Source organism: Streptomyces sp. NPDC006208, from assembly GCF_040613775.1.
Classification (GTDB): domain Bacteria; phylum Actinomycetota; class Actinomycetes; order Streptomycetales; family Streptomycetaceae; genus Streptomyces.
On sequence record NZ_JBEXSW010000028.1, the window covers coordinates 1 to 56,683 of the forward strand.

Here is a 56,683-nt window from a genome sequence, read left to right on the forward strand (position 1 = left end):
CCAGATCGGCTCGAACAGGGTGTTCGCGAACCGCAGCGCCAGGATGTTCTGGACGGTCTCCTTGCCGAGGTAGTGGTCGATACGGAAGACCTCGTCGGGCGCGAAGACCTCGTGCACCACCTGGTTGAGCTCCACGGCGGATGCCAGGTCGTGCCCGAACGGCTTCTCGATGACCGCCCGGCGCCAGGAGCCCTCCGGCGCCCGTGACAGTCCGTGTTTCTTGAGCTGCTGGACAACCGTGGGGAAGAACTTCGGCGGCACCGAAAGATAGAACGCGAAGTTCCCGCCGGTGCCCTGTGCCTTGTCGAGGTCCTCGACGGTGGACTTGAGCCTGTCGAAGGCCACGTCGTCCGCGAAGTCGCCGGGGATGAAGCGCATCCCCTTCGCCAGCTGCTGCCAGACCTCCTCGCGGAACGGCGTACGCGCGTGCTCCCGGACGGCGTCGTGGACCACTTGGGCGAAGTCCTCGTCCGCCCAGTCGCGGCGCGCGAACCCTACGAGGGAGAAGCCCGGGGGCAGCAGCCCCCGGCCGGCCAGGTCGTAGACGGCCGGCATCAGCTTCTTGCGCGACAGATCCCCGGTGACACCGAAGATCACCAGCCCCGAGGGGCCTGCGATCCGGGGCAGCCGTCGGTCCTGCGGGTCCCGCAGCGGATTCACCCAGCCGCTGATCTCTGACATGGGGTCGGACCTCCTTGAGCGAAGGCGCTCGAGTACGTGCTGACGAGCATCGCATCTCTCGCGGATCTTGTACGGGTTCCTCAGCGCGCCGCCGGGTCGATCCATTCCCCCGCGGTGCGCCGCAACACCCCGCGGCCGGTGGCAGGCCCTGCCTGTGTGTCCCTCGTGTACGCCGTCGAGGTCACGCCCACCCTCGGCGGGCGCCCATTCCGGCAATGACCCAGGAGTCCTCCCCGTGGCCCTGGTCGGAGAGGACCTTGCCCGCCAGCAGTTCGGCGCCGGGCGCGACGCCCTTCTCCGCCCCGTCCGAGGCGCCGCTGCCGCCCACTGTGGAGGCGGTGTGGGTGCCGTGGCCATGAGCGTCGGCGACGGTTTCGCCGGGCACGAAGCTGACCGTCTCCGCGACCCGGTCGTCCATGTCCGGGTGGTTCAGATCGACGCCGGTGTCGAGCACCGCGACCTTGACGTCCTTGCCGTCGAGCCCGGCTGCCCACGCGGTCGGCGCGCCGATCTGCGCGGTGCTCTGCGCCAGGACATGTGACGCCTCGACTTCACCGTCCACGCGGCGGCAGCACCCATCGCCCGCTCCGGGCCGCGGGCCCGACCGGCGCTCTTGTGCGCCGCACGAATTCCCCGGACATTACGGGGCATGGCGATCGTTGTGCTGGTGGGGACCTTGGACACCAAGGGCGCGGAGTACGGGTGGCTGAAGGAGCGGCTGCTGGACAACGGTGTGGACGTGGTGGTCGTCGACGCCGGAGTGATCGGTGAGCCACGTGTGCGCGCCGACATCCCGCGGGCCGAGGTGGCCCGGTCGGCCGGGCTCGAGCTGGAGCGGCTGAGAGCCGAAGGGGACCGCGGGGCAGCGGTGACGGCGATGGCGGGCGCCGCCGCCGAGACGGTACGGCGCCTGCATGCCGAGGACCGGCTGCACGCCGTGCTGGCCATAGGGGGCAGCGGAGGTACGTCCATCGCTACCCGGGCGATGCGCTCACTGCCGCTCGGGGTGCCGAAGGTGATGGTGTCCTCGATGGCTGCGGGCGATGTGTCGCCGTACGTCGGGTCGTCGGACATCACCATGATGTACAGCGTCGTCGACATCGCCGGCATCAACAGCGTCCTGGCCGCGGTCCTTGCGAACGCCGCCGATGCAGCCGCGGGCATGGCGAAGGGATTCGCCGCCGCCCGTCGCGGGCTGCGGCCGGCGGAACTGGGCGCGGGCGCGCGGCCGCTGGTGGCGGCGAGCATGGCCGGAGTGACCACGCCCGGCGTCGACGCGGCACGCGAGCGGTTGACCGGCCTCGGCTACGAGGTACTGGTGTTCCACGCCAGCGGTGCGGGCGGACGCACGCTGGAGACCCTGGCCGGGCAGGGACTGTTCGCCGGAGTCCTGGACCTGACCCTGAGCGAGCTCGCGGACGACCTGGGCGGGCGGGATCCTGACCGCGGGGCCCGGCCGGCTGACCGCGGCGGGGCGGCGGGGTGTGCCGCAAGTGGTGAGTCTGGGAGCGCTGGACATGGTGAAGTTCGGCCCGCCCGACACGCTCCCGGCAAGCCTGCGCAACCGGCGGGTGCAGGTGCACAACCCGTCCATCACCGTTGTCCGTACAACAGTCGAGGAGTGTGCCGAACTCGGCCGGCGGATCGCCGCGAAACTGCGGGCGGCGGCGGGACCGGTGGAGGTGTGCGTGCCGTTGCGGGGGCTGTCGACACTGGGCGCGCCGGACGGGCCGTTTCACGACCGGCAGGCCGACGAGGCGCTGGTCGCCTCGGTGCGGGCCGGGCTACGGAGCAGCGCCGTGGAGGTGGTGGAGCTGGACACGCACATCAACGACCCGGCGTTCGGACGCGCCGCGGCTGACCGCCTGCACGGGCTGATAACGGCTTCAGGGGCACCGCGCGGAAGCGGTCCGATCGTCGACACGGCGGTGCGCCGCGCAGTCGGCCTGTCGTCCACCGCGCCTTCGGGAGACGGATGACTCACCATCTGTTGCGGTGGTCCGCCACGACCGTAGCGACCGGATCGTCGTCCTCGACCGGGGCCGGATCCGTGAACAGGGCACGTACGACGAACTGGTGGGCAGCGAGGGCAGTTTGCTCGGCGAGCTGTACGCGCTGTCGCAGGACCGCTGACCGGACGCTGAACCGGTGCTGCGCCCGCCGGCGCGGCACCGGTCATCGGTCGCCTACCGGTCCAGGGGGCGGACCGTGCACCGGGCGGGGCCCTCCGCGCGCAGCGTGATGCCCGCGCCGACCGGCACCTCGACGTCGACGGCGCTCAGTTCGTACTCCTGGAGAATCATCGCGAGGGCGAGAACGGACTCCAGCATCGAGAAGTGCTGGCCGATGCAGGCCCGCGGTCCTCCGCCGAACGGGAACCAGGCGTAGCGGGGCCGGGCCTTCTCCCTGTCGGGCGTGAAGCGCTCGGGGTCGAAGCGCTCCGGGTCGTCCCAGTACCGCGGATGACGGTGGGTCACCCAGGGCGCCACGACCACGTCCGCGCCGGCCGGGATGGTGTACTCCCCGATGTCGGTGGCGGCGACGGCGCGGCGGCCGATGACCGGCCCGGCCGGATAGAGCCGCATGGCCTCCTTGAGGACCTTGGTCAGATACGGCAGTGCGTCGAGGTCGGCGGCTTCGGGCGTGCGTCCGGCAAGCACGCGTACGGCCTCGGCCCTGGCCTGCTGCTGGTGCTCGGGATGGCGGGCGAGCAGATGCAGGGCGAAGGCGAGCGAGGTGGCGGTGGTCTCATGGCCGGCAAGGAGGAAGATCAAGACCTGCTCGCGGATCTCGGACGCGTCGAAGCTTCCGTCCTGTTCACTCCCGGCCTGGGCGAGAAGCGTCAGCAGGTCGTCGCCGGTGGCGGAGTCCCCGGCGGCCCGCCGTTTCGCAACGATGTCGTCGCACACCGCATACAGCTCCTCGGTCGCGGCAGCCGCCTTGCGGTTGGCGGGAGTCGGCCAGCTGCGAGGAAGGTTTGCGGGCGAGTAGCCGCGCTGCAGAGCGTATTCGCCGATGACGGGGAAGCAGCGTTCCACCACGTCGACGGCCGAGTCGACATCCGTACCGAACAGGATGCGGGCCACCGCCCGCAGAGTGAGCCCGGTCATCTCGGAGACGACGTCCACGGTGGAGTCCGGCGCCGCGCGCCATGCTGCGGTCGTCGTCGCGGTCTCGGAGGTGATCGCCTCCGCGTAGCCGTCGACCCGGCGACGGGTGAACAGCGGCTGCACCAGACGCCGTTGCCGCAGGTAGTCCTCGTCCTGGCTGGTGAGCAGACCGTTCCCGAACGACTCGCGTACCTCCTCGTAGAAGGCGTTGTCCTTACGGAAGTTGGCGGCCTCGGTGGCGAGGATCTGCTGCGCGCCCTCGGCGGAGAAGACCGCGTAGAGCTCGGCCCGCAGCCCGGGCGGTCCGGCCGTGATGCGTACGACATCGCCGTGCTCGCGCTGCGCGTTCAGGAACGTACCGAGCGAGTCGCGCTTGAGGTCGAACATCGAACCGAGCAGCGGCAGTCCTGCCGGGCCCGGAATCGGTGTGCGGGTGGTGGTCATGGCTCTCCCCGTTGTCGTCGGCGGTTGCGTCGCCCGCTGCGCGCCCACCGGCCCTCGCTGCGATCGCTGTACCCGCCCGCGATTCTGCCCGATGCAACTCGCTTTGGGGACAGGGCCTTTGGCGTCCTCGGCCGCAGAGCGTGCATGAGGCACTGCCACGCCCGCCCGGGATCAGGGATGCAGCGTCGCCTCGCCGGTGACACGGATGCCGGTCCGCTCTCCCGCACGCACCGCAACAGGCCCGGCGACGCGGATGTCCACGGGGCTGTCCAGCCCGTCGACGTCCACGGTGACCATGGCGTCGTGCCCGTAGAAGGACACGTTGACCACGGTGCCCTGCGCTGCTGGGGCGTCCGTCGTCGTGAGCTCCAACTGCTCCGGACGCAGCAGCACGGTGCCTTCACGCGTCGACCCCGGGGCGGCCGCCAGCGGTACGGGCCCCAGGGCGGTGGCCGCCGTGCCGTTGTCGCCCGTGCCGGGCAGCAGCACCGCGTCGCCCACGAAGCCCGCCACCCAGGGGTCGGCGGGGCGCTGGTAGACCTCCTCGGGGCTGCCGACCTGGGCGATCGCACCGCCGCGTACGACGGCGACGAGGTCCGCCGTGGACAGTGCCTCCTGCTGGTCGTGGGTGACCAGCAGCGCCGTTGCGCCGGTGGCGCGCAGCGCTGCCCGTACATCGGCCCGCACCCCCGAACGCAGCGCGCTGTCCAGGGCGTTGAAGGGCTCGTCGAGCAGCACGAGCCCGGGCCGGGGCGCCAGCGCCCGGGCGAGCGCGATGCGCTGCTGCTGCCCGCCGGACAGCTCGTGCGGCATACGGTCCCCGTACCCGGCGAGTCCGACCAGTTCCAGCATCTCCTCGGTCCGGCCCTGCCGTTCACCGCGTTCGACACCGCTCAGGCCGAACGCCACGTTGCGCGCCACCGACAGATGGGGGAACAGAGCACCTTCCTGGGGAACGATGCCGACCTTGCGGCGCTCGGGCGGCAGATCCACGCCCGGGCCGGAGAGGGTGCGTCCGCCGAGCGTGACGGTGCCCGAGTCGGCGCGCAGGAATCCGGCGATGATCCGCAGCAGAGTGGTCTTGCCGCAGCCGGAGGGTCCGAGGACGGCGGCCAGCGCACCGCCGGGCACGGTGAGGTCGAGACCGTCGAGGACTCGCGCACCGGGGCCGTACGCCTTGGACACTGACTCGATCCGCAGGTCGGTCATGAGCGGTGCCTCTCGTGTCGGATCAGGTGCTGCGGTCGGCTCATTTGGTGCGTCCGAGCAGGTAGGAGGGGATGGCTGCGAGCAGGATGAGCAGTGCCGCGTAGGGCGCCGCGGCGGCGTACGAGGCGGTGCCGGTCTCCGTCCACAGCCGGGTGGCGAGCGTGTCCAGGCCGGTGGGCCGCAGCAGGAGCGTGGCGGGTAGCTCCTTCATGCAGACCACGAACGTCAGCGCCGCGCCCGCAGCGACGCCGGGCGCGGCCAGTGGCACGGTGACCTCGCGCAGGACACGCAGCGGTGAGCGTCCGAGCGAACGGGCGACGTCCTCGAGCACGGGGGGCGCCTGGAGAACGGCCGCCCGGGTCGCGGCCACCGCGACCGGCAGGAACAGGACCGCGTACGCGCAGATCAGCAGCGGGGTTTCCTGGTAGATCGGGTTGACGTAGCGCACGGCCAGGAAGACCAGCGCGAGCGCCACCGTGATACCGGGCAGGGCGTGGCCCGCGTATGCGGCCTGTTCCAGCAGTTGGGCGCCACGCCCCCGGTGCCGTGCCGCGATGACGCCGACGGGCAGGGCGAGCAGGCTGGTGAGCGCGGCACCGGCCGCGGCCACACCGAGGGTGGTGAGGGCGGTGTCGGTGAGTCCGGCGGCGTCCCAGGTGCCTGAGTTGCCCACGGCGAGCCAGTAGCCGAGTGTGGCGAGCGGGCAGAGGACCGCGGCCGCGGTGACCGCCCCGCACCACGCGAGTGCGGGCAGGCGGAGCCTGCCCAGAGGGGCGGGGGGTGCGGGCCGTGCCGTGCCGGATCCGGTCCTCGCGTGTCCGGCCCGGCCACGGGTGCGGGTCTCGGCGGCGACGAGCGCGATCGTCATCAGCACCAGGACCGCGCTGAGCGCGGCCGCCGGGGTGCGGTCGAAGCTGGCGCGGTACGAGGTGTAGATGCCGCGGGTGAAGGTGTCGTACCGCATCAGCGAGACGGCACCGAAGTCGGACAGGACGTACAGCGCGACGAGCAGTCCCCCGCCCGCCGCGGCGGGGCGCAGCTGCGGGAGTGTGACGCGTACGAAGGTGCGCACGGGGCCGAGCCCGAGCGCCCGTGACACCTCCTCCTGTGCCGGGTCGGTGCCGCGCAGCGCGGCGGCCACGGGCAGCAGGACGTACGGGAAGCTGACCAGGGTCAGCGCCAGGGCGGAGCCGGTGAAGCCGGCGAGCCGGGGATCGACGGACAGCCAGGTGAACGCGGCGACATAACTGGGCACCGCCAGCGGCAGGGTGACGAGCACGGACCACATGCGGGCGGCGGGCAGCGCGGTGCGGACGGTGAGCCAGGCGAGGGACACGCCGAGGACGAGACAGGCGGTCACCACCGTCGCGGTGAGGGCGAGGCTGCGGCCGAGCAGCAGTGCGGTGCGGTCGTCCGCGACGGCGCTCCAGGCGTACCCGGGGCCTCGCTCCAGTGCGCGTACGCACAGGTAGACGAGCGGCAGCACGGCGAGGCAGGCCGCGATGCAGGCCGGGACGAGCAGGACCCATGAGGGCCGGGCACGCCGGGCAGGGCGCGAAGCTCCCGTACCCGGGCCGGAGTCGGTGCGAGGGCCGTCGGTGGTTCCCGGGCCGGTGCCGCGTCCCCCCAGGACACCGCGCCGGCGCCCGGCGGGCGCAGAGGCGCCTGCCGGGCGTGCGGCGGGATGTTTCCGGACGCCGGGTTCCGGTGAGGTCACGTCAGACCATTCCGACGTCCTGGAGCATGGCCAGGGTCTGCTTCAGGGAGTCCAGCTTGCCGAGGTCGATCTTGGGTGCCTGGAGGGACTCCAGCGGCGGCAGGCCTTCGACCGTGGACTTCACCCCGGCGGCCAGCGGGTACTCCTTGGTCTCGTCGTTGAAGTACTTCTGCGCCTCGGCGGACAGCAGGAAGTCGACCGCCTTCTGGGCGTAGGCGCTCTCGCTCTTGCTGCTGCCCTTGAGCTTGCCCACCCCGGCCACGTTGACGAGGGCGCCCGGGTCGCCGCCCGGCAGGAAGTGGATCTTCGCCTTGACCTTGTCCTCGCCCTCCTCGGCGACCTTCTCGAACCAGTAGTAGTGGTTGAGCAGACCGACCGAGGTCTCGCCCTCGTCGACGGACTTCAGGACGTCGAGGTTGCTCTCGTACGCCTTGGCGTTGGCCTTGAGGCCCTTGAGCCAGGTGCGGGTGGCGTCGTCACCCTCGAGGACGCGCATACCGGTGACGAACGCCTGGAAAGAGGCGTTGGTGGGGGCGTATGCGATTTTGCCCTTCCACTCCGGCTTGACCAGGTCGTGCACGGTGTCGGGAGCCTTGGCGACCTTGTCGGGGTTGTAGGCGAGCACGCGGACGCGGCCGCTGACGCCGACCCAGTCCCCGCCGCTGCCGCGGTGGGCCGGGGCGACCTTGTCGAGCACCGCCTGGGGCAGCGCGACGAGACGGCTCTCCTTCGACAGCGCGCCGAGGGCGCCGGCGTCCTGGGACAGGAACAGTCCGGCCTCGGTCTTGTCGCCCTCTTCGAGGATCTGCGCGGCGAGTTCGGCGCTGTCGCCGTAGCGCACGTCGACGTTGGTCCCGAGCTTGTCCTCGAGCTTTTCGATGAGCGGTCCGACGAGTCCCTCGTTGCGGCCCGAGTAGATGACGAGTCCGGCCGGCTCGGTGTCGCAGGCCGCGACGGCGGGGAGGAGCAGGGCGGCCGCGACGAGCGCGGTGAGACTGCGGGCCAGGGGCCGTCGCATGGTGAAGCCTTCCTTACCGTGCGCCCACCGTCGTCGCATCGCACGTCGCGTCGTCGTCGGCGAGCGGCGAAATCGATGCCGCGTAGAACCTGTGAACAAGGTATGAATAAGGTAAAGCTTACCTAAGCGTCAAGAGGGTCAGGTATAACGGCTCGGCCACGGCGCCCGGTTGCCCCATGAGGGCGAAGGTCGGGATTTCCGAACCCAAACCGTGACTTTCCAATAAGGTGAGGCTTACCTACGATGCGGGTCGTGATTCGCCTTTCCGACCCGCACCCGGGCATCCGCACCGTCCCGTTCGCCGCCGACCTGGCGGCCTTCGGCGACCGCACCGCCGTCGTCACCGCCGACACGCGCATCACATACGCCGAACTGGCCGCCCGGGTCGAGACCACCGCCGAGGCACTCGGGTCCGAGCGCCGGCTGGTACTCGTGGTCGGTGGCAACGACATCGGCGCGCTCGTCGTCTACCTCGCCGCACTGTCCGCAGGCCACCCCGTACTGCTCGTCCCGGGCGGCAGCCCGGCTTCTGTGCTGTCCCTCGTCGACGCCTACGACCCCGATGTCGTGGCCGGTCCGGCCGAGGGCGGGGCCTGGGAACTGGACGAGCGCCGCGCGATCAGCGCGCACACGCTCCACCCCGATCTGGCCCTGCTGCTCAGCACGTCCGGGTCCACCGGCTCACCCAAACTGGTCCGGCTCTCGCACGACAACCTCCAGTCCAACGCCGAGTCCATCGCCCGCTACCTGGACATCCGGGAGGACGACCGCGCCGCGACCACCCTGCCGCTGCACTACTGCTACGGGCTGTCCGTCGTCAACAGCCATCTGCTGCGCGGTGCGGCGCTGATCCTCACGGGCCTCTCGGTCGCCGACAGCTGCTTCTGGGACCTCTTCCGGCGTAGCCGGGGTACGACGTTCGCCGGTGTCCCGTACACCTTCGATCTGCTCGACCGGGTCGGGTTCGCCACCATGCGACTGCCGGATCTGCGGTACATCACGCAGGCAGGCGGCCGCCTTGCCCCGGAGCGGGTCACCCGCTTCGCCGAACTCGGCCGCCGTGACGGCTGGGATCTGTTCGTCATGTACGGCCAGACCGAGGCGACCGCCCGGATGGCGTATCTGCCGCCCGCGCTGGCCGAGTCCCGCCCGCAGGCAATCGGCCTCCCGGTGCCCGGCGGTTCCTTCCGGCTGGAGCCGCACCCCGGCTGGCCGGACCCCGGCACCGGTGAACTCGTCTATTCGGGGCCGAATGTGATGCTCGGGTACGCGGACGGCCCCGAGGACCTGGCCCTCGGGCGTACGGTCGAGGAACTGCACACCGGGGACATCGCCCGCCGCGGTGCCGACGGTCTGTACGAAGTCATCGGCCGGCACAGCCGGTTCGCGAAGATCCTGGGCCTGCGGATAGACCCGCAGCAGGTGGAGCTGATGCTCGAGCGGCACGGCGTCATCGCATGCTGCCTGGGCCACGACGACGAGCTGGTCGTCGCCGCCGTGGGCGAGGAGGCCGACGCCCCGCGCATCCGGCGGCTGGTCGCCGCCTCCTGCCGTCTGCCCCCACGAGCCGTGCGGGTCTGCGAACTCGCCGAAATGCCCCGCCTCGCCAGCGGCAAGCCGGACCACCGCGCGGTACGCGAGCTCACCCGCGCCGCCGCGGGCGACGAGGCCCCGGCCGCATCCGGGCGGCCCGCGGGGGCGCGCGCCGCGGACACGGGCCGCACCGATCTGTGCGCGCTCTACGCGGAGATACTCGACCGCAGCGATGTCACCGAGGACAGCACCTTCGTGGGCCTCGGCGGTGACTCGCTCAGCTATGTCGAGATGTCGGTACGCCTCGAGCAGGCCCTCGGCCACTTGCCCGCCGACTGGCACGTCCGCCCCGTCCGCGACCTCGAAGCGGCCGGGCGGCCCGCCGGATCGCGGCGGCGCCGGCGCACGCTGGAGACCGGAGTCGCTCTGCGGGCCGCGGCGATCGTGATGATCGTGGGGTCGCACATCCACCTCTTCACCGTGAAGGGGGGAGCTCATCTGCTGCTGGCCGTGGCCGGGTTCAACTTCGCCCGCTTCCATCTCACGGCGGCACCGCTGCGGGAGCGGGCCCGCAATCTTGTGCGCAGCGTCGGCAATGTGGCCGTACCGAGCGTGATCTGGATCGCACTGACCATGCTGCTCTTCGGCGCCTACACCGTTCCCGAGCTGTTCCTGCTGGAGAGTTACCTCGGCGCGGACGACGGTGAGACACCCCATTTCTGGTTCATCGAGGCACTGGTCCACATCCTCGCGGTGGTGACCGTCGTGCTGTCCGTGCCCGCGGTCGACCGACTCCAGCGGCGCTTCCCGTTCGGCCTTCCCATGGCCCTGGTCGCGCTCGGACTGATCACCCGGTACGACCTGCTCGGTGTCGACGCACGCGAGCAGCTGCCGACGGCGTTGGTCGTCTTCTGGCTGTTCGCCCTCGGCTGGGCCGCGGCGAAGTCGGCCACGGCGTCCCGGCGCGTGCTGGTGACCGTGGCGGCGGTGGCCACGGTGCCGGGCTTCTTCCCCGGTGAGCCGTGGCGGGAGCTCGTGATCGCGGCCGGGTTCGCGCTCCTGGTCTGGGTTCCGGCCCTGCCGAGTACGGGGTGGCTCAACAAACTCGCGGGAGGCCTGGCCGCGGCGTCGCTCTACATCTATCTGACGCACTGGCAGCTGATCCGGCTGCTGGAGGACCAGTTCGCCGTGGTCTCCCTGCTCGGAGCGCTTCTCTTCGGTGTCGCCTACGCCTCCGTCGCGACGCGCGTGCTGCGCAGCATGCCGGTCCGGCAGCGACGTGCGCGGCTCAAGGTCGCACCGGTGGCCCGGCAGGCCGCGGCCCCGGCTCGCCCGGCAGGCTGACCGCAGCGGCAGGCCCCGTCCGAGGCCTGCCCGTCGCCCGTGCGCAGATGGCCGCTCGGCCAGGTCGTCCCGGTCCGGTCGTCGCGGTCAGATCGTCGCGGTCAGCTGAGCGGCTTGTCGAACACGGCCTTGCGGTGGCTGAACGTCTCGATGGACCAGCGGCCGTGGTAGTTGCCCATTCCGCTCCCGCCGACACCGCCGAAGGGCAGGTCGGGGACGGTGATATGGACGAGCGGCAGCCCGAAGCCGAGGCCGCCCGACGACGTCTCGGACGCCAGGCGCCGACGTGTGGTGTCGGACTCTGTGAAGGCGTACAGGGCAAGGGGCTTGGCGCGGTCGTTGATGAAGCCGATGGCCTCGTCCAGACCGGAGACGGTCACGAGGGGGAGCACCGGACCGAAGATCTCCTCCTGCATGACCGGGTCCTCGGGGCGCACGTCCGCGAGGACGGTGGGCGCGATGTACTTCGCCGCGCGGTCCCGGTCGCCGCCCGTGACCAGACGGCCCGAGTCGAGGAGCACGCTCAACCGGTCGAAGTGGCGTTCGTTGATGATCCGTCCGTACTCGGGCGAGGTCGCCGGGCGGGTTCCGTACAGCTCTTCGATGGCCTTGACGAGGGCGGGTTCCAGGGCGCGGGCGGTCTCGGCGTCGGTGAGGACGTAGTCGGGGGCGACGCAGGTCTGGCCGGCGTTGAGGAACTTGCCGCGCACGAGCCGTGCGGCGACCGTCATCGGATCGGTGTCACGGTCGATGAACACCGGGGACTTGCCGCCCAGTTCGAGAGTGACCGGGGTCAGATGCCGGACGGCGGCGCTCATGACGATGCGGCCGACGGTGCCGTTGCCGGTGTAGAAGATGTGGTCGAACCGCTCGGCCAGCAGTGCCGTGGTCTCGGGGACCCCGCCTTCGACGACGGCCACGGCGTCGGTGTCGAGGTACGCGGGCAGCAGGCGCGCGAGCACGGCGGAGGTGGCCGGAGCCAGTTCGCTGGGCTTGGCGACCACCGCATTGCCGGCGGCCAGCGCACCGATCATGGGCGTGAGCAGCAGCAGGGCGGGATAGTTCCAGGGCGCGATGACGAGGACGACGCCCAGGGGGTCGTACTGCGTCCAGGCCTTCGCGTCGCCGAGGTGCGGGGGGACGGGAACCGGCTCGTGGCTCAGCCACTGGTCGAGGTGGCCGAGGACGTGGTCGATCTCGCGGGTCGTGGCGTCGATCTCGGTGCGGAACGCTTCGGTGGAGCTCTTGGCCAGGTCCGCACGCAGGGCGTCGGCAAGTTCCGTTCCGTTGTCGGTGAGCATCTCGCGCAGTCGGCGCAGCTGCGTCGTACGCCAGTCGACCGGCCTGGTGCGGCCGGAGCGGAAGGTGGCGCGCAGCCGGGCCACGATGTCGGCGGGCTGCTCGAGGTGGGGGTTGTTCACGGTGCCTCGATGGTGCGGGCGCGTGCCTTGCGGCCGCGCGGGGTGTCCTCGAGCGGACCAGCTCGATGTATCGGCCAACATTTCATGCGCCAGGAGCGGATCCCCGTCGGCTCGCCGCAACGACACGACCAAGGACACTGTCGCGTTCGGCGCGCGAGCGGAGGGACGACTGACTAGCGTGGCGAACCGGACCATTCGGACCAGTCATCGAGCAGGAGAGGGGCGGAGTCATGGCCGCAGAACCGGAGGGCACGCCGTGCTGGGCCGATGCGATGTTCAGCGACACCGAGGGGGCCAAGACCTTCTACGGCGCCGTCCTGGGCTGGACGTTCGGTGAGCAGTCGTCGGAGTACGGCAATTACACCCAGGCGTATGTGGACGGCAAGGCGGTGGCCGCGGTCGTCCCGCCGATGCCCGGCCAGGAGGGGCAGTCGGCCTGGTGCCTGTATCTGGCGTCACCGAACGCCGTCGCCACCGCCCAGAAGATCCGTGAGAACGGTGGCGAGCTGCTGATGGAGCCGATGGAGGTCGGCGAGTTCGGCTCGATGACCCTCGCGCGCGACCCGAGCGGGGTGGTCTTCGGTGTATGGCAGGCCGGCACCCATGAAGGCTTCGAGAAGAAGGGCGAGCCCGGCGCGTACGCCTGGGCCGAGGCCTTCACCCGGGAGCCGGAGAAGTCGGACGCCTTCTTCCCGGCCGTCTTCCCCTACACCGTGCAGCGGCTGGAGGACGACGACGTCGACTTCAACATCTACAACCTCGGCGACCAGGCGGCTCTCGGCCGGATGCGCATGACCGAGGAGTTCCCGCCCGACGTGCCCCCGTACATGAACGTGTACTTCGCGGTCGAGGACTGCGACGCGGCCGTGGCGAGGGCGGCCGAGCTCGGCGGGGTCCTGCGGTTCGGTCCGATGGACAGCCCCTTCGGCCGGTTCGCGGCGCTGAGTGACCCGCAGGGCGCGTCGTTCTCGGTGATCGACCTGGGGAAGACCGAGGGCGAGATGCCAGGCATGACCGACGTGCCCTGAGCGGTCGCCGGCGGTGCGCACCCCGGCGTTGACATGCAGCCGCATGGCTGCCTAACCTGAATGCAACCAAACAGCTGCATGTCGCGGGTGGGAGCGATGGACGAGGTGTTCAAGGCGCTGGCCGACGCCAGCCGCCGCCGGCTGCTCGACAGCCTGAACGCCCGCAACGGGCAGAGTCTGCGCGAGCTGTGCTCCGGACTCGACATGACCCGCCAGTCGGTCAGCAAGCATCTGGCACTGCTGGAGGCGGCCGGCCTGGTGACCACGGCCTGGCGCGGCCGGGAGAAGCTGCACCATCTCAACGCCGCGCCGATCAACGCCATCGCGGACCGATGGATCAGCCGGTACGACCGCGAGCGCGTGCGCGCCCTCGCGGACCTGAAGTCAGCATTGGAGCGGTCCCCCATGGACAGCAACGCCTTCGTCTACACGACGTACATCCGCACCACACCCGAGCAGCTCTGGCAGGCGTTGACCGACCCTGCGTTCACCACCCGCTACTGGGGCGTGGCTTTCGAGTCGGACTGGAAAGAGGGCTCGGCCATGGTCTGGGAGGAGGGCGGCAACAAGGTCGCCGACCCCGATCAGGTCGTGCTGGTGTCCGAACCGGGCCGCCGGCTCTCGTACACCTGGCACACCTTCACCTCGGAGTGGGCCGCGGCCGCCGGTGTGGGCAGCGACGTCTTCGCCAAGGTGGCCGTCGAGCGCCGTTCGAAGGTGACCTTCGATCTCGAACAGGTCGGCGAGATGGTCAAACTGACCGTGGTGCACGACGACCTCGATCCGGGGAGCACCGTGCGCGAGATGGTCGGCGAAGGCTGGCCCGCGCTGCTCTCCAGCCTCAAGACGCTGCTGGAGACGGGCGCGCCCCTGCCCCAGCCCACGCCCTGATCCCTGTCGCGGTCAGCCGGTCACGCGGGCGATGAGCAGGGCGACGTCGTCGGGTGTGTCCGGCTGGCGCAGGGCTCGCAGCAGCCGGTCACAGGTGTCCTCCAGCGACGCGTCGGGGACCTGGAGGAGGCCGAGCAGCGTGTCGAGGCGGACGTCGATGTCCTGATCGCGGGTCTCGACCAAACCGTCGGTGTAGAGCACGAGCAGGTCACCCGGGTCGAGGCCGACGGTGACGCTGCGCAGCACGCCGCCGCCGACGCCGAGAGGGGTGCCCGTGGGCAGGTCGAGCAGCCGCGGCGCCGAGCCGGCGCGGACCAGCACCGGCGGCAGATGGCCGGCGTTGGCGATGTTGCACTGGGCGCGGTGCGGGTCGTACGCGACGTACATGCAGGTGGCGAAGTACGGGTCGAGACCGGCGGTGATCTCGTCGAGATGCCGCAGGACCACCGCGGGGTCCAGGGCGAGCTTGGTCAGGGTCTGCGTCGCGGTGCGCAGCCGGCCCATGACAGTGGCCGCATTGATCCCGCTGCCCATCACATCGCCCACCACCAGCGCCGTGCGCTCCCGGTTCATGGGAATGATGTCGAACCAGTCGCCGCCGACCTCGCTGCCCGCTCTGGCCGGCTGGTAGCGGGAGGCGACCTCGAGGCCGACAAGGTGCTGGGGCATCTCGGGAAGCATGCTGCGCTGCAGTTTGAGGGCCGTCTCCCGCTGCTGGCGGTACCAGCGGGCGTTGTCGATGCACACGGCGGCGCGGGAGGCGAACTCGGTGGCGAGCAGGACGTCGTCCTCGGTGAAGGGCTCGGGATTGCGGGCGCGCTTGAGGTCGAGCGCTCCCAGCACCTCACCGCGCGCGATCAGCGGCACGGCCAGATAGGAGTGCACCCCCGCCTCCCGCAGCAGCCCGGCGGCCTCCACATTGCGGGCGATCTTCGTCAGATCCTGCGCCCCGAGCTCGGACACCATGACCGGCCGCCCGGTGTTGACGCACTGTGTGACCAGCCGGTCGGCGTCGTACCGGGCCAGTTCGCTGGGCCGGTCGGCGGCCTCGACGGCGACCGTGGGATAGGCGGAGGCGACAGCGAGGGCGCGGATGAGCACGGGTCCGTCGTCGCCGGACGCCCGGCCCGGACCGCCGTCCGGGCCGACCAGCACCCGGTCGAGCACATCGACGGCGGCGATGTCGGCCAGCTCCGGCACGGCCACATCGGCCAGTTCCCGTGCGGTCTGCTCCAGATCGAGGGTCGTACCGATGCGTACGGACGCGTCCGCCACCAGCGCGAGCCGGCGCCTCGCCCGCTCCGCCTCGATGGCGGCCCGGTGCCGGTCGGTGACATCCACCACCGAGACGGCCAGGCCCAGCACCCGGCCTCCGGGGTCCTCCAGCCGGTACAGGGACACCGACCACGCCTGTTCGGTGTCCGGATCCGCTGCGGTACGGCCCAGTACATAGCGGTCCAGCAGCGGCTTGCCGGTCCTGAGCACCTGGCGCATCGCGGCCTCGAGGGCGTCCGCGTCCCCGAACGGCAGCGATTCGCGCATACTGCGGGCCAGAATCTCCTCGGCGGACAGGCCGCCGAGCCGCTCAAGAGCGGGGTTCACCGAGACGTAGCGCAGATCCGTGTCCAGCACGGCCAGCCCGATCGGGGACTGGTCGACCAGGCGCAGGGACAAGGCGAGATCCTGCTCCACCTGGCGCAGGGTCGCCTGGTCGGTGGCGAGGCCGAGGGCGTAGAAGGCGCCGAGATCGTCCTGGAGCCGCATGTTGCGCCATTCGAGCATCCGCTGTGTGCCGTCCCGGTGCCGTACCCGGAAGACGCCCTCCCAGCTCTCCCCGCTCTCCATGACCTGGGCGAACAGCTGCAGCACCAGATCGAGATGCTCGTCGGCCACCAGCAGCTGGGCGGCGTACTGCCCCAGAGCCTCCTGCGCGGTGTAGCCGAGCAGTTCCTCGGCCTGTGGGCTCCACAGCACGATCCGCCCCTGCGCATCGAGCACCACGGCTGCGACCCCGAGCACGTCCAGCAAGCCGCCCGGCGGCGACAGGGGCACATCCGCACGGCCGTTCACGCTGAGCCGCGCACGGAACACGTCGGCGCTGCCCACGGTCGCTCCTTCCGCGTCACGATGCACAGGCACGCTGTCTCGATCACGTCCTCACATCAGGATGACGAGGGTAGGTCCATACTCTCTCGGTCGCGGCGGGCGCCGCAGCTCAACCGTGCGATTCGCACGGACACGTGCACGCCTTCGTCACTTCTCACGGCCCCCCGGGCCGAAGCCGGTCCCGTCGGCACCCGGCTCGATGTGTTCGCCGGGCGTGGCGAGCTCCTCCACCACGCCGGCGCCCACCACCGCGCCGGTGGACTTCTTGCCGCGCCGCAGCCTGCCCTCCAGTCGGCCGGCGAAGGTGGTGAGGCCGAAGTTCAGCACCACGAAGATCACGGCGACGACGGTGAAGCTGGCGATGGTGTTGGCCCCGTAGTTCGCGCTCATCGGGCGGACCGATGCGAGCAGCTCGGAGAACCCGAGCAATGCGCCGCCGAGCGCCGTGTCCTTCACGATGACGACGAGCTGGCTGACGATGGCCGGCAGCATCGCGGTGACCGACTGGGGCAGCAGCACGAACCGCATGGTCTGGCCCTTGCGCATGCCGATCGCCTTGGCGGCGTCCGTCTGGCCGCGAGGCAGCGAGAGGATTCCGGCGCGTACGATCTCGGCGAGCACCGAGGAGTTGTAGAGGACGAGGCCGGTCACCACGGCGTACAGCGGCCGGTTGTCGGGACTGACGTCGGTGAACTCTGAGTACGCCGCATTCGCGAACAGCATCAGGATGAGCACCGGGATCGCGCGGAAGAACTCCACCACGGTCCCGGCCGCGCCCCGGACCCACCCGTGGTCGGAGAGCCGGGCGATACCGAACAGCGCCCCGAGGGGCAGCGCGATGATCATCGCCAGGAAGGCGGCGATGAGCGTGTTCTTCAGCCCGGGCAGCAGATACGTCGACCAGGCACCGGATTCGGTGAAGAACGGGTCCCACTTGACCCATTCGAGCTGTCCCTTGGCGGCGAGGGCCGCGATCACCCACCAGGCCACCGCGGCGAGTGCGATCAGGAAGAGGACCGTGAAGAGCACATTGCGCCGCCTGGCCCGCGGCCCCGGAGTGTCGTACAGGACCGAGCTCATCGCTTCACCGCCACCTTCTTGGCGACCCAGCCGAGGAACAGCCCGGTGGGGAGAGTCAGACAGATGAAGCCGAAGGCGAAGATGGCGGAGATCAGGATCAGCTGAGCCTCGTTCTCGATCATCTCCCGCATCAGCGTCGCGGCTTCGGCGACGCCGATCGCGGAGGCCACGGTGGTGTTCTTGGTGAGGGCGATCAGTACGTTCGCGAGCGGGCCCACCACCGAGCGGAACGCCTGCGGCAGGATGATGAGCCGGAGCACCTGGGTGAAGTTCAGCCCGATCGCACGCGCCGCCTCCGTCTGGCCGATGGGCACCGTGTTGATGCCGGACCGCAGGGCCTCGCAGACGAAGGCGGCCGTGTAGGCGATGAGGCCGAGGACGGCGAGGCGGAAGTTGATGGTCTCGAAATCGTCCGCCCCCATGCTGACGCCGAGGGTCTGGAACAGGCCGAGAGAGGTGAAGACGATGATCACCGTGAGCGGGATGTTCCGCACGATGTTGATGTAGCCGGTGCCGAAGCCACGCATCAGTGGGACGGGACTGACCCGCATCGCGGCCAGGAGAGTGCCCCAGATCAGGGAGCCGATGGCGGAGTAGATGGTGAGCTGGACCGTGACCCAGAAAGCCCCCAGCACGTTGTAGCCCTGAAGAAAATCGAACACGTCTCTCCCGCACCTTCGCATGTGTGGCAGGCGAGGCGCGCCGCGCTGGTCGGCGGCGCGCCCGTGGGTGTCGTGTGCGTCAGTTGACGACGACGCCGATCTTCGGCGGGGCTTCGTTCTGGTACTCGGCCGGGCCGAAGTTCTTCGTCACGGCCTTGTCCCAGGAGCCGTCCGCGACCATCTTCTCCAGGGCCGTGTTGATCTTCGCCTTGAGTTCGCTGCCCTTCTGGACGCCGATCCCGTAGTTCTCGTTGCTGAGCTTGAAGCCTCCGAGCTTGAACTTGCCCTGGTGCTCCGGCTGCGCCGCGTATCCCGCGAGGATCACGTCATCGGTGGTCAGGGCGTCGATCACCTTGTTCTCCAGGCCGGTCAGGCACTCCGAGTAGCCGCCGTACTCCTGCAGCTGAGCTTTGGGGGCCAGCTTGTCCTTGACGTTCTGCGCGGAGGTGGAGCCGGTGACCGAGCAGAGCTTCTTGTTGTTCAGGTCGGCCGGCTTGGTGATGGAGTTGTCGTCCGCGCGGACCAGCACGTCCTGGTGTGCCAGGAAGTAGGGGCCGGCGAAGTCGACCTTCTTCGCCCGCTCGGGGTTGATCGAGTAGGTGGCGGCGATGAAGTCGACATCGCCGCGCTGGAGCAGGGTCTCGCGGTCGGCGCTCTTGGCTTCCTTGAACTGGATGTCACCGGGCTTGTAGCCGAGCTGCTTGGCCACATAGTTGGCCACGTCGACGTCGAAGCCGGTGTACTTGCCGTCCGGGGTCTTCAGACCGAGGCCGGGCTGATCGAACTTGATACCGACGGTGATCTTCTTGTCGTCGGATCCGCTGTCGCCCCCGCCGCCGTCCGATCCGCAGGCCGAGGCAGTCAGGGACAGCGCCAGCACGGCAGCGGCCGCGGCGGTGACCTTACGAAGCTTCATGGTGATCATCCCTAGGGATCGAGATGTGGTGCGGGGTGGTCCGCCGAGCAGGGACCGGTCGGCCGGGGGCCGGCTCAGTGGTGCAGGATCTTCGACAGGAAGTCCTTGGCACGTTCGCTGCGCGGGTTGGTGAAGAATTCGTCGGGTGTCGTCTCCTCCACGATCCGGCCGTCCGCCATGAACACCACGCGGTTGGCGGCCGAACGGGCGAATCCCATCTCGTGGGTGACGACGACCATCGTCATTCCGTCCCGGGCGAGCTGTTGCATCACCTCCAGCACCTCGTTGATCATCTCGGGGTCGAGTGCCGAGGTCGGCTCGTCGAAGAGCATCACCTTCGGGTCCATGGCCAGCGCCCGCGCGATGGCCACACGCTGCTGCTGGCCACCCGAGAGCTGCGCGGGATACTTGTCCGCCTGCGAGGCGACCCCCACCCGCTCGAGCAGTGCGCGGGCCCGCTCCTCGGCTTCCTTCTTGTCCTTCTTGCGTACCTTGACCTGTCCGAGCATCACGTTCTGCAGCACGGTCTTGTGCGCGAACAGGTTGAAGGACTGGAAGACCATGCCGACATCGGCGCGCAGCGCGGCCAGCTCACGGCCCTCCGCGGGCAGCGGCTTGCCGTCGACGGCGATCACGCCCGAGTCGATGGTCTCCAGCCGGTTGATGGCACGGCACAAGGTGGACTTCCCGGACCCGGACGGTCCGATCACCACGATGACCTCGCCCCGGACGATGGTCAGGTCGATGTCCTGCAGCACATGCAGCGCGCCGAAGTGCTTGTTGACCTTCTCCAGCACGACCAGACCCCGGTCCAGGCCGAGGCCGGCATTGTCCTTGGTCACTGCTGCTCCGCTCATCGCGTTCATCGTCCGTCCTCCCCGTGGAGGCCGCACGCCGAGCGCGACGGGCGGGGCACGTCATGGCCGGAGCGGCGGCGTGGGCTCCGAGAACGCGGGCGGAAGGAAGTGGAATCCGGGTCGTGGGTGCATGAGGAAGTCGTGGTGCGAAATGTTCCATGCGTACGCCCCGGCCAGCGCGAACACCACGCGGTCCCCCGCGCGCAGCCCCGCGGCCGGCACCCGGCGGGCAAGGACGTCCTTCGGGGTGCACAGCTGTCCGGTCAGGGTGATCACGTCCTGCGAGGCGGCCGCGCGGGGCCAGGGGTGCGGCCAGGTGTCCACGGGCAGCACGGCGGCCGGCTGGTCGTGGCCCTTGGTCGCCGGGGTGCGCAGATGGTGGGTGCCGCCGCGGACGACGGCGAAGTCCTCACCATGGCTGTGCTTCACGTCCAGCACCTCGGTGGCGTACCAGCCGCAGTAGGCACTCAGGGCGCGGCCCGGCTCGATGCGCAGCAGCGGGCCGGGGTGGGCTGCGGCGATACGGGCGAGGCCGGTGCCGAAGGCGGCCCAGTCGAAGCGGGCTTCGGGTCGGGCGTAGTCGACGGTCATGCCGCCGCCGACGTTCACCTCGTGGAGCGGTATGCGGTGGCGGGCCGCGAGGCCGGCCGCCCAGGTGACCACGGCTTCGGCCACGGCGAGCTGCTCCGCAGCCGCGAGACCGCTGGCCAGGTGGGCGTGGATGCCGCGCAGCTCCAGCTGCGGACGGCTGCCGTCGGTGAGTGCACGCACCGCCTCGTCCGCCTCGGCCGGGTCCATGCCGAACGGCGTGGGGCGGCCGCCCATGGTCAGTGCGCTGCCTTCGAGCGAGCCGGCGGCGAGGGGCAGATTGAAGCGGAGCAGCACCGCGATCCGGCGGCCGGGTGCCGTGCGGGAGGCGAGCTCGGCCAGCATGCGCAGTTCGTACGCGCTCTCCACATGGAAACGCGCCACGCCGAGTTCCAGGGCGGCGGCGATCTCGTCGGGCGTCTTGCCCGGGCCGCCGAAGGCGAGCGGGCGGTCCGGGACGGACGCGGCGACATGGGCCAGCTCGCCGCCGGAGGAGACCTCGTAGCCGTGCACGTAGGGGGCGAGTGCGGTGAGGATCTCCGGTTCGGGGTTGGCCTTGGCCGCGTAGTACAGCTCCACCCGCTCCGGCAGTGCCGACCGGACGGCGGCGGCGTGCTCGCGCAGTGCCCCGAGGTCGTAGATGTAGGCGGGCAACTCGTGCCCCGCGAGGGACAGGGCCCGGTCACGGACGGGGGCGGTGGGGGCGGTCATCGGGTGCTTCCGTCCGGATCCGTGCGGGGGACGCGGGACTGTGCGTCCGGCGCGAGGGGGGAGGGCAGGCGGACATAGCCGGCGCTGCGGTCGGCGGTGCGCTGCCAGCGGGTGAGCAGATTGGCCTTGGCGGGCAGGGGCGCGCCGGCCAACAGCGCCCGCAGCCTTGGCGGGCAGCCGTGCGTGTCGCCGTACTCCTGGAGCGTGCGGCCCAGTTGTGCCCACAGCTCGGTCTCGGTGTGCGGATACAGGTCGGCGATGGCGGCGAGCATCTCGGCCGCGTGGTTCACCAGGAGGCAGTAGACGACCCGGTCCCAGCCGCGTCCGGCGTCGTACGTCATGGGGGCGGCGACGTCAGGGGGCAGCGCGGCGAGGGTGTCGGCGTGGTGTTCGGGGACGAGCTTGGTGCCCTCCAGATCGCGGAAGAGGACCTGGGCCGGCCTGCCGTCGGCGTCGACGCAGACGAGGACGTTCTGCAGGTGGGGTTCGAGGACGAGCCCGTGGTCGAAGTACGCGGCGAGTACGGGAGGGACCAGCAGCCGCAGGTACTCCCTCCACCACGACAGGGCCGCCTCGGGGTCCGCGGCGGGCAGCAGCCTCGAGATGTGGCCGGGGCCGGTGGGGTACTCGTCGGCGACGGCCGCCGCGAGCAGGGCGGTGGTGCCGGGCCGCAGGTGGCGGTCGAGTCCTTCGCGGACGATCACGCCGAGGCCTTCCAGCAGCGTGCGGTCGGGGCGCCCGCCGGGGCCGGGGAGCGTGAGGGTGCGATAGGCCGGCTCACGCAGCAGGCCGGTGCCGGGAAAGCGGTCGGCCAGATCGGAGAGCGCCGGGCCGAGCAGCCGGGTGAGGGCGACGGCACCCGCGAGTTCGTAATGGGCGTTCTTGCGTACGCAGTTGGTGATGCGGATGTCGAGGCTGAACTTGAGGAAGGTGGTGCCGTCGTAGACGGTCCGCACGGAGGCGGTGGGGGTGAACCGCTTCGGGCCGTGGCCGAGGTCGAGGACGTCGCCGCGCTCGAGTGCCTGCCGCAGGGCGGGCCGCGTGCGCAGCAACTCGTACTGCCACGGGTGCGCGGGCAGCAGCCGGTGGCCGGCGGGCGCGGTCCCCAGTCGGTCGAGCGGGTCGGCGGCGCCGGGCTCGGCGCGCTCCTCGGCGATCAGGTCGTCGCGCACGGCGAGCAGCCGCAGCGGGAAGCCTGCTCCGGTCTCCGGGGCATAGGCGGCCCAGGAGGCGGGGTCGCCGCCGTGGGCCTTGGGGGTGGGGTGGAAGCGGTGCCCGAACAGCAGGGACTGCTCGGAGGCGAGGTAGGTCGCGAGGCGGTCCCCGGCCGGCGTCTCGGGGCGCGCCTGCGCGAGGGCGGCGCGGACCGCGCGGTGGCTTGCCGCGACCTGCCCGAGGAACTCGTCGTTGGCGGCCCCGGAACGCAACGACAGTTCGCCGTGGATGTGTTCGGCGAGCCGTCTCCAGTCGGTCTCGGCCCAGCCGCGTGCCGTCTGCTCGATGACCGGTCCGGTGAAGCGGTGGGCACCGAGCAGGGAGGTACGGCGCAGGGCCACACGCAGGGTGTCGCCGCGGCGCGGCAGACGCACCAGCAGATGGCCGCCGATGACGGCGGTCTGTCGCTCGGGTCCCGACACCTCGCGCAGCAGACAGTTCAGGAGGGTGTGGGACACGGCCCGGTCGGCGGTGGGCAGTGCCGTGAGCCGCGCCGGCGCGGCCGGCGGGCGGGGGATCGTGGTGGCCATCGCCGGGTCACGCTCCTCGCAACAGGTAGTTGGGTCCGGTGGTGTAGTGCTTGTTGATGTCCGCTGCTCCCGATCTGGCCTTGGTGAGCAGGGTGCCCGCCGTGACCATGGCCTTGACGGGCAGCCGCGGTGCGTCGAGTACCTGGGCGCGCAGCACGGCCCCGGGCTGTCCGGGGCGGGTGCCGAGCCGCTCGACGGCTTCGCCGAGGCGGTCGCGTACGAGCGCGAGCAGCCGCTCCAGCGGGGCGCGGCCATGCGCGGCGAGCCCGAACGCGTAGGCGCCGGCGCACAGATGGACGGTGATCGTGGTGAACAGGTCGGTGACCGGGCCGTCGCTGTCGCCGAAGATACGCCTGTCGTCGAAGGCGGCCGGGCCGGGTGCGTCGGGGCCGAGGGCGGCGCGCAGCCGGGCGGCGTTGATGCGCGGGCCGTCGTTGTCCTTGAGCAGCAGCCGCAGTCGCGGGCTTCCCGCGGCGGTGTCGAGCACGAGGGAGATGTTCTGCTGATGTGACTCGAGGGCGATGCCGTAGCCGAAGAGTGTGGTCTGCCAGTCGAGGAGCAGGGTGAGCAGCGCATCGAGGAGCGCGAGCGGGTCGCCGTCGTAGAACCGGTCGGCGAGACGGTCGATCACCAGGCGGCCGCCGGGGGCCCGGCCGAGCAGGCCGGCCAACGGCACGACGACGGCGTCGTCCAGGCCGGCGGGCAGGATGCGCCGCAGTGCTGCGAGGAGTTCGTGCCCGGCATGGGCGAAGGCGGTCTCGTCCGCGTGCAGGACAGTGCCCCGGAAGCGGGGTTCCCGGGCGATGACCGTCTCCAGCAGCCGCTGGCCCGCGGCGCCGTCGCACAGGCTGCCGGGCTTGATGGTGCGCCGGTTGAGCAGGCCCAGGGTGGAGGTGGCGAGAGGAAGCTTGAGATGGACGCGGGGGTGCGCGGTGAGGGCGACGGTGCGCATCGACAGCGTCGGCACGGCCTGCAGATGGGGCCGGTCCGCGAGGAAGGCCTTCGTGTCGAGCCCGGTGGCGCGCAGCGCTTCCCGCAGGGGTCCCTCGGCGGTCAACGGGTGCACGGGGAGCGTGAGATGACTGGCGTCGAGTGCACCGGGCAGCCCGAGGACGGAGGGAGCGGGCCACACTCCGTCCCTGTCCGGGTGCAGGCCCTGTGCCGTGACCGCATCCTTGGGCAGGGCCAGCCAGCGCAGGGGGAAGCGGGGATGGAACTCCGGTGCGTACTGGCGTAGTTGGCGGGGAGTGAGTCCGGAGCGGCCGCGCGCGGTCGGATAGACGGGGTGGTCGGCGCGGGCGGCGAGTGTGTCGTGGGCGAGGCCCCCGGCGGGGCCGGTCCAGTCGGCGGGGTCGTCGCCATGGCGGGCCGAGAGCAGTCCGGCGATCTCGTCGCGGGTCTCGGCGTGCAGCCGCAGGGCATCGAGAGCATCGTGACATTCGTCCAGGAAGGCCGCGAAACCGGCTCGGTCCTCCTGGTCCGCGAGGGCGGCGAGCGCGTCCAGTATGCCCTCGGCCGTGGTGAGTTCGGCTCCGTCGGGCTCGCGGCGCAGCAGGGGGAGCCGGGCCGCCGTCGCGCACTGGAACCCGTCGGCGCGCACGGGCAGCAGCAACGCGCCGCCGTCCGCTGCGGTGAGGCGCAGCCAGGTGCCGTCCGGTTCTTCGACGGGGGTGCTGCGGCTGCGGAGGCCGACGACGTCCTCGCGAAGCAGGGCGCTCAGGACACGCAGCAGCAGATCCGTGCGCGAAGCTTCTTCCGTCGTCACCGTCACGGTGTGATCTCCCACTGCTGCGAGCCGAGGAAGCCGGCCACGGCCAGGTCGACGGACTCCTGGCCGGTGCCGATGGCTCTGACGACCCCCAGGATGTCGCGGTTTGTGTGGTACACATCGTGCCGCTCCCCCACCTGACGCATCGGGCGGTACGTCAAACGGACGTCATCGACGGTGAGTTCAACGGGGGCCGGTGCGCGGGTCAGGGTGCCGGCGCACCGCGCGTACGGATAGTCGAGACGGGCGGCGCGATCGGAGCGCGCCCCCAGATCGGCGGGCAGGGGCTGCCCCAGATGCGTACGGAGGATGTGCTCGAAGAGCGGGATGCCGAGGAGGTCCGCGAGCAGCAGGTCGCACTGGTCGCCGATGGCCCGGTAATTGACCTCGATGAGGCGCGCGCGCCCTTCGTGCACGGTGAACTCGGTGTGGCAGGCGCCGAATCCGACGCCGAGCGCGTCCAGTTGCGCGAGGACCTGCGCGACGACCGGCTCGGGGTGGCGGGGGACGTACGCCAGCCGCTCCTCGATGAAGTACGGGGGCGGGGACAGCTCGGTGCGGAAGCCGCCGAGCACGTGCAGGCGTTCGCCGTCACCGAGGGTTTCCAGGGTGCACAGCTCGCCGGGCAGATATTCCTCGACGACCAGTGCGGCCCGCGGGCGGCGCGCCTGGATCTCCTTGCAGCGCTCCACGAGTTCCGCCGGCCCGTCGGCCAGCACGACGTCCTCGCTGGCCACTCCCTCGCGCGGCTTGACCACGCAGGGGAACGGCAGGTCGAGTGCGGCGAGTACGGCGGCCGGGTCCTGCCCCGGGGCGACTTCCGCCGACCGGACGGCATCGATCCCGGCCGCGGCGAGCCGGCGGCGCATCTCCGCCTTGTTCTTGGTGCGCAGGGCGGCCTGCCAGGGCTTGGCAGGGAGCCCGAAGTAGTCGGCGGCGAGCGCGGCCTGGGTCTGCAGATGGTCGCTGTTGGTGAAGACGGCGTCCGGCGCCCGGCCTGCCGAGATCGAGGTGATCACCGCCCGGAAGTCACGTACGTCACACTCCAGGACATCGACCGCGGGGTCGGCGTCGTGCGCATCCGGCTGGTCGGTGAGCAGCGTGACATCGATGCCGAGACGGCGGGCAGCGGGCAGAAACCCCTCGGTCACCGAGTCGGTCGGGTTCAGGGCCAGCAGGTACAGCTCCATGAAGGGATCACCTTCCGCTCGCACGGACGACAGGGGACGGGTGTCCGCGCCGGGCGCCCCGGCAGTTCTGGATCACGAGGCGAGAGCTTAGGTTAGGCATTCCTAAACACGCCAATTCCCGGAAACGGGGCGCCGGTTCACACCCCCACCCTTCACTGTGGGTAAGGTGAGCCTTCCCTAATCGCACGGCGGTTCGCCGTGCCGTTCGATGTGCATGCCGTTCGAGGAGTTAGCCCGTGATCCTGGCCCCGGCGCCGGCGCCGGCCGAACCTGCCGTGAGCTGCTCCGCTCTGCTCGGCTCGGCCTTCCGCCGTCTCGCCACCGTGTGTCCGGCACTGAACCTGAGCGTCGCGGCCCCCCGGACACCGGCCGGCCAGGGCTGGGCCGACGGGGCCGAACTGCTACGCCGTGCCGAACTGCTCGACGCCTTCCTCGACGCCGAGGCGGCCCGCATCCGCGACCGGTACGACCACACCGCCCGGCCCGACGTCGTCGCCTCGCGTGCCCTGCACGGCTACCTGTGGTCCGTGAGCCTGCTGATGAGCGGCCCCTGGTACCTGGAGCGGCGGGTACCGCGGATTCACCCTCACGAGGTACGGCACAGCCGCACGAGTGATGCGTACGAGGTCGTTCCGGGCCGCTTCGCCTGCCTGCCCGGCGATCCCGCGGCCGCCCAGCCGGGGGTGAGGGTCGTGCCCGACGAGGAAGCCCTGCGCGCGGAGCTGCGCGCGGCGGTCGCCGATCATGTGCGGCCGCTGCTGGAGGCCCTCGCGCCCCGGGTACGGCGCGGGCCGCGGGCGCTGTGGGGCATGGCCGGCGACGATCTGGTCTCCGGCGTGTGGTACCTCGGCCGCATGCTCGGCGAGGAGGACCGGGCCGTGCACGAGGCCGGCCGGCTGCTGCCGGGGCCCGTCGCCCCGTTCCCCTCAGGCGCCGGCTTCCGGCTGCTGACGGGTCGTGACGGGCAGACGTACCCGACCCGCACGCGCCTCGGCTGCTGCCTCTACTACACGATCCGGCCCGCTGAGGCCTGCGCCACCTGTCCGCGCACCTGTGACGCCGAACGGCTGCGCCGCCTCGAGGGCTGACCTCGCCCTGTCACCGGGGCCGTGCAGCGGTCCGCCGGTGCCCCGTAGCGGGACACCGGCGGACACCGGGCGACGTCAGGCCCGGTACAGCAGCGTCCTCATGGTTTCCATGAGCACCGCCTCGGCGTCGGCCACCGCACCGGCCGACCGCCAGGCCACGAACCCGTCCGGGCGTACCAGCACGGCGCCGTCGGACGTGGTGCTGTGGAGCCGGGCCCAGTCGACGCCGGTCTCGGGGACCAGATCCGCGTCCCGCCCGTCCCCGATCCGATAGGCGTCCAGGGTGACCGACAGCCGGGCGGCCACCGCCGCTGCCGCCTCGTGCCATGCCGCGCCGCCGTTGCCGTCACCCGTCAGCAGGACGAAGGACCGTTCGTACAGGTCGAGCGTGGAGCGCATGCGAACCGAGCCCTGCTCGTGCAGCCACAGGTGCGGGGCCCGGGTACCGGGCCCGCCGGACAGACTCATCCGTGCGGGTACGACGGGCTGCTGGGGGTCGGCCCCGAGCACAGCGCCCCGCGGGTAGGTGTAGCCCATGGCGACCGTGAGCATTCCGCCCTGCTTCCCGGCCCCGACTCCGGGTGCCGGGGCGTAACCCGGGTGGCTGTGCTCCTTCGACCTCGCCGAGGCCCGCGAGCTCGTGGCCTGCGCCACCGGGCGGCGTTCCTCCTCGTACGAGGCCAGCAGGCCGGGGCCTGCGCTGCCGTCGAGGACGGCGGCGAGTTTCCACGCCAGGTTGTGCGCGTCCTGGATGCCCGTGTTGGAGCCGAACGCGCCGGTCGGGGACATCTCATGGGCGGAGTCCCCGGCAAGGAAGACCCGGCCGTCCCAGTACCGCTCCGCCACTCGCTCGGCGGCATGCCAGGGAGCCTTGCCGGTGATCTCGACATCGAGGCCGACGACGCCGGTCGCCCTGCGGATGTGCTCGATGCAGCGCTCGTCGGTGAAGTCCTCGAGCGTCTCGCCGAGTTCGGGCTGCCAGGGCGCGTGGAAGACCCAGTTCTCCACGTTGTCCACGGGCAGCAGAGCGCCGTCCGCCTCCGGATCGGTCAGGTAGCACACGATGAAGCGCCGGTCTCCGACGACATCGGCCAGACCGAGCGAGCGGAAGGTGATGCTCACGTTGTGGAACAGGTCGCCGGGTCCTGTGTGCCCGATGCCGAGGCGCTCCCGGACGGGGCTGCGGGGCCCGTCCGCCGCGATCAGATAGTCCGCGCGTACGGTCCGGCGCCTGCCGGTCTCCCGCTCGTGGAGCACACCGGTGACCCCCTGCGCGTCCTGCTCGAACGACAGCAGCTCGGTGGAGTACCGCAGGTCTCCCCCGTTCTTGAGTGCGCACTCCAGGAGTACGGGTTCCAGATCGTTCTGACTGCACACGCACCACCCGGCAGGACTGAACTTCGCCAGTGCCGCGCCCGACTCGACCTGTTTGAGCAGCCACTCCCCCTCGTCCGTGACGAGGGACGATGTCTGGAGGATGCCGTGGTTGTCCGCGAGTACGGACGCGGCTTCACGGATGAGCTGCTCGGCGCCGGCCCCCCGGAACAGTTCCATCGTGCGCACGTTGTTGCCTCGTCCGCGGGGATGCATCGACGTGCTCACGTGCTTCTCGACCAGCATGTGCTCGACACCGAGCCGGCCCAGGAACAGGGAAGCGGACAGCCCCACCAGGGAACCGCCCACGATGAGGACCGGTACGCGTTCGTCGACCTTTTCTTCCATCAGATGCTCCTGCTCCAGCCGCCGGTAGGGGGGATGGAGTTTCCATGCCCTGGCAGGAGCGCTTCGATCGCCCCCTTCACCCACCTGGTTCACACATCTCGCGCCACCTGAGGTACCGGCACAGGATCGAATCCGGACCGGCACCTCCTGCTGGTGGTGACCGGTCGTCCATTCGCGCCGGATCCTCGCCCGGTCCCCGAAAGGGGACGTCGTGCCACGGGATGTGACGGCCTCAGCGTCAAGGAGATGCGTGGAACATGACAATGCTGTCCGAGCGTGTGTCTCAATCAGCCTTTGACGGCTCGCGGCTGCGAGTCGTTCTGCTGCTGGACCTCCATGACGGGGCCCAGCAACGCTTCCTGACGGCGTACGAACACATGCGCAATCAGGTGGCATCGGTAGCCGGCCATGTCAGCGACCAGCTCTGCCAGTCGATCGAAAACCCCTCCCAGTGGCTGATCACCAGCGAATGGGAGAGCGCGCCGCCCTTCCTCGCCTGGGTGAACAGCGAGGAGCACGTCGAAACCGTGCGGCCGCTGCACGACTGTGTGCGCGACACACGGTCGCTGCGCTTCAGCGTCCTGCGGGAGACCGGCAACTTCCAGGCGACGGCGGAGGCCGCGCGGAGCGGCACCGGTCTCCAGTCTGCACCGCGGGTGGGCGACGGCGTGGTACGCCACGCCATCACCTTCACGGTCAAGCCGGGAAGTGAGCCGGTCGTCGCGGACATCCTGGCGAGCTACACCTCGCCCGAGCCCCAGGTCGACTCCGGCACACGGCTGCGCCGCACCTCGCTGTTCATGCACGGCAACCGGGTCGTACGGGCCATCGAGGTGCAGGGAGACCTGCTCGCCGCCCTGCGCCATGTGGCCCAGCAGCCCGAGGTCAGGGCGGTGGAGGAGGCCATCAACCCGTACCTGGAGCAGGACCGGGACCTCGACGACCCGAACTCCGCACGGGTGTTCTTCACCCGGGCGGCGCTCCCCGCGGTGCACCATCTGGCGACCGCCGGCGGCGAGCACGCCACCGTCAAGCGGCATGCGCTGTACTACCCGGCCAAGCCCGGCTGCGGAATGGCACTCGCACGGCTGCTCGCGCAGCAGGACGAGGCCGCCGCCGACGACCCCTCGGCTCCCATCGACAGCAGCACCATCTTCCAGCGCGACGACATCGTCGTGCGGCTGGTCGATGCACGCGGCTCCCTCGACTCGGCACCGATGATCGCACTCGGCGCGCAAGGCCCCCGCAAGGCAGCGGTGCTCGCACGTCTGATCGACCACGACGCGCTGGGCACCAACAGCTCGCTCACCGACGAAGAACGGATGTCGCGCTTCCTCGCGAGCGCCGACATGCGTCTGATCACCGACCGCCGGGCCTGACCCGCTCGCCCGGATCCCCAGCGGTCGCTACCGCACCGCTGGCACCCACGCCAATCGGCCACGTGGAGGAAGCAGTCATGACCACACCCCATCGCATCGTCGATCTCAGCGAGACCCAGCCCAATCGCAGGCGCGGCGGTGACCTGCGCGCCATGCTCACACCCACCACGGTGGGTGCCACGAGCGGCTTCATGGGCCTCGCGATCGTGGAGCCCGGCGAGCGCATCGGTGAGCACTACCACCCGTACTCCGAGGAGTTCGTGTACGTCGTCAGCGGAATGCTCGAAGTCGATCTCGACGGCGAGGCGCATCCGCTCCGACCGGATCAGGGTCTGCTGATCCCGGCGTACGTACGGCACCGTTTCCGCAATGTGGGCAGCACGGAAGCCCGGATGGTCTTCCACCTGGGGCCGCTGGCCCCGCGCCCGGAACTCGGCCATGTCGACACCGAGGAGACGCCGGCCGAGGAAGGTGCCGGCCAGCGGCCGCCGGAACGAACGGGGTCCGTTTCATGACACGACGCGTGGCAGTGACCGGAGTCGGTGTCGTGGCTCCGGGCGGCGTGGGGACACCCGCGTTCTGGGACCTGCTGTCCAGCGGCAGGACCGCGACGCGGGGCATCACGCTCTTCGACCCGACCGGGTTCCGCTCCCGCATAGCCGCCGAGTGCGACTTCGACCCGCTGGCCCACGGACTGGACCCGGAACAGATCCAGCGCGCCGACCGGTACGTCCAGTTCGCCATGGTCGCGGCCCGGGAAGCCCTTCAGGACGCCGGGCTCGACCCGGAGAAGGAGGATCCCTGGCGCATAGGCGTCTCGCTCGGCACCGCGGTCGGCGGCACCACCCGTCTGGAGCAGGACTACGTCAAGGTCAGCAGCTCCGGCCGGCGCTGGGACGTCGACCACAGCGAGGCAGCACCCCATCTCCACCGGGCCTTCTCTCCCAGCGCCCTCGCCTCGGAGGTGGCCGAGCAGACCAGCGCCCACGGCCCGGTGCAGACCGTGTCCACGGGCTGCACCTCCGGGCTCGACGCGATCGGCTACGCCTTCCAGGCCGTGGCGGAGGGCAGGGTCGACGTCTGCATCGCCGGAGCGTCGGACTCCCCGATCTCACCGATCACGGTGGCCTGCTTCGACGCCATCAAGGCGACCTCGCCGAACAACGACGACCCGGCCCATGCCTCCCGCCCCTTCGACGCCAACCGCGACGGGTTCGTCATGGGTGAGGGAGGAGCCGTACTGGTTCTGGAGGAACTCGAGCACGCCCGGGCCCGCGGGGCCACGGTGTACTGCGAGATCGGCGGGTACGCCACGTTCGGCAACGCCCACCACATGACGGGTCTCACCCGGGAGGGCCTGGAGATGGCCCGCGCGATCGACCACGCGCTGGACCAGGCCGGCCTCAACGGATCGGACATCGACTACGTCAACGCGCACGGCTCGGGCACCCAGCAGAACGACCGCCACGAGACGGCCGCGGTCAAGGAATCGCTCGGCGCGCACGCCTACAAGGTGCCGATGAGCTCCATCAAATCCATGGTGGGCCACTCGCTCGGCGCGATCGGAGCCATAGAGGTCGTCGCCTGCGTGCTGGCCATCGCCCATCAGGTGGTGCCGCCGACGGCGAACTACGAGACCCCCGACCCCGAGTGCGATCTCGACTATGTGCCGCGCACCGCGCGCCCCCTCAAGCTGCGCAGCGTGCTGTCGGTCGGCAGCGGCTTCGGCGGCTTCCAGTCCGCGGTCGTGCTCACCCGACCAGGTGGGAGGAGAGCATGAGTTCCAATGACCGGCGTGCAGTCATCACCGGAATCGGTGTGGTCGCCCCCAACGGAGTGGGTGTCGAAACCTTCTGGAAGTCCACTCGGGAGGGCATCAGCGTTCTCGACCACATCACGCGAGAGGGCTGCGGGCATCTGCCGCTCCGGATCGCCGGAGAGGTCCGGGGCTTCGACCCCGAATCGCTCATCGAGCAGCGCTTCCTCGTCCAGACCGACCGGTTCAGCCACTTCGCGATGGCTGCGGCCGACCTCGCGCTCGCCGATGCGCGGATCGCCGCGGGCAAGTACGGCGACTCGCCGTACGACGTGGGCGTGGTCACCGCCGCCGGTTCCGGCGGCGGTGAGTTCGGCCAGCGTGAGCTGCAACGGCTGTGGGGGCAGGGGTCGCGCTACGTCGGTCCGTACCAGTCCATCGCCTGGTTCTACGCGGCGAGCACCGGCCAGATCTCGATCCGCGGCGGGTTCAAGGGTCCGTGCGGTGTCGTGTGCAGCGACGAGGCCGGCGGCCTGGACGCCATCGCGCACGCCGCGAGGGCCATCGGACGCGGTACCGACGCGGTCGTCGTCGGCTCGGCCGAAGCGCCGCTCGCGCCGTACTCGCTCGTCTGCCAGCTCGGCTACCGCGAACTGAGCACGAGCGACGAACCGGAGCGGGCCTACCGCCCGTTCACCGCCACCGCCTGCGGCTTCGTGCCCGCAGAGGGCGGCGGCATGCTCGTCGTCGAGGCGGAGTCGGCGGCCCGTGAGCGGGGCGCACCGATCCGGGCGACCGTGGCCGGCCACGCGGCGACGTTCAGCGGGGCATCCCGGTGGGAGGAGTCCCGCGAGGGCCTGGCCCGGGCGATCACCGGTGCGCTGGACGAAGCCGGCTGCACACCCGAGGAGATCGATGTGGTCTTCGCGGACGCGCTGGGCACTCCGGAAGCCGACCGGGCCGAGGCGCTGGCGATCGCCGACGCCCTGGGCCCGCACGGCCGGCGGGTGCCCGTGACCGCACCCAAGACCGGCACGGGCCGTGCCTACTGCGGAGCGCCGGTGCTCGATTCGGCCGCCGCGGTGCTCGCGCTGCAAAGCGGTCTGATCCCGCCCACCCCCCATGTCTTCGACGTGTGCCACGACCTTGCGATGGTGACCGGCGCGGCTCGCCCCGCCGAGCTGCGTACGGCCCTGGTGCTGAGCCGAGGACTCATGGGATCGAATGCGGCGCTCGTGCTGCGGCACGCCGCCGACACCCCCTCGTGAGAAGGAGAACTGCCTCATGACCGCGCAACTGACCATCGACCAACTGGCTGTTCTGATGAAGAGCGCCGGTATCACGGTCGACCCCAAGGAAATGGGCGGCCGGCCGGAAACGCCGTTCGACGCCTACGGCCTCGACTCGCTCGGTCTGCTGGGCATCGTCGGGGAGCTGGAGAACAGGTACGGCCGGGCGCTGCCGCCCGACGCCGACCGCTGCAAGACCCCGCGCGAATTCCTCGACCTCGTCAACAACTCCCTCATGGCAGGAGCCTGAAGTGACCGGGCACACCGAGAACAAGGTCGTCATCGACGCCCCCATCGATCTGGTCTGGGACGTCACCAACGACATCGAGAACTGGCCCTCGCTGTTCAGCGAGTACGCGTCCGTCGACGTCCTCGAGCGTGACAACGACAGGACGCTGTTCCGCCTCACCATGCATCCGGACGAGAACGGCACCGTGTGGAGCTGGGTCTCGGAGCGGGTCGTCGACCGCAGCGCGCGCACGGTGCGTGCCCGCCGGGTGGAGACGGGACCCTTCCAGCACATGGACATCCGCTGGGAGTACACCGAGACGCCCGAAGGCACCTTGATGCACTGGACGCAGGACTTCGCGATGAAGCCGGACGCCCCCGTCGACGACGCGTGGATGACCGACAACATCAACCGCAACTCCAAGGTCCAGATGGATCTCATCCGGGACAAGATCGAGAAGCGCGCCCGCACCCGCGAGTCCGCCCCGGTCACGCCCCGCTGACCGCCGCCCCACCCCCGACAGCCAACCCGACAGGCATCCGAAGGGACTCCCCCCGATGCATCGAGCTCTCATCGTCGCCCGAATGGCGCCCGATTCGGCCACCGACATCGCCGAGGTGTTCGCGGCCTCCGACGGCGGCGAACTGCCGCACCTCGTCGGGGTCACCCGGCGCAGTCTGTTCCAGTTCGGCGACGTCTACCTGCATCTGATCGAGGCCGACCGGCCCCCCGGCCCGGCGATCGCCAAGGTGACCGAACACGCTGCCTTCCGCGATGTCAGCGACCGGCTCGCGGCCTTCGTCAGTCCGTACGACCCGCAGACCTGGCGGACTCCGAAGGACGCGATGGCGCACGAGTTCTATCGCTGGGAACGCGCCGCCGCCAAGGCGTGACCCGCGCACAGCACGCCGGCCCCGCGGTTCTCGCGGGGCCGGCGTGCTGTGCGCGTCCCGGGCGTTTCAGCCGGGGACGACACTGTCGAACGCGTGGAGATAGGCGTTGACCGGGCGGACGTCGCCCACCGTCAGGCCGGCGTCCTTCATACGGTTGATCATGCTCCGCTCGGTGTGCTTGGCGCCTCCGACGTTGAGCAGCAGCATCAGGTCCATGGAGGTGGTGAACTTCATCGACGGGGAGTCGTCCACGAGGTTCTCGATGACCACCACCCTCGCTCCCGGACGGGCCGCCGCGACCACATTGCGCAGGGTTCTGCGCGTGCTCTCGTCGTCCCACTCCAGGATGTTCTTGATGATGTACACGTCCGCTTCGACGGGGATCGAATCCCGGCAGTCCCCGGGGACGATGGTGACCCGGTCGGCCAGCGCGCCGCCGTCCCGCAGCCGTGGATCTGCGCCCGCAACCACTCGGGGCAGGTCGAGCAGCGTTCCGCGCAGATCCCCGTACTTCTCCAGGAGGCTTGCCAGTACGTGCCCCTGGCCGCCGCCGATGTCCGCGACCGTCGAGGCTCCGGTGAGGTCGAGGAGATCGGCGACGTCCTGCGCCGACTGCATGCTGGAGGTGGTCATGGCCCGGTTGAAGACATGGGCCGACTCGTGGGCGTCCTCGTGCAGATAGTCGAAGAACCCCTTGCCGTACAGCTCGTCGAAGACGCTGCGGCCGGTCCGCACCGCCTCGTCGAGCCGCGGCCAGGCGTCCCAGGTCCAGGGCTCGGTGCACCACAGGGAGATGTAGCGCAGGCTGTGCGGATCGTCCTCGCGCAGCATCCGGGACATCTCGGTGTGGACGAACCGGCCGTCCTCCTGCTCGGTGAAGACGCCGTAGCAGGTCAGTGCGCGCAGCATCCGCCGCAGCGCTCTCGGCTCGGTGCCCACCGCAGCCGCGAGTTCCTCGGCGGTGGCGGGTTCCTCCCCCAGCGCGTCCGCGACGCGCAGCCTGGCCGCCGCGCGCACCGCCGCGGCACATGCCGCCCCGAAGACGAGTTCCCGCAGCCGCATGGCCGGCTGTGGGGTGGTACTTACGGTCGTCATACCCTCTCGTTTCTCGTGAGGTGGGGGGCCGGGCCGAGTGGCCCGGCCGGTCCGGTCCGCGTCTGCGGACCGGTCAGCACATGCCTCCGGGCTGGGAGACCCGGCACATGTTGGCCGTCCACTGGTTGCCGGTGCCGACGTCGCGGTTGGCGAGGTCCGCCGGCCCGTTGCGCAGCACGACGTTGCCTCGGATCACGTTGCCGGTGTTGGCGGCGCCCACAAAGCTCTTGAACAGCACGATGCCGCCGGAGAGCGGGTACTTGCCGACGTTGTCCCAGATCAGATTGGAGTCCACCAGGGTGTCCTCGGCGCCGGTGAGGACGAGCCCCGTTCCCTGGATCTGCGGGAGCCGGGCGGTGGCCTTGCAGTACTTGTTGTTCGAGCTGATGCGGTTGCCGCGGACGGTCAGGTCGCCTGCCCGGGGCTTGGACTCGTCGCCCACCACGAACACACCGGCGCAGTTCCCGGAGATGCTGTTGTATTGGACGGTCAGGTTCCTGACGCGGCGGATGGTCGCGCCGATGCGGTTGTCGAACAACAGGTTGTGTCCGACGACCGTGCCGCCGGTGTCGGTCGCCCCCGCTTCGAGTGTGACGGTGTTCGCGACGAAGATGCCCGCGTCTCCGTTCTTGCGGGCGATGTTGTGGGTGAGAACGCTGCGGGTCGACCACTCCTGGGCGATGCCCCAGACCTTGTTGCTCTCGGAGTACACCCTCTGCACCGTCAGACGGTCGGTGCCGGTGGCCCAGATCCCGCTCTTCTTGTATCCCGACAGGGTCAGCGACTGGATCCGTACCCCCTTGACGGGCAGTGCCCGCGTGCCGAGGACACAGATCCCGTTGCCGGACTTGGCGCAGGCGTTCTTGGAGGACGCGGCGGCCGGCTTCAGCACGGTCCGTCCGCCCGTCCCCCGCAGAGTCAGGTTGTGTTTCTTGATCACAACGCTCTGGCGGTAGGTCCCTGGAGCGATGGTGACGGTGTCTCCGGGCAGTGCGGCGTCCACAGCCGCCTGGATGGACTGGCCGGCACGTACGAAGTGCGTGAGGTGGTGTGTGACCTCGGCGGGGGCGGGTGCCGCGGCGCCCAGTCCCGTGGCGGCCATGAGGGCTGCGCATCCGAGGTACATCAACTGTCGTTTCGTCATGAGCTGACGCTAGGGCCGAATGACCCCAAATCGCTACATAAGATGACCAAACGGACACGTGTCGTGAACAAACTTAAGGCGGATGCCGTCTGCCGGTGGCATCACCCTCCCCTCCTGACTAGCTCCCGCAGTCCTGCGAGCGCCACCATGGGGAGTGGGCAGTGTCGCCCGGCGGGTGTGGAGGTGATACAGACTTTGACTCGGCACAACTTTGCGTTCTGCGGGGCCGAAATGGCAGCCGTCTACGTACTCGCCGAGGGTGGCGACGAACTGCACCTGGCCGAGACGGTCGGCGAGCGCGGCCTCTCGTACGGGCTGCCCGCGGTTCTGGGCCTGTCCGGGCAGTCCCCCGCCGCAGAGGCCTTCCGGTCCCGCCGCCCGCTGTGGCTGAGTCCGCAGGAGGTCGCTGCCTACCACGCCAACGGGGGTGACGCCACGCTGATCGGCACCGCCGGCAGACCGTCGGCCAAGATCTCGATGGGCGTGCTGCCCCTGGGACGCGGCAACGGGGAGCTGGGCTGCCTGGTGGTCGCGGGCGAGGTGGCGAACGGCTTCGACGCCGACCGGCGCAGCCTTCTGGAGCTGTACGCCGACCAGGTGGCCGCCGGGCTCGAATCGGTCGCGGCCCGCGTCGCCGGGCGGGCGCAGCCACGTGCCCATCTGGGCCCCAAGCTGATGCCACTGCAAGGCGGCGCCTTCACCCTGGAGCTTGCCACCGGCGCCATGGACGCGGACGCACAGGTGCTGAGTCTCCTCGGTATTGCCCGCGACGACTTCGACGGACAGGTCGAGACCCTTCTCGCCTGCGCCGTGCCCGATGACATCCCCGCACTGATGGCCATCGTGGAACCGGGCCGCCTGTCCCCGGACGGGGACCAGCTGGCCTTCCGGATACGCCGGCCGGGCGGCGAACTTCGCTGGCTCGGACTGCGCTGCCGTGTCCAGGTCGACGCCACCGGCGCCCCGGAACGCATCCTCGGCGTGGTCGCCGACGCCGCCTACCTGCGCCCCAGCGCCGACGAGGTCTCGATCGTCCAGCGCCTGTCCGCCAGGCTGGCCGGGGCCACCACCATCCGTGACGTCAGCCGACTGGTGGTCACCGCCCTGCGCGAGCCGCTGGGCGCCAACCGCATCGCGGTCGCCGAGCTGGAGGCCGAGCGGCTGTTCGTCACCATGCTCGATCCGCCGGAGCACGAGGCCTGGCCCGGCATCTGGCGCTCCGAGTGGCGCTCCGAATGGCCCGACGCGTCCCTGCAGAGCCTGCCCACGCTGCGCAACGCGCTGCGGGAGGGCCATGTGAGCCTGTGGCCCCCGGGCGCCGGCCTGGAGTCCGGGCTCGCCGGTATCGGGCCGGGCGGGCTCGCGGTGCTGCCGCTGCCCGCCGACGGCCGGATGGTCGGGGTGTGCCTGGTGGGCTGGGACGAAGAGCACCGGTTCGGCCCCGAGGAGCGCTCGCTGCTGACCGCGGCCGCGGGTCTGGTGGGTCAGGCCCTGATGCGCGCGCACGCCCTGGACGCCGGGCACGAGCTCGCCACCATGCTGCAGCGCAGCCTGCTGCCCCGTACGCTGCCCGAACTGGCCGGAGGGGTCGCTGTCGCCCGGTATCTGCCGGCGACCGTCGGGCTCGAGGTGGGCGGCGACTGGTACGACGTGATCCCGCTCGGCGACGGTCATGTGGCGCTCGTGATCGGGGACGTCCAGGGGCACAGCGCCGGAGCCGCCACCATCATGGGCCAGATGCGCACGGCCGTGCGGGCGTACGCGGTCGAGGGCCATCCGCCGGATGTGGTGGTCGCCCGCGCCAATCGTCTGCTCGTCGGCATGGAGACCGATCTCTTCGCCACCTGCCTGTACGTGGACCTGGACATGGAGGAGGGCATCGCCAGGTTCGTACGCGCGGGGCACCTGTCGCCCGTACTGCGCCACCCGGACGGCCACGCGGAGGAGCTGCAGGTCGAGGGCGGCCCGCCGCTGGGCGTGCTCGCGGACGCCGAATACGCCATGACCGAGGCCGGGTTGGTCCCGGGAACCCTGCTGACCCTGCTGACGGACGGCCTCGTCGAATCGGCCCAGCTCCATCTGGAGGACGGCATGCGCCGCGTCTGCGAGCTGCTCGCCGCGACGGACCCGGCCGACCCGGGCCTCGTCGCCGACGAACTGCTCGGGGGAGCGAACGGGCGCGACGACGACGTGGCGGTGCTGCTGCTGCGCTACGACGGGACGCGGGTGCGGCCGGTACGGACCCACTGGACGGTGTGGCGGCTGCCCAACGCCGTCATGCACGCCCGCCGGTTCACCGCACGCACGCTGCGCTCCTGGGGGCTGAAGAACGAACTGGACGTGGCTCTGCTGGTGGTCTCCGAACTGGTCACCAACGGCATCGCCCATACCCAGGGCGAGGTACGGCTGGACCTGACGCTGTCCGCGGACCGCCTGCGGATCGCCGTGAACGACGCGTCGCCGCGCAGCCCCGTCAAGCCGACGGGAGAGGTGGACTGGGAGGCGACCGGCGGGCGCGGGCTGCTGATCGTCGAGGCGACGACGGCGTCCTGGGGTTCGGTGCCACTCAGCGGCGGCAAGCAGGTCTGGGCGGAGATCCCGGTGGTGACATCCGACAGCTGAAAAGCCACCACGGGCTGCAGGCCCGCCCTCCGGCGGGCCGGAGAGAGCCGATCGCCTCAGGGGTAGAATTTTCAGGGGCGTGGGACATGGACGCCCCGAAGCAGCGATACGCACGGTCGTACGAGGGGGCGGGGATGGCGGAGCGCAGGGCCGCGGCCGATCGGGACGCCGTGGCGAATGTCATCGAGGACTGGGCACGGGAGCGGCCCGAGCTGGACACCAGCCCGCTGGAGGTCCTCGCCCGGCTGCACCGCTCGTATCTGCGCTACAGCACTCGGCTCACGTCGTCCATCGAGCGCCACGGCCTTTCGGTCGCGGGCTTCGACGTGCTCACCGCGCTGCGGCGGGCCGGCAAGCCGTACCGGCTGACCGCAGGTCAGCTCGCCGACTCGGGACTCGTCTCGTCCGCCGGTGTCACGCTGCGGATCGACCGGCTGGAGAAGGACGGGCTGATCGTCCGGGAACGGGACGCGGAGGACCGGCGGGTCGTCTACTCGCGGCTCACCGACGACGGGCTCGCCAAGGTGGACGAGGTGTTCGCCGAACATCTCGACAACGAACGCCGGATGCTCGGCGAGCTGTCCCCCGCCGAGTGCCGCCAGCTCGCGCGGCTGCTGCGCAAGCTGGAGCACTCCATCCTCGTGTCGGACGAGGAGCCCGCCGGCTGAGTACCCCCGCTCGGGTCACCCGTCGGCGGCCGCGGACTGTGCCTCGGCCTGCGCCCGGTACAGACGGCGCAGCCGTACGACACCCAGATCGTGCTGGTAGAGGTTCTCGCGCTGGTCGGCGTCGGCCGGCATGGCCTCCAGCATGACGCGGTCCTGCTCGAGGACCTCCCAGTGCCGCTTCTCGATGAGCGTCTTGTAGAGGAAGCGCCAGGTGTCGCGCTGCCAGCCCTGGACGCGGCGGTAACGCCAGAAGAAGACCCCGGTGCGTTCGGCGTCGACCGGGCAGGCCGCGCCGACGATGCCGAAGGCTCCCCCGGGACCGGCGGAGGGCGGGTACGGGATGGACAGATCGACCCAGTCGATGCCGGTGCGGCACAGCTCGACCCAGTCGAAGTTGACGCCTCGCTGGTCGGTCTTCTCGAAGAAGTAGCCGCGGTGGGTCTCGCGGATCCGGAACTTTGCCGTCGTGTCCCCGTCGTACATCGTGTGCGACTCGTGGTGCAGGAACGCGCCGTGCATCGGGTCGAGGAGGTTCTCCATGGCGTACCGCCACGGCACGTTCCACTCGGCGTAGCACAGGATCGGCTCGACCTCGGGGTCGGTGAGCGGGTCGGGAAGGATGAGTTCGGCGGGCTCCGGGTGCTGTTCGTCGCCGAAGTAGGCGAGGATCACGCCGGCGATCTCACGCACCGGCAGTGAGGTGACGAGCTTCTTGCCCTCCAGATTGCAGCCGGGCAGGCCGGGGACGGACGAGACGGTGCCGTCGGTCTCGACCTCGACACCGTGGTACCAGCAGGCGACCCGGTCGCCGAGGTGCTTGCCGAGCGACAGCGGGGCGCCTCGGTGGGGGCAGCGGTCGGCGAGCATCGACAGGACACCGTCGGAGCGGCGGAACAGCAGCCACTGTTCGCCGAGCGCGGTGACCTTGCGCATCGCGCCGGGCGCGACGAAGTCGGAGGGGACGACGGGGTGCCACTGGTTGCGCAGGCCGGTGGCGTAGATGTGCTCGGCGGTGGCGGTGGTCGACAGGGTCATGGTCAGGCTCCCAGGCGGTGCATCTCGGCGCGGAAGGACTCCTCGGTCCACGGGGTGCCGTCGGGGGCGTGGAGCTGACGGGAGTTCAGTCCACGGATCACGTCGGCGAGTTCGTGGCCGTCCTTGGTGAAGACCTCTTCGAGGGTGGCGGCCAGCTTGTGTTCGTAGGGGGTGGGTTCGTGCGTACGGGACTGGTGAGCGTCCAGGTACGGCCAGGGGGCGGTGGTCATCGGGGCCTCCAACGGTCGGTTCACAGGTCGAGGACGAGGCGGCCGGTGGCGCAGCGCGAGACGCAGATCATCATCGTGGCGTTCGCGGTGTGCTCGGCCTCGCTGAGCAGGAAGTCGCGGTGGTCGGGGGTGCCGGCCAGCACCCGGGTCTCGCAAGAGCCGCAGATGCCGTCCCGGCAGGAGCTGTCGACCTTCAGGCCCGCGTCCTCCGCGGCCTGCAGGATCGAGGTGTCGGCGTCGACGGTGAGGGTGAGCCCCGAGACGGCGCACTCGACCTCGAACACCTCGTCGTCCCCGGTGCGTTCCACGACGGGTGCGGCGAACCGCTCCAGGCGCAGCTGCCCGGCGGGGCACCTCTCCTCCACCGCGGCCAGCAGGGGCTCCGGGCCGCAGCAGTAGACGAGCGTGTCGGCGGGCAGTCCCGCGAGGGCGGCGTCCAGGTCGATGTGGCCCTGCTCGTCCTGCGGGACGACGGTCACCTCGCCGTCCAGAGCGGCCAGTTCATCGGTGAAGGCCATCGATGCGCGGCTGCGCCCGCCGTACACCATGCGCCACGGCACACCGCGTCGTGCACTCTCGCGGGCCATGGCGAGCAGCGGCGTGATGCCGATGCCGCCCGCGACGAAGACATGTCCGGCGGCGTCCTCCAGCGCGAAGTGGTTGCGCGGCTCGGAGACGGTAACGGTCTGTCCGGGGCGCAGCTGGGTGTGCACGTACCGCGAACCGCCCCGCGACGCGGGCTCGTCGAGGACGCCGATGCGGTAGGCCGCCGTGGACCGGGGGTCGCCGCACAGGCTGTACTGGCGGATCCGGCCGCCCACATGGACGTCGATGTGCGCGCCGGGTGTCCAGGCGGGAAGGGGCTTGCCGTCGGGATGGGTCAGCTCGACGGACAGAACGCCCTCCGCCTCCCAGGTCATCCGGTGCACGGTCAGCTGCACAGAGGTCTCGCTCATCTCGGCTGACTCCTCACTGGGCCGGGGAGAGGCCCGGGATCCTCACGGGCGGGGTGAACGGGTTCTTCATCGGGCCGAGCGCCGCGAGATCGACCTCGACGAGCGTCGGCCCGTCGGAGGCGACCGCCTCGGCGATCAGCGGCCGGGCGTCCTCGGCGGCGGAGATCCGCAGATACGGGAGCCCACAGGCGCCGGCCAGCTGCTCGAAGTCGGGTGTGACCAGGTCGACTCCGGAGCGGCGCTCGCTGTACCGGTCCTGCATGTTGCGCAGCACGCCGTAGCCGCCGTCGTTGAACACGAGCAGGGTGAGGCGGGGCCGCTCCTGGGCCAGCGTGAGCAGTTCGCCGAGGTGGACCGCGAGTCCGCCGTCACCGGCGAGGACCACCACGGGGTCCTCGGGCCGGGCGAGCGCCGAGCCGATGCCCATGCCGAGGCCCTGGCCGATGCCGCCGCCACGCGGGAAGACGTTGTCGCGCGTGTCGTACATCTCGAGGAGCCGGTTGCCCCAGCTGCTGGACGGGATGGTGACATCGCGGGCGACGACGGCCCTACGGGGCAGTGCGGCGCGGATCGCGTCGCAGATCGCCGCCTGGGGGCCGATGCTGTCGTGCAGCGTTGCCCGCACCTCCGCGCGGACGGCGGCGACCCGGTTCGTCCAGGCGGGTTCGGCCGCCCGTGCGTGCGGGAGCAGCTCCGCGAGGACGACGGCGGCGTCGCCGTGCACGGCGCTCTGCACCGGATACACGCGGCCCAGCGCCGCGGCGTCCAGGTCGATCTGGACGTGGGCCGCGGGGAGTTCGAGTGTGTAATCGGCTGTCTCGTTCGAACGGAAGTGGGTGCCGACGGTCAGCAGCACATCGGCGTCGGCGAGCAGGGCCCGGGCGGCCGGGGTGGTGGCGAAGTTGCCGATGACCTGGGGGTGGTCCTCGGGCACGGAGCCGCGTCCGGAGTTGGAGGTGAGCAGTCCGGCGCCGGTGGCGGCGAGCAGCTCGGCAAGCTCGGCACGGGCCCGGCCGGCTCCGCCGCCGGCCCAGATCAGGGGCCGCCGGGCGGAGGCCAACAGCTCAGCTGCTGCGGCCAGTGCATCTTCGTCCGGCGTGGGCACGGCCACCGGTGCGAGCTCGGCCGGGGTGTCCGTCTGGGCCGCGTACTGCAGGTCGATCGGCCACTCCACGCTCGCGGGTCCGCCGGGTGCGGTGAGCGCGGCATGGGCGGCCTCGCGCAGCACGCGGCCCGCCTCGCCGGCGGATCGCACGGTGGCGGCGTGTGCGGACACCGCCGTCAGCATGCCCAGCTGGTCCTTGGTCTCATGGATGAATCCGCGTCCACTGCCCAGGAATTCGCTCTCCACCTGCCCGGTGATGTGCAGGACGGACGTGCCCGCGCTGAGTGCCTCGATCAGCGATCCGGCCGCGTTCCCCGCGCCCGTACCGGTGGAGGTGAGGGCGCAGCCGATGGTGCCGCGGGCGCGCCCGTAGGCGTCCGCGGCGTTCACGGCCGACGCCTCGTGGCGTACGGGCACGAAGCGCAGCTCCCGGTCGACGGCTTCGACCAGCGGCAGATTGTGCACGCTGACGATGCCGAAGACGGTGTCGATGCCCAGTTCCCGCAGGACGGCGACGAGGAGATCGCCTCCGTTGTCGTAACGCATGGTGAGGTCTCCTCAGAGGACGGAGCGGCCGACGCCGCCGCAGACGTCGATGGCGGTGCCGGTGATGTACGAGGCACGGGGCGAGAGCAGCGAGACGATCGCGTACGCGACCTCCTCGGCCCGTCCGAGGCGGCCGAGCGCGATGCCGCGGTCGGCGGCGAGCTCCGCCTGCCACTCCTCGTAGGTCGTTCCCGAGCCGGCGGCCGCGTGACGGCGGGTCCACTGGCCGGTGTCGATCAGCCCGAGACACACGGAGTTGACCCGGATGCCCTCGGGGGCGAGCTCTGCCGACAGGGACTTGGAGAGGTTGAGGATGCCGGCGCGGGCGGCGCTGGTCGTGATGAGGCGGGTCTCGGGCTGCTTGGCGAGCACGGCGTTGACGTTGACGACGCTTGCCGCGTCCGAGGCCTTGAGGTGGGGACGGGCCGCGTGCAGCGGGTTGAGCACACCGCAGAACTTGAGCTCCAGCTCGTCGCGCCAGTCCTCGGCCGTGGTCTCGTCGAGGCGCTTCATCCGGGACTGGCCGGCGTTGTTGACCAGCCCGTCGATGCCGCCGAACTCGGCGGCCACACGGTCGGTGAAGCCGCGCACGGCATGTGCGTCGCGTACGTCGCACACTCCCGTCAGCAGCCGGTCGCTGCCGATGACCGCAGCCGCCTTCGCGAGCCGGTCGGCGTCCCTGCCGCAGGCCGCGACGCGGGCGCCTTCGTCGATCAGGGCGCGGACCGTGGCCAGGCCGACGCCCGAGCTGCCGCCGGTGACCACGATGGTGCGGTCGGCGAGGCCCAGATCCATGGCAGTTGTCTCCTGTCGATCAGGTCAGTGCATGGTGAAGCCGCCGTTGACGGCGATCACCTGTCCGGTCAGATAGCGGGACTCCTCGCCGAGCAGGAAGGCGACGATGCCGGTGAGGTCGTCGGGCTGCTGGGGGCGGGAGATCGCCCGGTTCATGCGGTAGAGGTCGTGGCGCTCGGCGGGCACGGTCGCGGTCGCCTCGCACTCGGTGAGGCCGGGCGCGACCGCGTTGACGGTGATCCCCTTGTCGCCGAGTTCCCGGGCCATGGCCCGGGTCAGCGCGATCACCGCGCCCTTGGAGGCGATGTAGTGGGCGAGCCGGGGTGAGCCGTACAGGGCCGCGTCCGACGCGAGGTTGACGATACGGCCGCCCGCGCCGTGGGCGAGGAGCTGCGGCAGCAGGGCCTTGGACACCAGCCAGGGGCTGCGGGCGTTGACCGCCATCAGCCGGTCCCACACCTCGACGTCGATGTCCTGGAACTCCTTGCCGCCCACGCCGTTGGCGAGGGCCGCATTGTTGACCAGGCCGTGCAGAGGACCGAACTGCTCCGTGAAGGCGGCGAGTTCGTCCACCGAGGCCGGGTCGGCGACATCGCAGCGCACGAAGTGGGCGTCGATGCCCTGCGCGCGCAGCTGCCGCTCGGCGTCCTTGCCCCGCTCCTGCTCCAGCTCGGCGACGACCACCCGGAAACCGTCCGCGCCGGCCCGGCGGGCCATGGCCACTCCCAGGCCACGGCCCGCCCCGGTGACGACGACCGTTCGGACGTCCCCGCGTGGATCAGTCACGGGTGACGCCGTGCATCGGCGAGTGCTCGGGGTACGTCGGCACCTGCGGCTTCTGCGTGCCGATGACGACGCAGAACAGGGCGTCGGTGTCGCCCTCGTTCTTCAGGGAACGGGCCACACCCGCCGGGACGACGATCATGTCGCGGTAGCCGAGGGTGCGGTACTCCACCTCGTCCGCGCCGCGGTGGATGCCGACCCGGACCTGGCCCTCCAGGACGAAGAAGGCCTCCTCCACGTCGTGGTGGGTGTGCTCGGGGCCCTCGGCGCCGGGCGGCAGCAGCATGTTGGAGAAGGTGAAGCCGCCGGACGGGACGATCCGGTTGTCACCCTCGTGGTTGCCGGTGGCACCGGAGCCGACGTAGCGGATCTGGGCGCGGCGGTACTGGTCGCCGGCCTTGGACTGGAAGGCGAGGGTGTTCCAGTCGGGCTCGCGGGAGTCCTTGGTCGCGATGAGCGAGTCGGTGTATGCGGCGAGGTCGCCGCCGTTGTCGTACGCGGTGGTGGTGAGAGGCATGGTGAGCTCCTGTCCGGGAGGGGTGTTCATTCGGGGATGCGGTCCGTGATGCGGAGGTGGGAGAGCACCCAGGCGTTGAAGTGCGCGGGCTGCTCCTGGTTGGCCAGGTGACCGGCGTCCTTGACGATCACGTAGGCGGTCCGGTGGATGGCGCCGGCGATGGCCTGGGAGGCTTCGATGCCGGTGATCCGGTCCTGGTCGCCGCACAGGACGAGGGTGGGCGCCGTGATCCGGGCCAGTTCGCCGCGCAGGTCGGCGGCGGCCATCGACTCGGCGGCGTAGGCGTAGCCGGGCAGGCGGACGGAGTCCGCCATGGTGTCGGTCACCCGCCGTACCAGCTCCTCGGATGCGCCTGCGGACACCAGGCGGGGTGCGCGCAGTTCGGCGAACGCCCGGGGACCGGCCTCGGCCAGCTCGGTGGCCCGGGCCCGCATGGCCGCCGCCTTCGCCGGGTCCGTGCCCGAGCCCGGGCTGGAGTCGGCCACGATCAGCGAGGCGACCAGCCCGGGGTGGCGGACGGCGAGCCGCAGGGCGATCACCCCGCCCCAGGACACGCCCAGGACATGGGCGCTCCCCCCGCGCTCGCGGATCAGCGCGGCGGCGGCGTCGGCGAAGTCGTCGAGCGTCAACGGGTCTGCCGGATCGGCCGACTTGGCGTACCCCGGGGCGTCCCAGGCGACGACGCGTGCGTGGCGTCCGAGCTCGGCGAGCTGCGGCGCGAACGCGGCCGACGAGGAGCCGATCCCGTGCAGGCACAGCAGCAGCGGTCCCTGGTCCCCCGACTCCTCGAGGTGCAGGCCGGCCGTCACAGGATCTGACCCGTCCGCCCGGCCAGTGCCGCGAGACTGCGCAGCACCGCGTACGGCACGACCTGGCTGGTGGCCGGGTTACCGGCGTCGGGCAGATGCGCGACGTCGAAGCGGTATGTCCCGTGGGCGCCCGACGCCTCGACGACATGCCGCGTGTGGTGGGCGCCGGGGTCGGCGACGACCCGGACCCGCACAGCGTCCAGGTCGCCGACGGCCAGGGCGACCGAGGCCGCGACGTTCGTCGATTTGGGGAACTTCACGGGAACGTCGCGCGCGCTGCCGGACATGACCTCGACCGGACCGGTCGCCGACCGCATACGGGCCAGCAACTCCTCGTCCATCCACGGCTGTTCGAGGGTGGCGGGCAGCTTGGTGGTGGTCAGCCGTACGTTGTGGAGCGGACCGAGGGAGCGTACGGCCTGAAGAAGGTCGAGGCCGCCGACGGCTCCGCCGGTGAAGTACACCCGTCCCGGTCCGGCCGCGAGCAGCCGCTTGGCGAGGTCCTCGTCGGTCAGCGCGCCGGTCGAGGCGATCAGCAGATCGGTCCCGGCGGCGAGGACGCGCTCGCCCCACTCGCGGACGACGCCCTGCCCCGCCGCCTCGACGAGGAGGTCGCAGCGCTCGAGGGCTTCGTCGAAGGTGACCTGCGGCGCGGGCGCTCTGTCACCGATCGGCCGGTTGTCGACGATGCACACCAACTCGGCGCCGGGAACGGACTGTTCGGCCAGCGCCGCGCCGACGACGCGGCCGATGGCGCCCCAGCCGACGACTCCGACCTTGCGGATGCGGGTCATGCCGGGACCTCCTGGGAAAGGGCGGCCGTGGAGAGCGGCCCGGGATCGGGCGACCCGGCCATGTGGCAGCGGATCTCCTTGGACGGTGCGCCCGCCGTGCCCCACAGGTCGGACAGTTCGGGGGTACGCCGCCACACCTTGGCGATCCAGCGGTCCTCGACCACCTGCGCGACCTCCGAGGTGTACTCGCAGACCAGGCCGGTCGGGTCGGTGAAGTAGGAGAAGGTGTTGTCGCCGGGGCCGTGCCGGCCCGGGCCCCACTGGGGGCTGATGCCGTGGTGCCGCAGCCGGCCGAGCCCTCGCATGAAGTGGTCGACCGAACTCATCTCGTAGGCCACATGGTTGAGGGAGGCCCACTCGGCCTGGTTGAAGGCGATGCAGTGGTGGTCGGCGTTGCAGCGCAGGAACGCCATCTGGTGCTCCGACCAGTCGGAGACGCGCAGACCCAGCACGTCGCAATAGAAGGCGACGGAGGCGTCGATGTCGGTGGTGTTGAGCACGGCGTGGGTGACACCGACCGGGACGGCCTCGTCCCGGCCGCGCGGGGTGACGGCCCAGGTTTCGGCGGACAGCTCGATCAGCCGGCCCTCGTGGTCGGTGAAGCGCAGGCCGTAGCCGGCGCCGACCTGGTCGAGGCGGCCGGGTCCGGCCACGGGCGTGATGCCGCGGGCCAGCAGCCGGCGGGCCGCCTCGTCCACCTCGGCGGGGGTGGCGACGGCGAAGCTGATCCGGCCGAGACCGATGCGGTGCGAGCGGGTCAGCTGGAGCGCGTGGTGCTCCTCGCCGGTGCCGCGGAGCCAGACGGCGTCGCGCTCGGACTCCACCACCGTGAGGCCCCATGCCTCGGCGTAGAAGTCGGCCGCCTCGCCGAAGGTCGGGGTGAGGAGCTCGACCGAGCGCAGGGCGCGCAGCCGGGCTATGGGGGGATGGGACATGACCGTCTCCAGAGGTACAAGGGGGATGGAGGAACCGTCCGGCTATCCGGCCCAGGGCAGGGGCGTGCCGGAGGTGCCCCAGTACAGGGACTTCTGCCGCTGGTAGGCGCGGATCGCGTCCCGGCCCTTCTCGGTGCCGAGGCCGCTGTCCTTCATCCCGCTGAAGGGGGTGGAGATGCTGAACTGCTTGTAGGTGTTGATCCAGACCGTGCCCGCCTCGATGCGCCGTGCCAGCTGCCACGCGGCCCGGTGGTCGCGGGTCCAGATGCCGCAGGCCAGGCCGTACACCGAGTCGTTGGCCTGACGGACCAGGTCGTCCTCGTCGTCGTAGGGCAGTGCGATCAGCACCGGGCCGAAGATCTCCTCCTGGCACACCCGGGCCGTGTTGGGCAGCCCGTCGATGACCGTCGGGAGGTAGTAGGCGCCGTGTGCGTACTCCTCGCCCTCGGGTGCGCCGCCGCCGCACAGCACCCGCCCGCCCTCCTCGCGGGCGAGGTCCACACAGGCGGCGACGGCGTCCCGGTGCCGGTGATGGACGAGGGGGCCGACCTGGGTGCCTGGGGCGGTGCCGGGACCGACGCGGAGCTTGCGCACCCGTTCGACCAGTTCGCCGACGAACTCGTCGTAGATCTCGCGTGCCACGAACAGCCGCGACCCGGCGATGCAGGACTGGCCGCTGGAGGAGAAGATCCCGAACATCACGCCCGCCAGGGCCTGCGGAATGTCGGCGTCGGCGCGGACGATCGTCGGGGACTTGCCACCCAGTTCGAGGGAGGCGGGGATCAGCTTGGCGGCGGCGACGGCGGCGATGGACCTGCCGGTGTCCGTACCGCCGGTGAATCCGATCCGGCCGACCAGCGGGTGGGTGACGACGGCGTCGCCGACCACCCGTCCGCTGCCGGGCAGGACGGACAGCAGCGCCATGGGCAGGCCGAACTCGTCCAGCGCCCGGGTGATCAACCGCCCCAGGGCGAGGGAGACCAGCGGGGTCCAGGCGGCCGGCTTGAGCAGGATCGCGTTCCCGGCCGCGAGCGCGGGGGCGATCTTCTGTGCGTCGCTGGCGACCGGCGAGTTCCACGGGTTGACGGCCGCGACGACGCCGATCGGCTCGTACACGCTCATCGTGACGTAGTCGCCACGCGAAGGAGTGATCGTCTCCTCCGCCGTCTCGAGGGCCGCCGCGGTGTAGCGGAAGGTGGCGGCGGCGCTCAGCGCGAGCGCCTTGGTCTCGGCGAGGGTCTTGCCGGTGTCGGCGGTCTGCACGGCCGACAGCTCGTCCGCCGCCTCCTCGACCAGCTCCGCAATGCGGTGGAGCAGCTGGGCGCGCCGGTGGGGCAGCAGGTCCCGCCAGGCCGGGTCGGCTGCTGCCTGCGCTGCCGCGCGGGCGGCCTCGTCAACCTCCTCGACCGATGCGGTGTGGACGGTGGCGAGCACCCGGCCGGTGGCCGGGTCCACAGTCTCGACGGGGGCGCCCGCGCCGCGCCGCCAGTGGCCCGCGATCAGGATGTCGGTGGTGAAGCGAGGCATGGCAGAACCTCCAGGCGGGGGGCGGCGTCTCTGAGCACTAGAAATCTAAGCGCTAAGACATCTCCCACGCAAGACCCCGCATGAGAGGATTCACCGGCAGTCCAGGCTGCATGTGATCAAGAGAGCCCGCCCCGCACCCCGGAGGCACCGATCCGAGATGTCTTTGCCATTAACCATTGACCGCTTAGATAACTACTCCTACTGTCTCCGCAACTTCTCTGTTCGCGGAAGGAACCACTCATGACGACTGTGGCCGGCCGGCCCGCCGTGGCATCCATAGCCGCACGGCTCGAACGACTGCCGCACTCCCGCTGGCACGTCAAGGTCCGCTTCCTCATCGGCGCGGTCACTTTCTTCGAGGCGTTCGACCAACTGCTCGCCGCCTCCGCACTCCCCGTTCTGATGAAGGAATGGCACCTGACGACCGGTCAGGCCACCTTCGCCGTGACCGCGGGTTCGATCGGCATGCTCGTCGGCGCACTGGCCGCCGGCTGGTTGGGCGACCGGATCGGCCGGGTGCGGACCGTCGCGCTGGGGGTCGCCGTCACCGCGCTCGCGAGCCTCGCCGTCGCCTTCTCCACCGGCATCGAGATGTTCGCGCTCTTCCGCTTCGTACAGGGTCTGGGCATCGGCGGCGTCGTGCCGGTCGCCGCCACGTACATCAACGAGATCGCGCGCTCTGACCGCCGCGGCCGCTTCGTGCTGCTCTACGAGATGATCTTCCCGGCCGGTCTGGCCGCGGCAACGCTGGTCGCCGTGTGGGTGGTTCCCAACCTGGGCTGGCGGGCGATGTTCGTGATCGGCGCGCTGCCCGTCCTGATCGCGGCCGCACTCCCCAAGCACGTCGTCGAGTCCCCGCGCTGGCTGATGGCGCGCGGCCGGACCGAGGAGGCCGAGCGGGTCATCGCGCAGATCGAGGCGGAGGTCGTCCGTTCCTCGGCCGCGCCGCTGCCGGAGCCCGCCACCGACACGGCCGAGGAGACCTCCCAGGGAGGTCTGCGGGAGCTGTTCAGGGGCAGGTATCTGCGGCGTACTGCGGTGGTGTCGGGTCTGTGGTTCGTCGCGTACTACGTCAACCATGGCATCTCGACCTGGCTGCCGTCCCTCTACACCAAGAACTTCGGCCTCGACCTGACGACCGCTCTCACCTACACCCTGCTCAGCAATGTCACCGGACTGCTCGGCACGTTCATCGTCGCGCTGGTGATCGACCGGGTGGGCCGCCGCCCCGCCCTGGTGGCCGCCCTCGGCGGATCCGCACTCGCGCTCGGCACGCTCGCCCTGACCGGAGCAGTCTCCGGCGGCCAGGTGGCGATCTTCGCCTCTTGCACGACGTTCTTCGTCTACGCGATCAACGCCGGGCTCTACCTCTACTCCCCCGAGCTGTATCCGACGCGGAACCGGGCGAAGGGCGCCGCGTTCGGCGGACTGTGGAACCGCCTCGGTGTCATCCTCGGACCGATCACGGTCGGCGCGATCCTCGGGGCCGGCGGCAGCCTCACCCTGGTCTTCGCCCAGCTCGCGTGCGTGGCGGTGGTGGGCGCGGTCATCGCGCTGTTCGCCGTGGAGACGAAGGGCAAGACGCTGGAGGAGCTCAACTCCTGAGCCGCCCCCGGTATCCGGCGCGCACCGCGCGCCGCGCGGGTTCCCCGTTCCGCCGCACAGGCGGAACGGGGAACCCGTTTCACTTCTGCGGGCGGGGGGGCTCCGGCGACCGGCCCAGTACGTCGAGCAGTCCGACGAGCTGCCGCCGCTCGGCGATGCCGAGCCCGGCGAGCATCTCCCGTTCGCCCGCCTCACGGGCCGCTGCCATCCGGTCGGCCAGGTCGAGGCCGGCCGGGGTGAGGCGCAGATGAACGATCCGCCGGTCCCGGCCGTCGCGCTCCCGCTCGATCAGACCTGATTCCACCAGACGGTCCGCCTGCATCGTGAGGCCGCCCTGGCTCACCTGGCCGGCAGCCGCTACCTCACTCATCGTGCGGCGATGCGGAGCGCCTGCCCGGCGGAGCGCGTTGAGCACGTCGAAGGCGGCCGGGCTGATGCCGTACTGCTTCGCGATCCGGCCGATCAGCGACTGGTGGTGCTGGAAGCAGCTGCTCAGCCCGTCGAAGACGGCACCGGCAGGCACGGAGGAGGGGGCGGGCAGAGGCTCGGTCGCGGATGCAGTGGCGGGCTCTGCCGCAGGCCCCGCGGCGGACGCGGGCCTCTCGGCGTCGGCATCGGCATCGAACGCGTACGGTTCGGTGTCCGCCTCACTCCGGGATCCGGCCTGAGCCATGGGGACAACGGCTTCAGCGGGCCCGGGCCGGTCTGCCGACCGCGCACTCCTTCCCGTCACGGCGGTCGCGAGGGCATCGGCGAGCGCCGGTTCCAGCGCCGCCCTGGGCACGGAGCGAGCCGGCTCGTGGGCGAACATGTACCGCTCCATGATCACGCCGAACAGGATGCTGCGGACCATGGCGGCGCGGACCTCGGCCTCGGGTGAGTCACCCAGGAGGCGGCAGAGGGGCTCGCCCACCTGCTGGTCCAGGATCGTGCGGAACAGCGCGGCGCTGGGCGGATGATCGAGTGCCGAGCGGATCAGCGCGGGCCACGGATCCTGGGCCGGCAGCCGCTCCCAGCGCTCAAGATACGCGTGGGCGAGGGCCTGCGGGAGCCGTGCCAGGTCGTTCCCGGCGGCTTCCAGCACGTCCGCGGCCAGACCGGTACCGCCGGCGACCGCCTCGTGGAACAGTCCGTCCTTGGTACCGAAGTACGCCATGACCAGGCCGGGGGTCACACCCGCCTCGGCGGCGATGGCCCGGATGCCGACCCCTGCGTAGCCCTGCGCGGCGAACAGCCGCCGAGCGGCGTCCAGTACGGCCCGGCGGTTGCCCTCGGGGTCGTGGGCGCGGCCACGCCGTGACGGTGAGTCCGTGGCCGCCCCGTCTGCCGGGGCCCTCCCGGCAGCTGAGCCGGGTGTCTTGCTTTCGGAATCCACATGGCCCACATTAAACGAGTGTTCAGAAAAACAGTCGTTCAAAAACACTCACACACCGTGGACAGGTCCGAGACGGTCGGTGAGCGGCAGGCCGCTGCCTCCACGGCGTGCCGCGATGATCTCCGCGGCGATGGACACCGCGGTCTCCTCCGGCCCCAGCCCGCCGAGATCCAGGCCGATCGGCGAGCGCAGTCTGGCCAGTTCGGCCTCGGTGAGCCCTGCTGCCGCAAGTCGCGCGAGCCGGTCCTCGTGCGTACGCCTGCTGCCCATTGCCCCCACGTACCCTGCCGGGCTGCGCAGCGCCAGTTCCAGCAGTGGTACGTCGAACTTGGCGTCATGGGTGAGCACACAGACCGCCGTGGCCGGGCCGACCAGGTCCGGGTGGGCGGCGAACCACCGGTGCGGCCGGTCGACGACGACCTCATGGGCGTCGGGGAAGCGCTCACGGGTGGCGAACGCGGGGCGGGCGTCGCACAGGGTCACGCGATGACCGAGCAGGGCTCCGACCTGGGTCAGCGGGCGGGCGAACTCGACCGCGCCGAACACCAGCAGCCGCGGCGGATCCGCGAACGACTGCACCAGAATCTCGCAGTCGGGGGCACAGCCACCGCGGGCCGCGTGGGCATCGCACCCGCGGTCCACGAGCGCTGCGTCACCGCCGTCCACGTGCGTATCGCCCCCACCGTACAGGGCTCCGGTCCGCACCGTCCCGCTCACACCCATGGCCAGCATGGCGTGCGCGGCCCGCGCCGCGGCACGGTCCAGCCCCGCCTCCCCGAGCGTCCCGGTCACACCATTGGCGCCGACCGCGATGCTCGCTCCCACCCCGGAGCCCGCACCTGCCACGACCGTCACCAGCGCAACCGGCACACCCGCCGCGAGATCGGCGGACACCCGGTCGAGGGGGGCCTCGGGACCCATCTCGCGTACGAAGACCTCGATCGTTCCGCCGCAGGTCAGCCCTACCGCGAACGCGTCACCGTCGTCGACGCCGTACTCCTCGCGAACCGGACCGGATCCTGCCAGCACGTCCTCCGCGACCGCGCACACGGCCGCCTCGACACAGCCGCCGGACACACTGCCGACCACCCTGCCGTCGGCCGAGACGAGCATCGAGGCGCCGGCCGGGTGCGGGGAGGAGCCCCACGTCCGAACGACGGTCGCCATCGCGAAGGCGGTCGCCGACCGCTGCCACGCGGCGGCCTGGTCCAGCACGTACCTCATGTCACCCACCTCGAATCCGCGTCACCCTCTTGCCAAGAATAAACTTCAGCATAAATCATTTCAGGTGTTAGATAGATGTCGTGCCGAAGGTTCCCCTACGGATACCGGGGCTCGACACGCTCCACGCATGACGACCGAGAGTGGTGGAAAACGGTTGAAACCCGCACCCTTTGACTACACCGCTCCGCGCAGCGTCGCGGACGTGGTCGCCCTCCTCGCCGACGATGAGCACGACGCCAAGGTCGTGGCAGGCGGCCAGTCGCTGATCCCGATGCTGAACATGCGTCTCGCCCGTCCGACGGTGCTGGTGGACATCACCCGTGTGCCGGAGCTGGACCGGATCCACGTGGATGCGGCGGGCGCCCTGCACATCGGCGCAGCGGTACGCCAGGCACGGGCCGTCGCGGATCCGGCGGTGCGCGACGGCTGGCCGCTGCTCGCCGCCGCGATCGCGCGCATCGGGCATCCGCAGATCCGTAACCGCGGCACGGTGTGCGGCAGCCTCGCCCACCACGACCCGGCGGCCGAACTACCCGCCGTCGCGCTGGCCCTGGACGCGCGCTTCGTCCTGACCGGACCGGGCGGCACCCGTACCGTCGACGCCGCGGACTTCTTCGTCGCCACGTTCCAGACGGCGCTGGAACCGGACGAACTCCTCACCGAGGTCGTCCTCGGGCCCCAGCCGGGCCGCGGCTGGGCGTTCGAGGAACTGACCCGCCGGCACGGCGACTTCGCCACCGTCGGTGTCGCGCTCGTACTCGACCGTGCGCCCGGCACCAGCACGGTACGCGGCGCCCGGGTGGTCTTCTGCGGGGCAGGCCCGGTCCCCGTCCGGCTGCGCGCCGCCGAGGACGCGCTGCTCGGCACGGACGCGGGCGAGCGCGCGGTCCGCGCCGCGGCCGAGGCCGTCCTCACCCGGCTCACCCCCGCCGACGACATCCACGCCACCGCCGTCCACCGGCGTGAAGCCGCCGCCCATCTTCTCGTCCGTGCCTGTACCTCCGCCTGGGAGCGCTGTTCATGACCACCTCCGTCCCCTCCTCCCCTTCTCCCGCTCCAGCGGTCCGCCCCACGGTCGTTCGCACGCCTCCACTGGCCGAACCCTCCGGCTGGCACGAGATACGGCTCACCGTGAACGGTGACCGGATCGCCTGCCAGGTGGAGTCCCGGCTGCTGCTCAGCGACTTCCTGCGGGACCGCCTGGGGCTCACCGGCACCCATGTCGGCTGCGAGCACGGCGTGTGCGGCGCGTGCACGGTCCTGCTGGACGGAGCACCGGTGCGCTCCTGCCTGATCCTCGCCGCCCAGTGCGAGGGCGCGGACATCCGCACCGTCGAGAGCCTCGCCCCCGGCGACGCCCCCCTTACTGCGGTGCAGCGCGCCTTCCACGAGTGCCACGGCATGCAGTGCGGCTTCTGCACACCGGGCTTCGTCATGACGACGACCGCTCTGACCGAGCAGGCCGGACGGCCGGCCGGACCGGAGGTCGCCGACGCCCTCAGCGGCCATCTGTGCCGCTGCACCGGCTACCGCAACATCCGCCGTGCCGTGTGCCAGGCACTCGACGAGCGTTTCGGGGAGTGAGCCACATGTCCCACGACGAGTCCCCCGGCTATGTCGGCCGGTCCGTCCCGCGCGTCGAGGACGAGCGGCTGCTGCGCGGCAACGGCCGTTACGTGGACGACATAGCCCTTCCCGGCTGCGTCGAGGCCGCGTTCCTGCGCAGCCCGCAGGCCCACGCGCGCATCGAGTCGGTGGACGTCGGTGCCGCGCTCGACGCCCCCGGCGTGGTCGCCGTCTGGACAGGCGCCGATGTGGCAGGGCTGGCGCCCATGCTCAACAAGGAGGAGCTGCGCACCCCGCCCGGTCTCGCCGCGCTTCTGGACCCTCTGGTCCGGATGACGCCCATGCCCCTGCTCGCCGCCGACAAGGTCAGATACGTCGGCCAGCCCGTCGCCGTCGTCTTCGCCGAGAACCGCTACCTCGCCGAGGACGCCCTCGAACTCATCGACGTCCGCTACTCCGCGCTGCCCGTCACCGTGGACCCGGAACAGGCCCTTTCCCCCGAAGCGGCCCTGGTCCACGAGGAGTTCGGTGACAACGTCGCGGTCGCGGTGGCCACCAAGGTCGGGGATCCGGACGAGGCGTTCGCCACCGCGCATGCCGTGGTGAGCGAGGAGTTCCAGGCACACCGCTATGTCGCGTCGCCGATCGAGACCCGCGCGATCTCGGCCCAAGTGGACCCGTACAGCGGCAGGTTGACCGTCTGGTCCGGTACGCAGACCCCGCACCGGCTGCGCGAGGCGATCGCCCACACGCTCGGCCTGGATGCCGGGACGGTGCGCGTCATCGCCACCGACGTGGGCGGCGGCTTCGGCCAGAAGGGCATCCTGTACGTCGAGGAGCTGCTGGTCCCGTACGCGGCGCGGGTGCTCGGGCGTCCCGTGCTGTGGCGCGAGGACCGGGGCGAGAACCTCACCGCCTCCTCGCACGCCCGTGAGCAGATCCATCGCATCGAGCTCGCCGCGGACGCCGATGGCCGC

General features: G+C 71.0%; 48 protein-coding genes and 3 pseudogenes (1 of these 51 cut by a window edge). 19 read left to right on the plus strand and 32 right to left on the minus strand.

Annotated elements, in window-relative coordinates; genetic code table 11:
- A pseudogene (locus tag ABZ208_RS22840) lies at positions 1-681 on the minus strand (glucose-6-phosphate dehydrogenase); the annotation flags it as partial.
- Positions 682-886: 205 nt separating this feature from the next.
- Positions 887-1,243, minus strand: a pseudogene (locus ABZ208_RS22845) (S8 family serine peptidase); the annotation flags it as partial.
- Between the two features lie 87 nt (positions 1,244-1,330).
- On the opposite strand from ABZ208_RS22845, the pseudogene ABZ208_RS22850 reads away from it, so the two are divergent.
- Positions 1,331-2,660 (plus strand): annotated as a pseudogene (locus ABZ208_RS22850) (Tm-1-like ATP-binding domain-containing protein).
- A 16-nt stretch (positions 2,661-2,676) separates the two neighbouring features.
- Complete coding sequence (locus ABZ208_RS22855; protein ID WP_356911299.1) at positions 2,677-2,814, plus strand: hypothetical protein; 138 nt, start codon at positions 2,677-2,679, stop codon at positions 2,812-2,814.
- 53 nt (positions 2,815-2,867) lie between these two features.
- On the opposite strand, the gene ABZ208_RS22860 is transcribed toward ABZ208_RS22855, so the two are convergent.
- The 4 genes from ABZ208_RS22860 to ABZ208_RS22875 all read right to left on the minus strand — a co-directional run bounded on the left by ABZ208_RS22860 (position 2,868) and on the right by ABZ208_RS22875 (position 8,179).
- The gene (locus ABZ208_RS22860) at positions 2,868-4,235 is read right to left on the minus strand and encodes a cytochrome P450 (protein WP_356911300.1); all 1,368 of its coding nucleotides are present in this window, start codon (positions 4,233-4,235) and stop codon (positions 2,868-2,870) included.
- 171 nt (positions 4,236-4,406) lie between these two features.
- Entirely contained in the window at positions 4,407-5,444 is a 1,038-nt protein-coding gene (locus tag ABZ208_RS22865) for an ABC transporter ATP-binding protein (protein WP_356911301.1), read from the minus strand.
- A 40-nt stretch (positions 5,445-5,484) separates the two neighbouring features.
- Positions 5,485-7,161, minus strand: coding sequence for an iron ABC transporter permease (locus tag ABZ208_RS22870; RefSeq protein ID WP_356911302.1), 1,677 nt, complete (start codon positions 7,159-7,161; stop codon positions 5,485-5,487).
- A 1-nt stretch (position 7,162) separates the two neighbouring features.
- Positions 7,163-8,179, minus strand: a complete 1,017-nt coding sequence (locus tag ABZ208_RS22875; protein WP_356911303.1) for an iron ABC transporter substrate-binding protein — start codon at positions 8,177-8,179, stop codon at positions 7,163-7,165.
- A 252-nt stretch (positions 8,180-8,431) separates the two neighbouring features.
- Here ABZ208_RS22875 and ABZ208_RS22880 point away from each other — a divergent pair, with 252 nt between their 5' ends.
- A complete protein-coding gene (locus tag ABZ208_RS22880) occupies positions 8,432-11,056 on the plus strand; it encodes an AMP-binding protein (protein ID WP_356911304.1) in 2,625 nt (874 codons plus the stop codon).
- Positions 11,057-11,157: 101 nt separating this feature from the next.
- Here the strand turns inward: ABZ208_RS22880 and ABZ208_RS22885 are convergent, their stop codons facing one another.
- Entirely contained in the window at positions 11,158-12,477 is a 1,320-nt protein-coding gene (locus ABZ208_RS22885; RefSeq protein WP_356911305.1) for an aldehyde dehydrogenase family protein, read from the minus strand.
- A 230-nt stretch (positions 12,478-12,707) separates the two neighbouring features.
- Here ABZ208_RS22885 and ABZ208_RS22890 point away from each other — a divergent pair, with 230 nt between their 5' ends.
- Positions 12,708-13,505 (plus strand): VOC family protein, encoded by a 798-nt coding sequence (locus tag ABZ208_RS22890; protein WP_356911306.1) that lies wholly within the window; start codon positions 12,708-12,710, stop codon positions 13,503-13,505.
- Positions 13,506-13,601: 96 nt separating this feature from the next.
- Positions 13,602-14,396 carry a metalloregulator ArsR/SmtB family transcription factor gene (locus ABZ208_RS22895; protein ID WP_356911307.1) on the plus strand — a complete coding sequence of 265 codons (795 nt, stop codon included), beginning with the start codon at positions 13,602-13,604 and terminating at the stop codon, positions 14,394-14,396.
- A 12-nt stretch (positions 14,397-14,408) separates the two neighbouring features.
- On the opposite strand, the gene ABZ208_RS22900 is transcribed toward ABZ208_RS22895, so the two are convergent.
- The 9 genes from ABZ208_RS22900 to ABZ208_RS22940 all read right to left on the minus strand — a co-directional run bounded on the left by ABZ208_RS22900 (position 14,409) and on the right by ABZ208_RS22940 (position 26,019).
- A complete protein-coding gene (locus tag ABZ208_RS22900; RefSeq protein ID WP_356911386.1) occupies positions 14,409-16,487 on the minus strand; it encodes a SpoIIE family protein phosphatase in 2,079 nt (692 codons plus the stop codon).
- Positions 16,488-16,649: 162 nt separating this feature from the next.
- A complete protein-coding gene (locus ABZ208_RS22905; protein ID WP_356911308.1) occupies positions 16,650-17,582 on the minus strand; it encodes an amino acid ABC transporter permease in 933 nt (310 codons plus the stop codon).
- Positions 17,579-18,244 carry an amino acid ABC transporter permease gene (locus tag ABZ208_RS22910; RefSeq protein ID WP_356911309.1) on the minus strand — a complete coding sequence of 222 codons (666 nt, stop codon included), beginning with the start codon at positions 18,242-18,244 and terminating at the stop codon, positions 17,579-17,581. Before ABZ208_RS22910 ends, ABZ208_RS22905 begins: the two co-directional genes overlap by 4 nt.
- A gap of 79 nt (positions 18,245-18,323) precedes the next feature.
- A complete protein-coding gene (locus tag ABZ208_RS22915; protein ID WP_356911310.1) occupies positions 18,324-19,160 on the minus strand; it encodes a glutamate ABC transporter substrate-binding protein in 837 nt (278 codons plus the stop codon).
- 74 nt (positions 19,161-19,234) lie between these two features.
- A complete protein-coding gene (locus tag ABZ208_RS22920) occupies positions 19,235-20,017 on the minus strand; it encodes an amino acid ABC transporter ATP-binding protein (RefSeq protein WP_356911311.1) in 783 nt (260 codons plus the stop codon).
- A 60-nt stretch (positions 20,018-20,077) separates the two neighbouring features.
- Positions 20,078-21,316 (minus strand): type III PLP-dependent enzyme, encoded by a 1,239-nt coding sequence (locus tag ABZ208_RS22925; protein ID WP_356911312.1) that lies wholly within the window; start codon positions 21,314-21,316, stop codon positions 20,078-20,080.
- A complete protein-coding gene (locus ABZ208_RS22930) occupies positions 21,313-23,061 on the minus strand; it encodes an IucA/IucC family protein (protein WP_356911313.1) in 1,749 nt (582 codons plus the stop codon). The genes ABZ208_RS22925 and ABZ208_RS22930 overlap by 4 nt, the downstream gene beginning before the upstream one ends.
- Positions 23,062-23,068: 7 nt before the next feature.
- On the minus strand, positions 23,069-24,832 hold the full coding sequence (locus ABZ208_RS22935; protein ID WP_356911314.1) for an IucA/IucC family protein: 1,764 nt from the start codon (positions 24,830-24,832) through the stop codon (positions 23,069-23,071).
- Positions 24,829-26,019, minus strand: a complete 1,191-nt coding sequence (locus ABZ208_RS22940; protein ID WP_356911315.1) for an ATP-grasp domain-containing protein — start codon at positions 26,017-26,019, stop codon at positions 24,829-24,831. Before ABZ208_RS22940 ends, ABZ208_RS22935 begins: the two co-directional genes overlap by 4 nt.
- Before the next feature lie 236 nt (positions 26,020-26,255).
- On the opposite strand from ABZ208_RS22940, the gene ABZ208_RS22945 reads away from it, so the two are divergent.
- Complete coding sequence (locus ABZ208_RS22945; protein WP_356911316.1) at positions 26,256-27,107, plus strand: (2Fe-2S)-binding protein; 852 nt, start codon at positions 26,256-26,258, stop codon at positions 27,105-27,107.
- Between the two features lie 75 nt (positions 27,108-27,182).
- On the opposite strand, the gene ABZ208_RS22950 is transcribed toward ABZ208_RS22945, so the two are convergent.
- Positions 27,183-28,829 (minus strand): FAD-dependent monooxygenase, encoded by a 1,647-nt coding sequence (locus ABZ208_RS22950; RefSeq protein ID WP_356911317.1) that lies wholly within the window; start codon positions 28,827-28,829, stop codon positions 27,183-27,185.
- A gap of 257 nt (positions 28,830-29,086) precedes the next feature.
- Here ABZ208_RS22950 and ABZ208_RS22955 point away from each other — a divergent pair, with 257 nt between their 5' ends.
- From ABZ208_RS22955 to ABZ208_RS22985, 7 genes are all read left to right on the plus strand, one after another.
- Positions 29,087-30,208 carry a SchA/CurD-like domain-containing protein gene (locus tag ABZ208_RS22955; protein WP_356911318.1) on the plus strand — a complete coding sequence of 374 codons (1,122 nt, stop codon included), beginning with the start codon at positions 29,087-29,089 and terminating at the stop codon, positions 30,206-30,208.
- 77 nt (positions 30,209-30,285) lie between these two features.
- Positions 30,286-30,723, plus strand: coding sequence for a cupin domain-containing protein (locus ABZ208_RS22960; RefSeq protein ID WP_356911319.1), 438 nt, complete (start codon positions 30,286-30,288; stop codon positions 30,721-30,723).
- Positions 30,720-31,988: a beta-ketoacyl-[acyl-carrier-protein] synthase family protein gene (locus ABZ208_RS22965; protein WP_356911320.1), complete on the plus strand. Its 1,269-nt coding sequence runs from the start codon at positions 30,720-30,722 to the stop codon at positions 31,986-31,988. The genes ABZ208_RS22960 and ABZ208_RS22965 overlap by 4 nt, the downstream gene beginning before the upstream one ends.
- On the plus strand, positions 31,985-33,232 hold the full coding sequence (locus ABZ208_RS22970) for a ketosynthase chain-length factor (RefSeq protein ID WP_356911321.1): 1,248 nt from the start codon (positions 31,985-31,987) through the stop codon (positions 33,230-33,232). The genes ABZ208_RS22965 and ABZ208_RS22970 overlap by 4 nt, the downstream gene beginning before the upstream one ends.
- A 16-nt stretch (positions 33,233-33,248) precedes the next feature.
- Positions 33,249-33,503, plus strand: coding sequence for an acyl carrier protein (locus ABZ208_RS22975; RefSeq protein ID WP_356911322.1), 255 nt, complete (start codon positions 33,249-33,251; stop codon positions 33,501-33,503).
- 1 nt (position 33,504) lies between these two features.
- Positions 33,505-33,984 carry an SRPBCC family protein gene (locus ABZ208_RS22980; protein ID WP_356911323.1) on the plus strand — a complete coding sequence of 160 codons (480 nt, stop codon included), beginning with the start codon at positions 33,505-33,507 and terminating at the stop codon, positions 33,982-33,984.
- A gap of 55 nt (positions 33,985-34,039) precedes the next feature.
- A complete protein-coding gene (locus ABZ208_RS22985; RefSeq protein ID WP_328403698.1) occupies positions 34,040-34,375 on the plus strand; it encodes a TcmI family type II polyketide cyclase in 336 nt (111 codons plus the stop codon).
- 66 nt (positions 34,376-34,441) lie between these two features.
- Here ABZ208_RS22985 and ABZ208_RS22990 read toward each other — a convergent pair whose 3' ends face one another.
- Positions 34,442-35,470: a methyltransferase gene (locus tag ABZ208_RS22990; RefSeq protein ID WP_356911324.1), complete on the minus strand. Its 1,029-nt coding sequence runs from the start codon at positions 35,468-35,470 to the stop codon at positions 34,442-34,444.
- Between the two features lie 73 nt (positions 35,471-35,543).
- Positions 35,544-36,614, minus strand: a complete 1,071-nt coding sequence (locus tag ABZ208_RS22995) for a right-handed parallel beta-helix repeat-containing protein (RefSeq protein WP_356911325.1) — start codon at positions 36,612-36,614, stop codon at positions 35,544-35,546.
- A 231-nt stretch (positions 36,615-36,845) separates the two neighbouring features.
- Between ABZ208_RS22995 and ABZ208_RS23000 the strand changes: the two genes are divergently transcribed.
- Entirely contained in the window at positions 36,846-39,236 is a 2,391-nt protein-coding gene (locus tag ABZ208_RS23000) for a SpoIIE family protein phosphatase (protein WP_356911326.1), read from the plus strand.
- 134 nt (positions 39,237-39,370) lie between these two features.
- Positions 39,371-39,904 carry a MarR family transcriptional regulator gene (locus ABZ208_RS23005; RefSeq protein ID WP_328406086.1) on the plus strand — a complete coding sequence of 178 codons (534 nt, stop codon included), beginning with the start codon at positions 39,371-39,373 and terminating at the stop codon, positions 39,902-39,904.
- A 15-nt stretch (positions 39,905-39,919) separates the two neighbouring features.
- On the opposite strand, the gene ABZ208_RS23010 is transcribed toward ABZ208_RS23005, so the two are convergent.
- The 11 genes from ABZ208_RS23010 to ABZ208_RS23060 are packed head-to-tail and all read right to left on the minus strand — an operon-like array spanning position 39,920 to position 49,936.
- Positions 39,920-40,939, minus strand: coding sequence for an aromatic ring-hydroxylating dioxygenase subunit alpha (locus ABZ208_RS23010; protein WP_356911327.1), 1,020 nt, complete (start codon positions 40,937-40,939; stop codon positions 39,920-39,922).
- Positions 40,940-40,941: 2 nt separating this feature from the next.
- Positions 40,942-41,169 carry a recombinase-like helix-turn-helix domain-containing protein gene (locus ABZ208_RS23015; RefSeq protein WP_356911328.1) on the minus strand — a complete coding sequence of 76 codons (228 nt, stop codon included), beginning with the start codon at positions 41,167-41,169 and terminating at the stop codon, positions 40,942-40,944.
- A gap of 20 nt (positions 41,170-41,189) precedes the next feature.
- The gene (locus tag ABZ208_RS23020; protein WP_356911329.1) at positions 41,190-42,125 is read right to left on the minus strand and encodes a PDR/VanB family oxidoreductase; all 936 of its coding nucleotides are present in this window, start codon (positions 42,123-42,125) and stop codon (positions 41,190-41,192) included.
- Between the two features lie 13 nt (positions 42,126-42,138).
- Positions 42,139-43,776, minus strand: a complete 1,638-nt coding sequence (locus ABZ208_RS23025; RefSeq protein WP_356911330.1) for a thiamine pyrophosphate-binding protein — start codon at positions 43,774-43,776, stop codon at positions 42,139-42,141.
- 12 nt (positions 43,777-43,788) lie between these two features.
- On the minus strand, positions 43,789-44,571 hold the full coding sequence (locus tag ABZ208_RS23030) for an SDR family oxidoreductase (protein WP_356911331.1): 783 nt from the start codon (positions 44,569-44,571) through the stop codon (positions 43,789-43,791).
- Positions 44,572-44,595: 24 nt separating this feature from the next.
- The gene (locus tag ABZ208_RS23035) at positions 44,596-45,357 is read right to left on the minus strand and encodes an SDR family oxidoreductase (RefSeq protein WP_356911332.1); all 762 of its coding nucleotides are present in this window, start codon (positions 45,355-45,357) and stop codon (positions 44,596-44,598) included.
- On the minus strand, positions 45,350-45,871 hold the full coding sequence (locus ABZ208_RS23040) for a cupin domain-containing protein (protein ID WP_356911333.1): 522 nt from the start codon (positions 45,869-45,871) through the stop codon (positions 45,350-45,352). Before ABZ208_RS23040 ends, ABZ208_RS23035 begins: the two co-directional genes overlap by 8 nt.
- Positions 45,872-45,897: 26 nt before the next feature.
- Positions 45,898-46,680, minus strand: a complete 783-nt coding sequence (locus ABZ208_RS23045) for an alpha/beta hydrolase (protein WP_356911334.1) — start codon at positions 46,678-46,680, stop codon at positions 45,898-45,900.
- On the minus strand, positions 46,677-47,474 hold the full coding sequence (locus ABZ208_RS23050) for an aspartate dehydrogenase domain-containing protein (RefSeq protein ID WP_356911335.1): 798 nt from the start codon (positions 47,472-47,474) through the stop codon (positions 46,677-46,679). Before ABZ208_RS23050 ends, ABZ208_RS23045 begins: the two co-directional genes overlap by 4 nt.
- Positions 47,471-48,409 carry a VOC family protein gene (locus tag ABZ208_RS23055; protein WP_356911336.1) on the minus strand — a complete coding sequence of 313 codons (939 nt, stop codon included), beginning with the start codon at positions 48,407-48,409 and terminating at the stop codon, positions 47,471-47,473. Before ABZ208_RS23055 ends, ABZ208_RS23050 begins: the two co-directional genes overlap by 4 nt.
- Positions 48,410-48,451: 42 nt before the next feature.
- Positions 48,452-49,936 carry an aldehyde dehydrogenase gene (locus ABZ208_RS23060; RefSeq protein WP_356911337.1) on the minus strand — a complete coding sequence of 495 codons (1,485 nt, stop codon included), beginning with the start codon at positions 49,934-49,936 and terminating at the stop codon, positions 48,452-48,454.
- A gap of 240 nt (positions 49,937-50,176) precedes the next feature.
- Between ABZ208_RS23060 and ABZ208_RS23065 the strand changes: the two genes are divergently transcribed.
- Positions 50,177-51,541, plus strand: a complete 1,365-nt coding sequence (locus ABZ208_RS23065) for an MFS transporter (RefSeq protein ID WP_356911338.1) — start codon at positions 50,177-50,179, stop codon at positions 51,539-51,541.
- A gap of 79 nt (positions 51,542-51,620) precedes the next feature.
- On the opposite strand, the gene ABZ208_RS23070 is transcribed toward ABZ208_RS23065, so the two are convergent.
- Both ABZ208_RS23070 and ABZ208_RS23075 read right to left on the minus strand, forming a co-directional pair.
- On the minus strand, positions 51,621-52,916 hold the full coding sequence (locus ABZ208_RS23070) for a TetR family transcriptional regulator (protein WP_356911339.1): 1,296 nt from the start codon (positions 52,914-52,916) through the stop codon (positions 51,621-51,623).
- Between the two features lie 48 nt (positions 52,917-52,964).
- Positions 52,965-54,140 (minus strand): XdhC/CoxI family protein, encoded by a 1,176-nt coding sequence (locus ABZ208_RS23075; protein WP_356911340.1) that lies wholly within the window; start codon positions 54,138-54,140, stop codon positions 52,965-52,967.
- Between the two features lie 127 nt (positions 54,141-54,267).
- Here ABZ208_RS23075 and ABZ208_RS23080 point away from each other — a divergent pair, with 127 nt between their 5' ends.
- The 3 genes in view from ABZ208_RS23080 to ABZ208_RS23090 are tightly spaced (at most 5 nt apart) and all read left to right on the plus strand, a layout consistent with a single transcriptional unit that may run on beyond the window.
- Positions 54,268-55,164, plus strand: coding sequence for a xanthine dehydrogenase family protein subunit M (locus ABZ208_RS23080; protein ID WP_356911341.1), 897 nt, complete (start codon positions 54,268-54,270; stop codon positions 55,162-55,164).
- Positions 55,161-55,724 carry a (2Fe-2S)-binding protein gene (locus tag ABZ208_RS23085; RefSeq protein WP_356911342.1) on the plus strand — a complete coding sequence of 188 codons (564 nt, stop codon included), beginning with the start codon at positions 55,161-55,163 and terminating at the stop codon, positions 55,722-55,724. Before ABZ208_RS23080 ends, ABZ208_RS23085 begins: the two co-directional genes overlap by 4 nt.
- Before the next feature lie 5 nt (positions 55,725-55,729).
- Positions 55,730-56,683, plus strand: the beginning of a protein-coding gene (locus ABZ208_RS23090; RefSeq protein WP_356911343.1) for a xanthine dehydrogenase family protein molybdopterin-binding subunit. 1,437 nt of this gene lie beyond the right edge of the window; only the first 954 of its 2,391 coding nucleotides appear in the window; it begins with the start codon at positions 55,730-55,732; the stop codon falls past the right edge of the window.

What these genes read in the sequence shown, in the direction of transcription:
- ABZ208_RS22860 (WP_356911300.1), bottom strand. Translation starts at nt 4,235, where the DNA reads ATGACCACCACCCGCACACCGATTCCGGGCCCGGCAGGACTGCCGCTG.
- ABZ208_RS22865 (WP_356911301.1), bottom strand. Translation starts at nt 5,444, where the DNA reads ATGACCGACCTGCGGATCGAGTCAGTGTCCAAGGCGTACGGCCCCGGT.
- ABZ208_RS22875 (WP_356911303.1), bottom strand. Translation starts at nt 8,179, where the DNA reads ATGCGACGGCCCCTGGCCCGCAGTCTCACCGCGCTCGTCGCGGCCGCC.
- ABZ208_RS22890 (WP_356911306.1), top strand. Translation starts at nt 12,708, where the DNA reads ATGGCCGCAGAACCGGAGGGCACGCCGTGCTGGGCCGATGCGATGTTC.
- ABZ208_RS22895 (WP_356911307.1), top strand. Translation starts at nt 13,602, where the DNA reads ATGGACGAGGTGTTCAAGGCGCTGGCCGACGCCAGCCGCCGCCGGCTG.
- ABZ208_RS22905 (WP_356911308.1), bottom strand. Translation starts at nt 17,582, where the DNA reads ATGAGCTCGGTCCTGTACGACACTCCGGGGCCGCGGGCCAGGCGGCGC.
- ABZ208_RS22915 (WP_356911310.1), bottom strand. Translation starts at nt 19,160, where the DNA reads ATGAAGCTTCGTAAGGTCACCGCCGCGGCCGCTGCCGTGCTGGCGCTG.
- ABZ208_RS22920 (WP_356911311.1), bottom strand. Translation starts at nt 20,017, where the DNA reads ATGAGCGGAGCAGCAGTGACCAAGGACAATGCCGGCCTCGGCCTGGAC.
- ABZ208_RS22925 (WP_356911312.1), bottom strand. Translation starts at nt 21,316, where the DNA reads ATGACCGCCCCCACCGCCCCCGTCCGTGACCGGGCCCTGTCCCTCGCG.
- ABZ208_RS22930 (WP_356911313.1), bottom strand. Translation starts at nt 23,061, where the DNA reads ATGGCCACCACGATCCCCCGCCCGCCGGCCGCGCCGGCGCGGCTCACG.
- ABZ208_RS22940 (WP_356911315.1), bottom strand. Translation starts at nt 26,019, where the DNA reads ATGGAGCTGTACCTGCTGGCCCTGAACCCGACCGACTCGGTGACCGAG.
- ABZ208_RS22950 (WP_356911317.1), bottom strand. Translation starts at nt 28,829, where the DNA reads ATGGAAGAAAAGGTCGACGAACGCGTACCGGTCCTCATCGTGGGCGGT.
- ABZ208_RS22955 (WP_356911318.1), top strand. Translation starts at nt 29,087, where the DNA reads ATGACAATGCTGTCCGAGCGTGTGTCTCAATCAGCCTTTGACGGCTCG.
- ABZ208_RS22960 (WP_356911319.1), top strand. Translation starts at nt 30,286, where the DNA reads ATGACCACACCCCATCGCATCGTCGATCTCAGCGAGACCCAGCCCAAT.
- ABZ208_RS22965 (WP_356911320.1), top strand. Translation starts at nt 30,720, where the DNA reads ATGACACGACGCGTGGCAGTGACCGGAGTCGGTGTCGTGGCTCCGGGC.
- ABZ208_RS22970 (WP_356911321.1), top strand. Translation starts at nt 31,985, where the DNA reads ATGAGTTCCAATGACCGGCGTGCAGTCATCACCGGAATCGGTGTGGTC.
- ABZ208_RS22975 (WP_356911322.1), top strand. Translation starts at nt 33,249, where the DNA reads ATGACCGCGCAACTGACCATCGACCAACTGGCTGTTCTGATGAAGAGC.
- ABZ208_RS22985 (WP_328403698.1), top strand. Translation starts at nt 34,040, where the DNA reads ATGCATCGAGCTCTCATCGTCGCCCGAATGGCGCCCGATTCGGCCACC.
- ABZ208_RS22990 (WP_356911324.1), bottom strand. Translation starts at nt 35,470, where the DNA reads ATGACGACCGTAAGTACCACCCCACAGCCGGCCATGCGGCTGCGGGAA.
- ABZ208_RS22995 (WP_356911325.1), bottom strand. Translation starts at nt 36,614, where the DNA reads ATGACGAAACGACAGTTGATGTACCTCGGATGCGCAGCCCTCATGGCC.
- ABZ208_RS23000 (WP_356911326.1), top strand. Translation starts at nt 36,846, where the DNA reads ATGGCAGCCGTCTACGTACTCGCCGAGGGTGGCGACGAACTGCACCTG.
- ABZ208_RS23005 (WP_328406086.1), top strand. Translation starts at nt 39,371, where the DNA reads ATGGCGGAGCGCAGGGCCGCGGCCGATCGGGACGCCGTGGCGAATGTC.
- ABZ208_RS23010 (WP_356911327.1), bottom strand. Translation starts at nt 40,939, where the DNA reads ATGACCCTGTCGACCACCGCCACCGCCGAGCACATCTACGCCACCGGC.
- ABZ208_RS23015 (WP_356911328.1), bottom strand. Translation starts at nt 41,169, where the DNA reads ATGACCACCGCCCCCTGGCCGTACCTGGACGCTCACCAGTCCCGTACG.
- ABZ208_RS23020 (WP_356911329.1), bottom strand. Translation starts at nt 42,125, where the DNA reads ATGAGCGAGACCTCTGTGCAGCTGACCGTGCACCGGATGACCTGGGAG.
- ABZ208_RS23025 (WP_356911330.1), bottom strand. Translation starts at nt 43,776, where the DNA reads ATGCGTTACGACAACGGAGGCGATCTCCTCGTCGCCGTCCTGCGGGAA.
- ABZ208_RS23030 (WP_356911331.1), bottom strand. Translation starts at nt 44,571, where the DNA reads ATGGATCTGGGCCTCGCCGACCGCACCATCGTGGTCACCGGCGGCAGC.
- ABZ208_RS23040 (WP_356911333.1), bottom strand. Translation starts at nt 45,871, where the DNA reads ATGCCTCTCACCACCACCGCGTACGACAACGGCGGCGACCTCGCCGCA.
- ABZ208_RS23050 (WP_356911335.1), bottom strand. Translation starts at nt 47,474, where the DNA reads ATGACCCGCATCCGCAAGGTCGGAGTCGTCGGCTGGGGCGCCATCGGC.
- ABZ208_RS23055 (WP_356911336.1), bottom strand. Translation starts at nt 48,409, where the DNA reads ATGTCCCATCCCCCCATAGCCCGGCTGCGCGCCCTGCGCTCGGTCGAG.
- ABZ208_RS23060 (WP_356911337.1), bottom strand. Translation starts at nt 49,936, where the DNA reads ATGCCTCGCTTCACCACCGACATCCTGATCGCGGGCCACTGGCGGCGC.
- ABZ208_RS23065 (WP_356911338.1), top strand. Translation starts at nt 50,177, where the DNA reads ATGACGACTGTGGCCGGCCGGCCCGCCGTGGCATCCATAGCCGCACGG.
- ABZ208_RS23075 (WP_356911340.1), bottom strand. Translation starts at nt 54,140, where the DNA reads ATGAGGTACGTGCTGGACCAGGCCGCCGCGTGGCAGCGGTCGGCGACC.
- ABZ208_RS23080 (WP_356911341.1), top strand. Translation starts at nt 54,268, where the DNA reads ATGACGACCGAGAGTGGTGGAAAACGGTTGAAACCCGCACCCTTTGAC.
- ABZ208_RS23085 (WP_356911342.1), top strand. Translation starts at nt 55,161, where the DNA reads ATGACCACCTCCGTCCCCTCCTCCCCTTCTCCCGCTCCAGCGGTCCGC.